The organism is Streptomyces sp. NBC_00859 (genome assembly GCF_045161865.1).
Lineage (GTDB): Bacteria > Actinomycetota > Actinomycetes > Streptomycetales > Streptomycetaceae > Streptomyces.
On record NZ_CP108826.1, the window covers coordinates 4178341 to 4236011 of the forward strand.

44 protein-coding genes, 9 tRNA genes and 1 other RNA gene are annotated in these 57671 nt (G+C 67.6%); 30 read left to right on the plus strand and 24 right to left on the minus strand.

Annotated features, from left to right (window positions below; genetic code table 11):
• Positions 1–87: 87 nt before the first annotated feature.
• Positions 88–1452, minus strand: a complete 1365-nt coding sequence (locus OG584_RS17955) for a hypothetical protein (RefSeq protein WP_405779052.1) — start codon at positions 1450–1452, stop codon at positions 88–90.
• Between the two features lie 407 nt (positions 1453–1859).
• Between OG584_RS17955 and OG584_RS17960 the strand changes: the two genes are divergently transcribed.
• Positions 1860–3467, plus strand: coding sequence for an endonuclease NucS domain-containing protein (locus tag OG584_RS17960; protein WP_405779054.1), 1608 nt, complete (start codon positions 1860–1862; stop codon positions 3465–3467).
• 109 nt (positions 3468–3576) lie between these two features.
• On the opposite strand, the gene OG584_RS17965 is transcribed toward OG584_RS17960, so the two are convergent.
• Complete coding sequence (locus OG584_RS17965; RefSeq protein ID WP_405779056.1) at positions 3577–4332, minus strand: transposase family protein; 756 nt, start codon at positions 4330–4332, stop codon at positions 3577–3579.
• Between the two features lie 62 nt (positions 4333–4394).
• Here OG584_RS17965 and OG584_RS17970 point away from each other — a divergent pair, with 62 nt between their 5' ends.
• Complete coding sequence (locus tag OG584_RS17970; RefSeq protein ID WP_405779058.1) at positions 4395–4661, plus strand: hypothetical protein; 267 nt, start codon at positions 4395–4397, stop codon at positions 4659–4661.
• A gap of 227 nt (positions 4662–4888) precedes the next feature.
• The gene (locus OG584_RS17975; protein ID WP_405779060.1) at positions 4889–7045 is read left to right on the plus strand and encodes a hypothetical protein; all 2157 of its coding nucleotides are present in this window, start codon (positions 4889–4891) and stop codon (positions 7043–7045) included.
• Positions 7046–7154: 109 nt separating this feature from the next.
• Here OG584_RS17975 and OG584_RS17980 read toward each other — a convergent pair.
• A tRNA-Ser gene (locus tag OG584_RS17980) sits at positions 7155–7239 on the minus strand.
• A gap of 74 nt (positions 7240–7313) precedes the next feature.
• Here OG584_RS17980 and ffs point away from each other — a divergent pair.
• The 6 genes from ffs to OG584_RS18010 all read left to right on the plus strand — a co-directional run bounded on the left by ffs (position 7314) and on the right by OG584_RS18010 (position 16165).
• Positions 7314–7408: signal recognition particle sRNA small type (gene ffs / locus OG584_RS17985), an RNA gene on the plus strand.
• Positions 7409–7454: 46 nt separating this feature from the next.
• Positions 7455–9728, plus strand: a complete 2274-nt coding sequence (locus OG584_RS17990) for a DNA polymerase III subunit gamma and tau (protein WP_405779062.1) — start codon at positions 7455–7457, stop codon at positions 9726–9728.
• Positions 9729–9896: 168 nt separating this feature from the next.
• Positions 9897–11147, plus strand: a complete 1251-nt coding sequence (gene purD, locus OG584_RS17995; RefSeq protein WP_405779064.1) for a phosphoribosylamine--glycine ligase — start codon at positions 9897–9899, stop codon at positions 11145–11147.
• 232 nt (positions 11148–11379) lie between these two features.
• The gene (locus tag OG584_RS18000; protein ID WP_405779066.1) at positions 11380–13047 is read left to right on the plus strand and encodes a hypothetical protein; all 1668 of its coding nucleotides are present in this window, start codon (positions 11380–11382) and stop codon (positions 13045–13047) included.
• A gap of 630 nt (positions 13048–13677) precedes the next feature.
• Positions 13678–15138, plus strand: coding sequence for a N,N-dimethylformamidase beta subunit family domain-containing protein (locus tag OG584_RS18005; protein WP_405779068.1), 1461 nt, complete (start codon positions 13678–13680; stop codon positions 15136–15138).
• Between the two features lie 127 nt (positions 15139–15265).
• Positions 15266–16165 carry a phosphoribosylaminoimidazolesuccinocarboxamide synthase gene (locus tag OG584_RS18010; protein ID WP_405779070.1) on the plus strand — a complete coding sequence of 300 codons (900 nt, stop codon included), beginning with the start codon at positions 15266–15268 and terminating at the stop codon, positions 16163–16165.
• A gap of 105 nt (positions 16166–16270) precedes the next feature.
• Here the strand turns inward: OG584_RS18010 and OG584_RS18015 are convergent.
• From OG584_RS18015 to OG584_RS18050, 8 genes are all read right to left on the minus strand, one after another.
• Positions 16271–16343, minus strand: a tRNA-Gly gene (locus OG584_RS18015).
• Positions 16344–16365: 22 nt separating this feature from the next.
• Positions 16366–17115, minus strand: a complete 750-nt coding sequence (locus tag OG584_RS18020; RefSeq protein WP_405779072.1) for a response regulator transcription factor — start codon at positions 17113–17115, stop codon at positions 16366–16368.
• Positions 17112–18485, minus strand: a complete 1374-nt coding sequence (locus tag OG584_RS18025; RefSeq protein ID WP_405779074.1) for a histidine kinase — start codon at positions 18483–18485, stop codon at positions 17112–17114. Before OG584_RS18025 ends, OG584_RS18020 begins: the two co-directional genes overlap by 4 nt.
• A 148-nt stretch (positions 18486–18633) precedes the next feature.
• On the minus strand, positions 18634–19614 hold the full coding sequence (locus tag OG584_RS18030; RefSeq protein ID WP_405779076.1) for an ABC transporter permease: 981 nt from the start codon (positions 19612–19614) through the stop codon (positions 18634–18636).
• Entirely contained in the window at positions 19611–20519 is a 909-nt protein-coding gene (locus tag OG584_RS18035) for an ABC transporter ATP-binding protein (RefSeq protein ID WP_405779077.1), read from the minus strand. Before OG584_RS18035 ends, OG584_RS18030 begins: the two co-directional genes overlap by 4 nt.
• 229 nt (positions 20520–20748) lie before the next feature.
• Positions 20749–20821, minus strand: a tRNA-Gly gene (locus OG584_RS18040).
• An 86-nt stretch (positions 20822–20907) separates the two neighbouring features.
• Positions 20908–20979 (minus strand) — tRNA-Gly (locus tag OG584_RS18045).
• A gap of 200 nt (positions 20980–21179) precedes the next feature.
• Positions 21180–21497: an Lsr2 family protein gene (locus tag OG584_RS18050; protein WP_405779079.1), complete on the minus strand. Its 318-nt coding sequence runs from the start codon at positions 21495–21497 to the stop codon at positions 21180–21182.
• Positions 21498–21827: 330 nt separating this feature from the next.
• Between OG584_RS18050 and purS the strand changes: the two genes are divergently transcribed.
• The 7 genes from purS (at position 21828) to purM (ending at position 29897) form a co-directional block, all read left to right on the plus strand.
• Positions 21828–22079: a phosphoribosylformylglycinamidine synthase subunit PurS gene (purS, locus tag OG584_RS18055; protein ID WP_164263993.1), complete on the plus strand. Its 252-nt coding sequence runs from the start codon at positions 21828–21830 to the stop codon at positions 22077–22079.
• Positions 22076–22756 carry a phosphoribosylformylglycinamidine synthase subunit PurQ gene (gene purQ, locus OG584_RS18060; protein WP_405779081.1) on the plus strand — a complete coding sequence of 227 codons (681 nt, stop codon included), beginning with the start codon at positions 22076–22078 and terminating at the stop codon, positions 22754–22756. The genes purS and purQ overlap by 4 nt, the downstream gene beginning before the upstream one ends.
• Positions 22753–25035: a phosphoribosylformylglycinamidine synthase subunit PurL gene (purL, locus tag OG584_RS18065; protein ID WP_405779083.1), complete on the plus strand. Its 2283-nt coding sequence runs from the start codon at positions 22753–22755 to the stop codon at positions 25033–25035. Before purQ ends, purL begins: the two co-directional genes overlap by 4 nt.
• Before the next feature lie 488 nt (positions 25036–25523).
• Positions 25524–26315 carry a sterol carrier family protein gene (locus OG584_RS18070; protein WP_405779085.1) on the plus strand — a complete coding sequence of 264 codons (792 nt, stop codon included), beginning with the start codon at positions 25524–25526 and terminating at the stop codon, positions 26313–26315.
• A gap of 48 nt (positions 26316–26363) precedes the next feature.
• On the plus strand, positions 26364–27158 hold the full coding sequence (locus tag OG584_RS18075) for an META domain-containing protein (RefSeq protein WP_405779086.1): 795 nt from the start codon (positions 26364–26366) through the stop codon (positions 27156–27158).
• A 79-nt stretch (positions 27159–27237) separates the two neighbouring features.
• Positions 27238–28764 carry an amidophosphoribosyltransferase gene (gene purF / locus OG584_RS18080; RefSeq protein ID WP_405779088.1) on the plus strand — a complete coding sequence of 509 codons (1527 nt, stop codon included), beginning with the start codon at positions 27238–27240 and terminating at the stop codon, positions 28762–28764.
• Positions 28765–28796: 32 nt separating this feature from the next.
• Positions 28797–29897 carry a phosphoribosylformylglycinamidine cyclo-ligase gene (gene purM / locus OG584_RS18085; RefSeq protein ID WP_405779090.1) on the plus strand — a complete coding sequence of 367 codons (1101 nt, stop codon included), beginning with the start codon at positions 28797–28799 and terminating at the stop codon, positions 29895–29897.
• Between the two features lie 219 nt (positions 29898–30116).
• Here purM and OG584_RS18090 read toward each other — a convergent pair whose 3' ends face one another.
• Together OG584_RS18090 and OG584_RS18095 are read right to left on the minus strand one after the other, a co-directional pair.
• Complete coding sequence (locus OG584_RS18090) at positions 30117–30368, minus strand: DUF3073 domain-containing protein (RefSeq protein WP_164263978.1); 252 nt, start codon at positions 30366–30368, stop codon at positions 30117–30119.
• A 279-nt stretch (positions 30369–30647) separates the two neighbouring features.
• Positions 30648–31757 carry a Leu/Phe/Val dehydrogenase gene (locus OG584_RS18095; RefSeq protein WP_405784130.1) on the minus strand — a complete coding sequence of 370 codons (1110 nt, stop codon included), beginning with the start codon at positions 31755–31757 and terminating at the stop codon, positions 30648–30650.
• Between the two features lie 155 nt (positions 31758–31912).
• On the opposite strand from OG584_RS18095, the gene OG584_RS18100 reads away from it, so the two are divergent.
• Positions 31913–32839 carry a hypothetical protein gene (locus tag OG584_RS18100; protein WP_405779091.1) on the plus strand — a complete coding sequence of 309 codons (927 nt, stop codon included), beginning with the start codon at positions 31913–31915 and terminating at the stop codon, positions 32837–32839.
• Between the two features lie 478 nt (positions 32840–33317).
• On the plus strand, positions 33318–33524 hold the full coding sequence (gene bldC, locus OG584_RS18105; protein WP_003949541.1) for a developmental transcriptional regulator BldC: 207 nt from the start codon (positions 33318–33320) through the stop codon (positions 33522–33524).
• 473 nt (positions 33525–33997) lie between these two features.
• On the opposite strand, the gene OG584_RS18110 is transcribed toward bldC, so the two are convergent.
• The 3 genes from OG584_RS18110 to hrpA all read right to left on the minus strand — a co-directional run bounded on the left by OG584_RS18110 (position 33998) and on the right by hrpA (position 38448).
• Positions 33998–34165: a DUF6274 family protein gene (locus OG584_RS18110; protein WP_405779092.1), complete on the minus strand. Its 168-nt coding sequence runs from the start codon at positions 34163–34165 to the stop codon at positions 33998–34000.
• A gap of 161 nt (positions 34166–34326) precedes the next feature.
• A tRNA-Asp gene (locus OG584_RS18115) sits at positions 34327–34401 on the minus strand.
• Positions 34402–34512: 111 nt separating this feature from the next.
• Positions 34513–38448, minus strand: coding sequence for an ATP-dependent RNA helicase HrpA (gene hrpA, locus OG584_RS18120; protein ID WP_405779094.1), 3936 nt, complete (start codon positions 38446–38448; stop codon positions 34513–34515).
• Between the two features lie 99 nt (positions 38449–38547).
• Between hrpA and OG584_RS18125 the strand changes: the two genes are divergently transcribed.
• Positions 38548–39615: an ABC transporter permease gene (locus tag OG584_RS18125; RefSeq protein WP_405779095.1), complete on the plus strand. Its 1068-nt coding sequence runs from the start codon at positions 38548–38550 to the stop codon at positions 39613–39615.
• Positions 39616–39692: 77 nt separating this feature from the next.
• Here the strand turns inward: OG584_RS18125 and OG584_RS18130 are convergent.
• The 4 genes from OG584_RS18130 to OG584_RS18145 all read right to left on the minus strand — a co-directional run bounded on the left by OG584_RS18130 (position 39693) and on the right by OG584_RS18145 (position 41643).
• Positions 39693–39766: transfer RNA gene (locus tag OG584_RS18130), tRNA-Phe, on the minus strand.
• Between the two features lie 20 nt (positions 39767–39786).
• A tRNA-Asp gene (locus OG584_RS18135) sits at positions 39787–39861 on the minus strand.
• A 39-nt stretch (positions 39862–39900) separates the two neighbouring features.
• Positions 39901–39973 (minus strand) — tRNA-Glu (locus OG584_RS18140).
• An 80-nt stretch (positions 39974–40053) separates the two neighbouring features.
• The gene (locus OG584_RS18145; RefSeq protein ID WP_405779097.1) at positions 40054–41643 is read right to left on the minus strand and encodes a metallophosphoesterase; all 1590 of its coding nucleotides are present in this window, start codon (positions 41641–41643) and stop codon (positions 40054–40056) included.
• Positions 41644–41718: 75 nt separating this feature from the next.
• Here OG584_RS18145 and OG584_RS18150 point away from each other — a divergent pair, with 75 nt between their 5' ends.
• The 10 genes from OG584_RS18150 (at position 41719) to OG584_RS18195 (ending at position 52797) form a co-directional block, all read left to right on the plus strand.
• Positions 41719–42069, plus strand: coding sequence for a metallopeptidase family protein (locus OG584_RS18150; RefSeq protein ID WP_405779099.1), 351 nt, complete (start codon positions 41719–41721; stop codon positions 42067–42069).
• Positions 42070–42296: 227 nt separating this feature from the next.
• Positions 42297–42920: a hypothetical protein gene (locus tag OG584_RS18155; RefSeq protein WP_405779100.1), complete on the plus strand. Its 624-nt coding sequence runs from the start codon at positions 42297–42299 to the stop codon at positions 42918–42920.
• Between the two features lie 184 nt (positions 42921–43104).
• The gene (locus OG584_RS18160; RefSeq protein ID WP_405779101.1) at positions 43105–45402 is read left to right on the plus strand and encodes a DEAD/DEAH box helicase; all 2298 of its coding nucleotides are present in this window, start codon (positions 43105–43107) and stop codon (positions 45400–45402) included.
• 254 nt (positions 45403–45656) lie between these two features.
• A complete protein-coding gene (locus OG584_RS18165) occupies positions 45657–46031 on the plus strand; it encodes a VOC family protein (RefSeq protein WP_405779103.1) in 375 nt (124 codons plus the stop codon).
• Between the two features lie 138 nt (positions 46032–46169).
• Positions 46170–46242 (plus strand) — tRNA-Lys (locus OG584_RS18170).
• Between the two features lie 426 nt (positions 46243–46668).
• Positions 46669–46869 (plus strand): hypothetical protein, encoded by a 201-nt coding sequence (locus tag OG584_RS18175; RefSeq protein WP_405779105.1) that lies wholly within the window; start codon positions 46669–46671, stop codon positions 46867–46869.
• A gap of 1559 nt (positions 46870–48428) precedes the next feature.
• Entirely contained in the window at positions 48429–48977 is a 549-nt protein-coding gene (locus OG584_RS18180; protein WP_405779107.1) for a hypothetical protein, read from the plus strand.
• 583 nt (positions 48978–49560) lie between these two features.
• Entirely contained in the window at positions 49561–51540 is a 1980-nt protein-coding gene (locus tag OG584_RS18185; protein WP_405779109.1) for an alpha/beta hydrolase, read from the plus strand.
• A 20-nt stretch (positions 51541–51560) separates the two neighbouring features.
• Positions 51561–52244 carry a hypothetical protein gene (locus OG584_RS18190; RefSeq protein ID WP_405779110.1) on the plus strand — a complete coding sequence of 228 codons (684 nt, stop codon included), beginning with the start codon at positions 51561–51563 and terminating at the stop codon, positions 52242–52244.
• Positions 52245–52659: 415 nt separating this feature from the next.
• Positions 52660–52797 carry a hypothetical protein gene (locus tag OG584_RS18195; RefSeq protein ID WP_405779112.1) on the plus strand — a complete coding sequence of 46 codons (138 nt, stop codon included), beginning with the start codon at positions 52660–52662 and terminating at the stop codon, positions 52795–52797.
• Between the two features lie 15 nt (positions 52798–52812).
• On the opposite strand, the gene OG584_RS18200 is transcribed toward OG584_RS18195, so the two are convergent.
• The 4 genes from OG584_RS18200 to OG584_RS18215 all read right to left on the minus strand — a co-directional run bounded on the left by OG584_RS18200 (position 52813) and on the right by OG584_RS18215 (position 56336).
• Positions 52813–53496, minus strand: a complete 684-nt coding sequence (locus OG584_RS18200) for a class I SAM-dependent methyltransferase (RefSeq protein ID WP_405779113.1) — start codon at positions 53494–53496, stop codon at positions 52813–52815.
• Between the two features lie 12 nt (positions 53497–53508).
• Positions 53509–54651, minus strand: coding sequence for a hypothetical protein (locus tag OG584_RS18205; protein ID WP_405779114.1), 1143 nt, complete (start codon positions 54649–54651; stop codon positions 53509–53511).
• Between the two features lie 111 nt (positions 54652–54762).
• Positions 54763–54930, minus strand: coding sequence for a hypothetical protein (locus tag OG584_RS18210; RefSeq protein WP_405779115.1), 168 nt, complete (start codon positions 54928–54930; stop codon positions 54763–54765).
• A gap of 158 nt (positions 54931–55088) precedes the next feature.
• The gene (locus OG584_RS18215; protein ID WP_405779117.1) at positions 55089–56336 is read right to left on the minus strand and encodes an MFS transporter; all 1248 of its coding nucleotides are present in this window, start codon (positions 56334–56336) and stop codon (positions 55089–55091) included.
• A gap of 80 nt (positions 56337–56416) precedes the next feature.
• Between OG584_RS18215 and OG584_RS18220 the strand changes: the two genes are divergently transcribed.
• Positions 56417–57433: a DUF5937 family protein gene (locus OG584_RS18220; protein ID WP_405779118.1), complete on the plus strand. Its 1017-nt coding sequence runs from the start codon at positions 56417–56419 to the stop codon at positions 57431–57433.
• Positions 57434–57671 lie beyond the last annotated feature (238 nt).

Here is a 57671-nt window from a genome sequence, read left to right on the forward strand (position 1 = left end):
GGTGATGGCGGCACCCGCGAACGGCGTCGGACGGGGGCGAACGAGACCAAAACTGAGACCATCTGAGCGAGGGCCCCGTCGGTACGGTCACTCCCCCTGGAGACGGATTGCCAGCACAGTCCCGTCGGCACGGATGGACACCGCACTCCACTGTTTCGCTGTGCTGCTGCCCGGCCACTGGTCTCGGAGCTTGTGTACCTCGTGTCGGTACTCGTTTACGCGCCCGTGGTGGAGATGCATGTACAGGCTCTTCTCGAGCCCGGAGAACGCCTCCACGCGGGTGCCGTTGAGACGGTAGATGTGGTCGGTGCCGACGAAGTCGATGTCGTGGATGCGGTGCCCCACATCTCGCAGCCTGTCGGTGTTGGCGTGGACGTCGTGCTGGAAGTGGCGTCGACCTTGCTCCTTGGTCAGGTACTGGGCGGTGGGTTTGCCACCTCCAGTGAAGGCCGTCAGCGTGGCTGCCTCCGTCCGTGCCAGGACGATGCTTAACCAGTTGAACGACTCAGGCAGTACCTGGAACCCGGGGATAGTCATCCGTTCCCGTTCCCGTGCCGCGTGCCGCACGACGTCGGCCACACGGTTCTCCTGGCCCAGGGTGAGGTCCAGGTCGGCTTCTGATGTCTCTCCGGACGGGCTGAGGACGGTCGTGCCCGGCGCCTCCAGAATGTGCAGAGCGAGGCTCTCCTTCTTGGGGATCTCTGTCCCGATGAGCAGGTACGGGACGGTGCCGTAGGGCCCGATGTGCACGGAATCCACATGAGCACTGGCCGTGCTGAGCTGCTTGTGAACCTGCTGAACGCTGCTGTGGGTGCCCTTGGAGGAGACGAGGAGGACCTTGGACGGCTGTCCCGGTTGCCAGGCTTCGACGAAGAAGTGGGGCCGTCGCTGGAGTGGCTCCGGGCGGGCGCCCGTTCCGGAGGTGCTGCGGAGGGTCCAGCCGGCTTTCAGAGCGACGTCGGCCGGAATCACGGAGACCGAGTGGTCTGGGTACCGGGACCTGATCAGCCTCTCGGCCAGCAGAGAGGCGAAGCCGGTGCCGATCTCCCCGGACTGGGTGGCCTTGTAGAAGCGCAGGAGGTCGCGCCCCTCGGACGACAGCTGCAGGTAATCGCCTTGGCTGCCCTCCAGGGCCTGGATGTAGCGCAGACTCCCCCAGTGCTCGGCCAGTCCTCGTCCCGCGCCCTGTCGGGCCGCAGCAGCGCCGAGGCCGATGGCGTGAATGATCTGCCAGGGTGTGAGAGTCAGTGATCGCGGCGCGTTCCGGACAGCTCTGTAGTCGGTGCGCCGACGAAGCTTTCCCTGCCCGTTGCCAGTCCGCTTCTCGTCCTCGTCCTCCGCGGCCTCGGAGACGTGGGCGGCCAGCTCGGTGGACGAGCGGACCTGAACGTGTGAGGTGCCGCTCAGCTCGTGGAGGATCTCGGTGACGGCTTTGGATTCGTCCTTGTTCACCGGCTGCCCTTCCGTCGACGTCGTGTGGCGTGAGCCGAAGGACGGTAGGCCGCGGCAGGGGAGCACAATCAAGTGCGCACGAGGGGCGCAGGCCGATATTCGGCCAACAGCCGTCGAGGAAAACGTTCGGACGGCGCCGTGTAGGCGCCGTCCCGGGCTGACACGCGGCAGTTTGGAGTTCCGCTCTTCGACACACCGCGGCGTAACTACGGGACACGCCGCGACCGCCCTCCTTCCGCGCGGCAACTGGCGTCACGGGACTGCCTGGGCTAACGCGACCCAGCGAGCGAGGCAGGCGTGGGCGGTCTGGACTCGCTGAGGAGAGGAGAGAACGGAAGGGGAATGTCAGACCGATCATCTACTGTCACACCCTGATCAGTCATCAACTAGCGTTCCAGGACGGGGACGTGACCGAGAGGTGCGACGTGGGTGTTCCGTACGAGGCGCGGCTGCGCGACATGCTGGCTGACCGCTTGTCTCTCCTAGAGCCGAGCCTTCAGCTGATCGATACGGAATACCCGCTCCCCAATGCTCAGGGAACGCGCGGGCGGATAGACATCCTGGCCCGAGATGGCCACGGATCTTGGGTCGTGATCGAACTGAAGCGATCCGACTCGACCTCGGGTCGAGCCCTTCATGAGGTCACGAAGTATGCCGAGCTGTTGCAGCGAGAGATGGGGCTCCGCAAGGACCGCATTCGCGCGATGATTGTCTCCACCACGTGGCGCGAACTTCGCGTACCGGTCAGCAACATGGCGCGTGACTGGGCACACGATCTGCGTGGGTACCAACTCACATTGGACGACGACGGTGTTCCGGTGTGTGCAGACCGGGTGGAGTTCCTCGAAGCGGCGATCCCCCCACAAGTAACCCCGCATCACTTCATCTACCTATACAACTCCCCGGAGGATAGAGAGCGGGGCTGGCGCGAGGTTCTGGCCAGAGCCGCAGAGGCAGGAGCTGATGATCTTCTGGCAGCGGACTTCCAGCGCATCTCACAGAGAGACAGCGTGGTCGCACCGTACGGCCTGTACTTCGCGATCGGGCGTCTGGATCCGGACCGAGCACCAGCATGGCTCGATGATGGTGAGGCGGATTCGCCCGAGGAAACCGGGGGGTACCCCATGGAGTATGCGGCTCTCTGCCACATCACCAGCACCGTCTTCGCAGCCGGCTATGACACAGCCCGCCCGGGCTTGCTCCGGAAGCTGGCAGAGGACCCGCACTGGGAGATCGAGTGCTATCGGACGGCAGGTGAATTCGCCAAGCGCACTTCGCTGGACGAGAGGGATCTCCTCCGGGACCTGAACGGTGACGACGAGGGTATCGGCCAGGTCCTCTACACGGGATCCGCGCGAACCACGGACCGTGGAAGATGGCCTGCTTTCCGGGAGGAGAGCAGGGCGTGCACGGCGAGGAACCCTGATTGGGCGAGGCTCGTGGGGCGGTGGTTGGACGACGTTTCGGCCGATGGCGTGGAGCGCGATGTCATGCTTCATGTGTACAACCCGTGCGATCTGATCCGATCGTTGGTGCACGGGTGGCCCGACAAGCTCTCAGCGCTCGTTCCGATGACCTTTGGGACGGCATTGGCTACCCAGGACGGCGACCACCGCGCGATCCGTGGCTCCCTCTACTGGGACGGTGTTGCCTGCCCTGACATGACCGACCGGGTGCGTCTGGTCTATCGCGATGCCATGCACTGGCAGGTTCACCACCTCATGGATGAGTCCTGGGTCACCGATCTTGATCTCCTGAGTCTGCTCGGACTTCGCTACGTACTCATCGAGCAGATCGGAGGAAACCCGCTCCTTGCGTCAGAGGCGAGTGAACTTCGACTCCACTTCGTGCAGGACGAGGTCCTCCGTACTCTGCCGATTCCCTGTGAGGGAGCACAGCTCCGCGACGCGGGTTGGAACGGCGCCTACTCGCTCGATACGTTTCTGGAGACGTACGAGGATCAGATCGACACATTGGTTGAGACCTATCAGACCGGGTTTCATTTCGGGGCCTGAGGCTCCTCGGCGATCGGGACAGCCTGACAGTCGGCGTGATCACGGAAATTCGCAGGCAAGGGCGAATCTTTTGGGGGTGCCCACGCCGGGCAGTGAGCCTTTTCCAACCTCACGCTGATGCGTGGTGAAGGACAAGGACGGCTTTCACGACGTTGCTGATTCGGTTGGTGCTGCAGCGGAGCTTTCGCAGGAGGCGCCAGCCCTTGAGGGTCGCCATGGCCCGCTCGCCGACGCATCGGATCTTGGCGTGGGTGGTGTTGTGCCGTCGCCTCCACTGCCTGAGCCGACGGCCCCGAAACGGTACCCGGACGGATCCGCCAGCACCTTGATACGCCTTGTCCGCCCAGCATTTGAGTCCCGCATCAGCGAGGGCCTCGATGATCCCGTGCTGGCGCGCGGCGGTCAGGTCGTGGGTCGAGCCGGGCAGAGCCGGCGAGGCCCAGAGCAGTCGTCCGAACGGGTCGGTGAGGACCTGGACGTTCATGCCGTGGCGTTTGTGTTTCCCGGAGTAGTACGGGGTGTCGGCGGCAATGCGGTTGATCGGCAGCAGGGTGCCGTCGAGGATGACGAACGCCTTCGTCCGGATCGTTCTCATCGCTTCGGCCAGGGACGGGGCGAGGGTGGACAGAGTGTCGACGGCTTCACGTATGTAGCGGTAAACGGTGGCGATCCCGATGCCGAATCCGGCGGCGAGCTGGGCGTAGGTGTCACCGCACCGCAGGTGGGCCAGGGCGAGCAGAGCCTGACGTGCGGCGGAGAGGCGCCGCCATCGCGTTCCAATCTCCTGCCGCCTGGCTGTGAGTTGTCCGGTCAGAAACCGCAGGGTGCGGCTGGACAGGTCGATCGAGGACGGGTAAACAAGCACGCGAAGCTCCTGGCGGACACGGGTGATCTTGGTCGAGAACCCGTCTACCAGGAGCTTCTTCGTTGCGCAGGACTGTCCAACTCGCGGTCAGCAAAACCAGCTTGGAAAACGCTCAGTTAACGCTTTTACAGGACACGCAGGGGGTTCTTCGTCTACCGGACGGCCGCGTAGCGGACATGGCGGACTCTGTTGATCTTGCACTTCTCGGTCCAGCGGGCGAGTTGTCGGTAGGTGGCGACCAGCGTTACGTCGCCGATCTGAAAATCACCGCGGTCAAACGCTCCGGCTACACCGGAATCGCACACGCCAGACCTGTGAGCTGCGTGTGACGAGCAACTGGCACTTCACCACGTGACACCCGTCCGTGAGACCAGAGGCTCCCCTGATCCCGACGAATGCTGGTCGGCACTGATCCAGGCCGGAGCCATGAGCCGGACCTGGGACGTGACGGAGCACGCCGCCCTTGGGAGGCGCGCAGCGATCACCGTTCGACACAGTGTCGACGGTGGAGGGGCTTTCGCCCTGATGCGCGTTCATCCGACGAGGACGTCTCTGCATGCAAAACGACTTGACCGCGGACTTCGACGCCGATGGGTCAGCCATCCCGCCGTTGACACGCCGACCCGATGAGCCGACAGCCCCAGAACCCGCCGCAAAGCTGCGTGCCCCGTGGAAGGCCCTAGCTGCCAACCCGCTGTCCAAATACGCAGTGGACGACGAGGCCAAGAACATCATCACCTTCGGGGCAGCGAACCCTTCCCACCTCAAAGCGATCGCCAGCGTCAACGAGGACGACGTCAACCTGCTGATCAGCAAACCGGTCGTCGGAGGGTTCCTCCACTTGCTTGCACCGCATCGCCGTTACCCCGACCTCATGGTGCTGCCCGACTTCATTAATGGGCGCTGGGGAGACGCGATCCTCACAGCTATGGACCCCAAAGCGGACAGCCTGCCGCCGGCCTACAGCACGCTCCTTGGTGACGACGGCACGGGGACGCAACGTCCTCTGGCGATCCTCACCATTTGCATGCGCGATCGCCGGGCTCTGGGTGAAGCCGTCCGAGAAAGCATGATCAACACTTACAAGGCGGACTCCGACAAGCGCAACGTTTACACCGAGAGCATCCTCCAAGAGGGTGTCAAGGGGCCCTTGACCCTGTTCCTGGTACGGGTGCTGTTCGATGACGACACGCACGAGACTTATCTGGTAGCCGGCGACGGCAACAGCCGGTTGATCAGCTTGTGGCTCGCACGGACCGGCGGGGACATCTACGAGGCGTCCCATGCCTGTGTAGCAGCCACCATCGGTTCGCTCGACCGCAGGCGTCCACGCAGTGCGGCGGACCTGCGGCGCGCTCGGAACGCGGTGACCGCTATGGCCGTGCGTGTCAGTGCTGGCCTCAAGGAAGAACCGCTTACCGAGGCAACCCGTCGCGAGGGCCACACCCTCACCCTCCCAGCCATGATCGTGGTCGGCGCCGTGGACGATCACGGAGACCCCATGGCCGACCTCGTAGTCGGCCGCGATGACCTTCTGAGTAACCTTCACACCCGGGTAACGCCCTGGTCCTCCACCGCGCAGAACTCGCAAGGCATGGGACGGGTCTACCGCAACGCCGGCACGGCCGACTTGGTCAACGACAGCGAGTACAAAGTCCTCAACGGCACCGCCCGGGTCGAGGACCTCCAGAACCTTCTCGGTCTCCCCTCGCACCGGCTGTGGGCATCCGCAGTGCACCAGCAAGTTCTCCTGTCCGGAACCCGAGCGGTGAAGATGAAGGAGCTGCTGCGCCAGGAATTCGGGTTCCGTCGCGCTGACCGGCAACTGATCGGCAAGCACACGGGTGCGCTGATTCTCTCCCCGTACCGCAGTGACGGCATCGACCAGCCGCTGCGCGCCTTCGACAACGGCGGGACCATTACCGACACGGTGTGGATGCGCACCTGGAAACTCACGAAGGGGTGGGACCCGGTCGAGGTCCTCGACAAGGTGCTCGCCAACGCCGTGGCTGGTGACGAGGCCGCCATTGCCGAACTGACTATCCTCGGGGGCACCGTCGCCATCCTGGGTGGGCTGATCACCCGTGACCGCGGCTCCAAGCTCGGGGTGAAGGCCGAACCGCTCAAGGCGCCTTACCGGGCCACCCCTACCCGGCTCCTCAAGCTCCTCGCCGAAACCCTTGGCGGCCGTAAAATGCTGCATTCGATCGCCTGTGCCCACGTCACGGGCAATCGGGCGGTCAAGGCGTTCCACACAGTCCCCGGCGAGGTCGATGGCCGAATGGTGGCCGACGGTGATCCGGTCATCGACAAGGCCCGCGCCCAGGTGTCGATCCGGTACGAATGGGACCTGGTCTGGTACGCCGACCCCGAGCGGGCCGAGAACACCATCATCACGACACGGAAGGAGTTGGCTGCGGCGGGCGAGCAGGAAGGTGAACTCACTCTCCCCCTGCACGTTCAGGAGCAGGGGAACCTCGACTCTGCGTTGACTTCCGCGACCAGGGCGGCCCACGTGCTTGCGGAGCTCTCCCAGTCGGACCAGCTGGGACCGTCGGTGTTCGGTTCCTGGGATGCGGTCGTCAAGTGGAAAGAGCGTCTGAGCGGGGTCGGGGAGTTGCTCAGCTACGGTCCCAAGCCGCCGCTGAAACCGCTCACCGACGCCGTGACCGCACTGCTGAACCGTGGCCACGCGGACGCTGAGGACGACTGAGGTCGGAAGGCGGCGTTGCCTCCAACCGCAACCAAAACTGCAACCACGGAACGACGAAGGCCCCGACCGGAATCCGGTCGGGGCCTTCGTCTGCCCTGATGGGCGGGTGCGGAGGATACGAGATTCGAACTCGTGAGGGGTTGCCCCCAACACGCTTTCCAAGCGTGCGCCCTAGGCCACTAGGCGAATCCTCCGCGGCAAACAATACAAGACGTTGGGGAGTGCTAGCGAACTCGATTCCACCCCGGTGGATCAGCTAGGGTGTGGGTCAGCCCCTCACGTGGCGCTATCTGACTGAACTCCCCCAGGGCCGGAAGGCAGCAAGGGTAGGTTGGCTCTGGCGGGTGCGTGGGGGGCCCTTTGCGTTCTGGGGCGTGGGTTGTCGGTGGTCCCCGATAACCTCGTACATGTGTCGTCCCTTGCGCTGTACCGCCGCTACCGTCCCGAATCGTTCGCCGAGGTCATCGGGCAGGAGCACGTCACTGCCCCGTTGCAGCAGGCCCTGCGGAACAACCGGGTCAACCACGCGTATCTGTTCAGCGGGCCGCGCGGCTGTGGCAAGACCACCAGTGCGCGGATCCTGGCCCGCTGCCTGAACTGTGAACAGGGGCCCACGCCCACGCCGTGCGGTGAGTGCCAGTCCTGCCAGGACCTCGCTCGCAACGGGCCGGGATCGATCGATGTCATCGAGATCGACGCTGCTTCGCACGGTGGTGTGGACGATGCCCGTGATCTGCGCGAGAAGGCGTTCTTCGGGCCCGCGAGCAGTCGTTACAAGATCTACATCATCGACGAGGCCCACATGGTCACTTCGGCGGGTTTCAACGCCCTGCTGAAGGTGGTCGAAGAGCCTCCGGAGCACCTCAAGTTCATCTTCGCGACCACCGAGCCCGAGAAGGTCATCGGGACCATCCGGTCGCGTACGCACCACTACCCCTTCCGGCTGGTGCCGCCCAGCACGCTCCGCGACTACCTCGGCGAGGTGTGCGGGCAGGAGGATGCCCAGGTCGCGGAGGGTGTGCTGCCCCTCGTCGTGCGGGCGGGCGCGGGATCCGTGCGGGACTCCATGTCCGTCATGGACCAGTTGCTGGCAGGCGCCGGGGATGAGGGTGTGACGTATGCCATGGCCACGTCCCTCCTCGGTTATACGGACGGGACCCTTCTCGACTCCGTCATCGACGCCTTCGCCTCGTCGGACGGAGCAGCTGCCTTCGAACTGGTCGATCAGGTCATCGAGCGCGGCAACGACCCGCGCCGGTTCGTCGCCGACCTGCTGGAGCGGCTGCGCGATCTGGTGATCCTGGCCGCCGTGCCGGACGCGGGGGAGAAGGGGCTGATCGACGCCCCGGCGGATGTGGTCGCCAGGATGCAGGCTCAGGCCTCCGTCTTCGGTGCCGCCGAGCTGAGCCGCGCAGCCGACCTGGTCAATACCGGGCTCACCGAGATGCGCGGTGCCACTTCCCCACGGCTTCAGCTCGAACTGATCTGTGCGCGGGTGCTGCTCCCGGCCGCCTTCGACGACGAGCGTTCCCTGCAGGCCCGGCTGGACCGGCTGGAGCGCGGTGGCGCCTTTGTGCCCGGTGGCCAGGGTCCCGCCATGGGCTACGTGCCGGGGGCCGACGCGCATCCCGTGATGGCTGCCCCGGCCGGGGCAGCCGACGCTGCCGGGGCCGGCATGACTGTCGCGCCCGGCGCGGGGCCCGCTGCCGCCCGTGCCGCTGTCCGGGGGGACGGAGCGGGTACCGGTGCGGCGGGGCCCGGCGCACCGGGTGGGGCGTCCGGTGGCGGTGCACCGGCTCCTGCGCCGGCTCCGGACTCGGCCCATCGGTCTGCGCCTGCCGAGCCCGTGCAGCCTCCCGGTCCGGCCCCCGCGCCCGCCGCGCGCCAGCCGGGCGCCTGGCCCGGCGCCGCTGCTCCCGCTGCCGAGGCATCCCCCGCACCCGCGGCTCAGTCCAGGGCTCAGCCCCAGCGGGCTGCCGGAAGCTGGCCGTCGGCCGCCGCGCCGGGGCAGGGGAGCCCGGCGCAGACGCCCGCGCCTGCTGAGTCCACCGCTCCGTCGTCCGCGCCGGCCGCTGCACCCGCGCCCGGTATGGCACAGGGCGCCGCGCAGGTACGGAACATGTGGCCCGACATCCTTGAGGCCGTCAAGAACCGGCGCCGCTTCACCTGGATCCTGCTCAGTCAGAACGCCCAGGTCGCCGGTTTCGACGGCACCACCCTCCAGCTCGGCTTCCCCAATTCGGGGGCCCGCGACAACTTCGCGTCCAGCGGCAGCGAGGACGTGCTGAAGCAGGTCCTCGCCGACCAGTTCCACGTCCAGTGGAGAGTCGACGCGATCGTCGATCCGTCCGGAGGCACCCAGCCTCCCGGCGGCAGCAACCACCCCGGCCCCGGTGGGTCGTCCCCCGCTCCGCAGCGTCCGGCGCCGCAGGCCGGGGGCGGCCCGTCCGCGTCCGGCCCGGTGCAGCAGCCGCCGGCGCCCGAGCCGCAGCAGCGCCAGCGGCCGCAGGCATTCAGGGAGCCCGAGCCGCCGCCGGCGGCCGACGGGCCACCGCACGTCTCGCTGGAGGACGACACCCCTGAGGACGACGATCCCGATCTGGTCGACTCGGCGCTCTCCGGCCACGATCTGATCGTGCGCGAGCTGGGGGCGACCGTGGTCGAGGAGTACACGAACGAGTAGTACGAGTAGCCGGGAAATCGCAGAGCAGGACCGGAAGAGCAGATCCGGCGTGCGGGGCGTGCGGGGCACGTGGTGGAGGAATCTACGAACGCGCGAGGTCTGCGCTTTCAGTGGCCCGCACAAGGCCCGGCCCCGGCTCAGCCCCGTGCGCGGGCTAGGCTTCGCACCGTGAAGGTCCTTGTCATCGGCGGCGGCGCCCGCGAACACGCCCTGTGCCGCTCTCTTTCCCTCGATCCCGAGGTCACCTCTCTGCACTGTGCCCCCGGGAACGCGGGCATCGCGGAAGTGGCCGAGCTGCACGCGGTGGACGCGATGGACGGCGCGGATGTCGCCCGGCTCGCTGCCAGCCTCGATGCCGGGCTCGTCGTGGTCGGCCCCGAGGCACCCCTGGTCGCCGGGGTGGCCGACGCGGTACGTGACGCGGGGATCCCATGCTTCGGCCCGAGCCGGGAAGCGGCGCAGCTGGAGGGTTCCAAGGCCTTCGCCAAGGAGGTGATGGCGGGGGCGAACGTCCCGACGGCCCGTGCCTATGTGTGCACCACCCCGGCGGAGGCCGACGCGGCGCTCAGTGCTTTCGGTGCCCCGTACGTCGTGAAGGACGACGGGCTCGCGGCGGGCAAGGGCGTCCTCGTGACCGAGGACGCCGGGGCCGCCCGTGCCCATGCGCTGGCATGCGGCCGTGTGGTCATCGAGGAGTTCCTGGACGGTCCGGAGGTGTCGCTCTTCGCGATCTCGGACGGGGTGACCGTGGTCCCGCTCCAGCCCGCGCAGGACTTCAAGCGCGCGCTCGACGGCGACGAGGGCCCCAACACCGGCGGTATGGGCGCGTACTCCCCGCTCCCCTGGGCGGACCCCAAACTGGTCGACGAGGTCATGCAGACGGTGCTTCAGCCGACCGTCGACGAGCTGCGCCGCCGGGGCACGCCCTTCGCGGGGCTGCTGTACGCGGGCCTGGCGATCACCTCACGCGGGGTGCGGGTCATCGAGTTCAACGCCAGGTTCGGCGACCCCGAGACCCAGGTGGTGCTGGCCAGGCTGAAGACTCCGCTGGCCGGGGTCCTGATGAACGCGGCCGTCGGAACCCTCGATACCGTCCCCCCGCTGAAGTGGCGCGACGAGGCCGCTGTGACCGTAGTCATCGCCTCGCACAACTACCCGGACACCCCGCGCACCGGCGACCCCATCGGCGGGCTCGACGAGGTGGCGGCACAGGACGCGCCCCACGCGTACGTTCTGCACGCCGGAACCAGGCAGGACGGTGACGCGGTGGTCAGCGCCGGAGGCCGGGTGCTCTCGGTGACGGCGACCGGCGTCGACATCGGTGAAGCCCGCGAGCGTGCGTACACCGCGCTGGCCAGGGTGCGTCTCGAAGGCGCGCAGCATCGTACGGACATCGCGGCGAAAGCCGCAGCCAACTGACGGATTTTCGTCAGCACCTTTACCCAAAGCCATTCCATCGAGTGACGGCTGACCCATCCGGATGACGCCCGCCGGGGCCCCAACTAGTCTGCGGCGCAGGCGTTCCGGCACTTGGCCCACCGGCATTGCGATGTCAGTGACGGATGCCACAGTGGGGGAGTGAGCAAAGCCGTCGCAGGGGTAGAGGGGGTGACGTCCGACCGTGTCCGACAACCGTACGAGTGATGCACGGGTGAGTACGCGTGCGAAGCGGGGTGCGCAGGGCGCACGCGCCCACGCGCTGGCAGTTCTGGGGGTCCGCGGCAGAGCGCTCGGCGTAGCTCTGCTGCCGGCGGCGGTCGCGATCGTGCTGCTGGCGGGCGGGGCCATGGGCCGCCTCAGTGGCGGGAGCTGGGATGTGGCCCGCTGGGCGGTCACGGGTTTCGCACTGGTGGTGCTGGTGATGGCCGCCGCCGTCGGAGCCGTGATCGTCCGAGCAGGGCCCGCCGTCAGCCCCACCGTGGCGCTGACGGAGTCGTCCGCGCCGGACCTGCACCGGATGGTGCGGGACCTCGCGGACCGGCTCGACGTGCCTGTGCCGTCGGCCATAGCGCTCACACCCGACTGCGACAGCTGGCTGGAGGACCGCTCGCACCCCGCGCAGTCCATACCCGGGGGACGGCTGAGTACCGTGCGCGGGATGCGGTCGATGCGCTCCCGCCGGGTGGCGGACGCGCCGGTGCTGGTTATCGGCTCGCCCTTCCTGTGGTGGATGCGAGTGGCCGAGCTGCGGGCGCTGCTCGCACCCGTCATCGCCGGTACGGGCCCCTCCGCGCACCCCGACATCGCGGCCTCGCGCCGGTTCGTACGGGGCCTGGACGCGGCGGTCGCCGTCGCCTCCCGGGCCGGGCTCGGGCCGGTACGGCGGATCGCGTACGGCTTCATCGGCTGGACCGCCCGGCTGCTGCTGCGCAGCTGCCGCGGCCACGCCGCGGAGATGGAGCGCGGTGTCGCGGCGGCGGCTTCGGACCGCGCACACGGTGTGGACTACGGGCTGCGGATCGTCGCCCAGGAGCAGGTGGGGCTGGCGTACGCGGGCTGGGACCGGCTGCTCACACGGGTCGCGCTGCCCGCCTGGCGGATGGGCCGCTGGCCCTCCCGGCTCGACGGAGGAGTGGTGTCCGCGCTCACCGAGCTGTCGCGCAGGGACCGCCTCGCCGAGGGTTTCACCTCCCGGCTGGGCGAACGCCCCGCCTGCGACCTCCTCGAGGAGCCGGGCGCGGTCGACGAAGCGACATCCCTCCTCGCGGCGCGGCTCTTCCACGGTGGCAGCGCCGACTCCGGCCGCGACTGGTCACCGGTGGACTGGCAGCAGTATCCGGAGGAGGTCGTCGACCGGAAATGGCGTACGGAGGCGGCCAGGCTGCACCGCGTCCTCGACCGGCTCGGCGCGGGCCGCGCGGCCGACGCGGGTCCGGACGAGCGGGGCGGGCCGACCCTGACCCGTGTTCTGGACCATCTGGCGGCCGGTGAGGCCGAGACACTGGCGGCCGCCGTCACCGCGGAGGTGGCCCGCGAGGAAGCCGCAGCACCGTCACCTGCGCCGGGTGGCGCCCTGGAGGGCGAGGAACTCTGGGACACCGAGGCGATCCCGCTCTTCCCGCTCCAGCCGCCCCGTACGGGCCGCGATCTGCTCGCCGATCACATCACCGCGATGGTCTGCTGTGCGGCGGTGGACACCGCGGGGGCGGCACCCGGCCTGGACTGGCTGGACGGACCCGCGCTGCTCGTGGACGGGGAGCGCAGGGCGGATCTGGGCGGTCATGTGATGAGCCTGGTGGAGGACGGGGACGCTGAGCCGTTGCGTGGGTGGCTGACGGCCGTGGGCGTCCGCGCGGAGAAGCCGGTGCGGCTCGTTTGAGTGACTTCTGAGTGACTTCCGACGAGTGACTTCCGGGTGACTTCGCGGACCGGGTGACGTGGTCGGTCCGAGTGGTCAGAGTGACCCGAGCGACCCGATTGGTCTGAGTGGCCCGAGCGAGGCAGCGCCCTGAGCCGCAGCTGCCGGGGGCATAGCGATGCGGCGGCGTTGCGGTGCGGCGGCGTTGCGGTGTGAGCCGGCAGGCCGGTCTGTATCGGGTCGGCCCTGACGTGCGGCGGCCTGAGGCGGGCCGGTTCGGGCCGGGGCGCGCGGTTCGGATCAAGTCTGGTCTGTGTCGGGCCTGCTGGGTCGTACGCCCGGTGTCACCGGCGCGCTTCGTGCGGCCGCGCCCTCGGTGGGACCGGCTGGCCGGTCCGGTGGGTGTGGCAGACGTGAACCGTGTGGCTGATGTCAACGCCGGGGCCGACCGGCACAGTCGGGGCACCCGTGGGTACGCGTGTGTCGGATGTTCCCCTGATCTTCCCTGGAGCATTCCATGAATTCGTTACTGTGCCCGCCAATTCGCGACGAACAGTGACGGAGTGCGTGCCATATGTGATGTGCTGGGGCCGGTCGCTGACAGTCGGTGCATCACTGTTGTGCCTGGGTGGCCGAGGGAAGGGGAGCCGCATGGGGGCGGAGCAGATCCGGCGCTGGGAATCGGGGGCCCTCGCGCACGCCGTCTCGGATCCGTTCGGGCAGGGCCCGCTGCCCTGGCTCCGCGGAAGCGAGCACTACTTCGACGACACCGGCCATGTCGTTCCCTGGTACGCCGATCCGGACGCCGCACACCACCGTTCCGGCGGCCCGCGTACCGCCGACGACGTGAAGCAGCAGATCAAGGGATTCGCTTCCACCAGCGCTGCCGCGCCCGGCGAGGCCATCGACTTCCATGTCACGGTCGATCCGCCCCAGCAGTTCTCCGTCGACATCTACCGCATCGGCCACTACGGCGGCGACGGCGCGGCGAAGATCACCACAAGTCCACGGATCTCGGGGATCGTTCAGCCCCCGCCGCTCACCGCCGACCGTACGGTCTCCTGCCACCACTGGTGGCTCTCCTGGCGGCTGCAGATCCCTTCGTACTGGTCGATCGGGGCCTACGTCGCGGTGCTCACCACTGTCGACGGCTACCGCTCCCACATCCCCTTCACCGTCCGGGACAGTCACCCCGCGGATCTGCTCCTGCTGATGCCCGACGTGACCTGGCAGGCCTACAACCTCTACCCGGAGGACGGGCACACCGGCGCCAGCCTGTACCACGCGTGGGACGGCGGAGGCCGTCTCCTCGGGGAGGAGGACGCCGCCACCACGGTCTCCTTCGACCGTCCCTACGCAGGCGCCGGCCTGCCCCTGCACGTCGGCCACGCCTACGACTTCATCCGCTGGGCCGAGCGCTACGGATACGACCTCGCCTACGCCGACGCCCGCGATCTGCACGCCGGGCGCGTGGACCCCACCCGCTACCGCGGCCTGGTCTTCCCCGGTCACGACGAGTACTGGTCGGTGCCCATGCGGCGTACGGCCGAGACCGCCCGCGAGCACGGCACATCCCTTGTCTTCCTGTCGGCCAACACCATGTACTGGCAGGTCGAACTCGCGCCGTCCCCGTCGGGTGTCCCGGACCGGCTGCTCACCTGCCGCAAACGCCGCGGCCCGGGGAAGCCCACCCTGTGGCGCGAGATCGACCGGCCGGAGCAGCAGCTTCTCGGCATCCAGTACGCCGGGCGGGTCCCCGAGCCGAGTCCGCTGGTGGTGCGGAACGCCGGGCACTGGCTCTGGGACGCGACCGGCGCCGGCGAGGGTGACGAACTCCCCGGTCTGGTCGCGGGCGAGGCCGACCGTTACTTCCCGCGCACCGCGCTCCCGGAGCACGAGGGCCGGATTCTGCTCGCCCACTCGCCGTACGAGGACAGCGAGGGGGCGGTGCGGCACCAGGAGACGTCTCTCTACCGTGCCCCCTCCGGCGCCCTCGTCTTCGCGTCGGGGACCTTCGCCTGGTCGCCCGCGCTGGACCGCCCGGGGCATGTCGACAGCCGGATCCAGCGCGCGACAGCCAACCTGCTCGACCGCATCTGCAAGCGCGACTGACCTGGCGGGGCCGGCCCGCCGCAGCCGCACAGTGGACCGTGGGCCGACCCTGAACGGGCCCGCACGCAGGGCATACGGGAGAATCGGCTCCGACCCCACCGCTTGGACAGAACCACGGGGAGGAACCGTGTCCGGATTCGTAGAAAAGCCCGAGCCGCATCAGGTGCCGGGCCTGGCACACCTGCACACCGGCAAGGTGCGCGATCTGTACCAGAACGAGGCGGGCGACCTCGTGATGGTCGCCAGCGACCGTATGTCCGCATACGACTGGGTGCTGCCCACCGAGATCCCCGACAAGGGCCGGGTACTCACCCAGCTTTCGCTGTGGTGGTTCGAGCGGCTCGCCGATCTTGTACCCCACCACGTCATCTCGACCGACCTGCCGGCCGGGGCGCCGGCCGACTGGGCCGGCCGCACCCTGGTCTGCAAGTCCCTGCGGATGGTCCCGGTGGAGTGCGTGGCCCGTGGCTACCTCACCGGGTCCGGCCTGCTGGAGTACGAGGCGCACCGTACCGTCTGCGGTCTTGCGTTGCCGGAGGGGCTGACCGACGGGTCCGAACTCCCCGCGCCGATCTTCACGCCTGCGACCAAGGCGGCCGTCGGTGACCACGACGAGAACGTGAGCTACGAGGAAGTCGTTCACCAGACCGGGGCGGAGACGGCTTCCGATCTGCGCCGCACGACCCTGGACGTGTACGGACGGGCCCGTGACATCGCGCGCGAGCGGGGCATCATCCTTGCCGACACGAAGTTCGAGTTCGGCTACGACGGTGATCAACTCGTCATCGCCGACGAGGTGCTGACCCCGGACTCCTCCCGCTTCTGGCCCGCGGCCGAGTGGGAGCCCGGCCACGCGCAGCCCTCGTACGACAAGCAGTTCGTGCGCGACTGGCTGACCTCGGACGCCTCCGGCTGGGACCGCAAGGGCGAACAGCCGCCGCCCGCACTCCCGCAGGAGATCGTGGACGCGACCCGGGCGAAGTACGTCGAGGCCTACGAGCTGCTGACCGGGACTCCCTGGTCGTAGCCGGCGGGCACGGAAGAACGAAGAAGTCCCCCGCCGGAATCCGGTGGGGGACTTCTTCGCGCTCCTGCAGCTGCGCTGTACTTGCTACTGCTGTTCCTACTGTTGAGCGGACGACCAGGTTCGAACTGGCGACCTCAACCTTGGCAAGGTTGCGCTCTACCAACTGAGCTACGTCCGCATGCGCTGTAGCGCGGGCACCACTATACCCAACCTCGATCCCGTGCGAGACGCACCGCGGTGTGACGGTTCTCGGCGCCCAGCTTCGACGCTGCCGACGACAGATAGTTGCGTACCGTCCCCTGAGACAGCGACGCGCGTTCGGCGATCTCCGCGATCGGTGCGCCGTCCGCCGCCAGCTCAAGTACTTCCACCTCCCGGACCGTGAGCGGTGAGTCCCCGGCGGAGATCGCGTCGGCGGCCAACTCCGGGTCCACATAGCGGCCTCCGTCCCGGACGGTCCGGATGATCTCTGCCAGCCGCTGGGCGGAAACGGTCTTCGGTACGAACCCCTTCACCCCGGCGGAGAGGGCCCGCTTGAGATGGCCCGGACGCCCGTGGCTGGTGACGATCATGCAGCGGCACTCAGGGAGCGCGGTGCGCAGAGATGTGGCCACGCTCACACCGTCGGCTCCGGGCATCTGAAGGTCGAGCACTGCCACGTCGGGCCGGTGTGCCCGCGCCATGGCCAGTGCCTCGGGCCCGGAGGCGGCCTCGGCCACGACCATCAGATCGTCCTCGAGCCCGAGCAGCGCGGCGAGCGCTCCACGGATGAGGTGCTCGTCGTCGGCGAGCAGCACGCGTATCGGAGGAGTGCCAGGTACGGGAACGGCTGGACAGGAGGAGGCAGGTACGGAAGGGGCTGGGGCGCCAGGTGCGGAAACGGTCGGGGCGTCAGGCGCGGGGGCCGGTGTGAGCGCCGGCGCGGGTGCGGAGGAGGGGTCGCCGGTCATGCGGCTGCCTCCTCGGTACGGGCGGTGCCCTCGGCACTGGGGGTACCTGTGTCGTGAGGGGTGCCCGCGGTGCGGGTGCCGGTGGGACGAGGGGCTGGGCCTGGAAGTGCGCCCGGGGCCGGTGCTGGGTCTGTCGCCGGCCGGTCGGGGGCGTCCGCGAGAGGCACCTCCGCGGTCAGTCTGAATCTCCCACCGGCGGCCGGGGCCGCCGTCAGCGTCCCGCTCACGGCGGTCAGCCGCTCCCGCAGCCCGGCAAGCCCGGTGCCCGGTGTGGCCTCGCCGCCCTGCCCGGGGGCCGCGTCCGATCCGTCGTTCTCAACGGTCAGGGTCGCGTCCGACACCGATCGGGACACGGTGATGGCGCAGCGCCGGGCATCCCCATGGCGCAGCACATTGGTGGCCGCCTCCCGGACGACCCAGCCGAGCGCCGACTGCACTTCCGCCGGGAGCCCGTCGGAGGACCCGGTGACGGTGCACTCGATACCGGCGGCTTCCAACACCCCTTGGGCTCCGCCCAGTTCCACCCCGAGGTCGGCCCCTCGATACCCCCGCACCACTTCACGTACCTCCCGCTGCGATTCATGAGCCATGCGCTGCACCTCGGCCATGTGTTGCACCGCCTCCGGCTGCCCCCGCCGGGCCAGCTGTACCGCCAGCTCGCTCTTCAGCGCGATCACGGCGAGATTGCGACCCATGACATCGTGCAGATCCCGGCCGAACCTCAGACGCTCCTGCGCGACCGCGAGCTGCGCTTCGACGTCCTTGGCCTCGTGGAGTTTCCACATGACGCGCAGATGCCAGGCCGAACACCGAGTGGTGAGGGCGTACCACCCGGGCCCGACCACCATGGAGACCAGGCAGGCAGCGAACAGCTTCCGGCCGCAACCGAGCAGTACGACTGTCCCGCACACGGCGACCAGGGCGCCGCAGTGCAGCAAGGCCGATACCCGCTTCCGTACGATCAGGCTGTGCGCCATGGTGAACGGCATGGCCGGCGTGCACACCAGCGCGGCCAGCCCCGGGGTCGCCCGTATTCCCGCCTCCGAGGCGAGCACCAGCGAAGCCGCCAGGTCCGCCACCATCAGAACGGCCCCGGCAGTGATCAGGCGCTGCGATACCGCGGTCTGCCCCAGATACTCGCTCAGACCCCCGGAGACCAGTGAGGTGCAGCACACCCCCTGTGCCACGGCGAGCAGGCAGACTCCGGCGATCAGCGCCACTGGCGCCCCGGAGTGACGGACAACGCGCGTCACGCTGAACATCATCTGCACGGCGACGGCCACCCAGAGCAGCGCGTATATCGCCCCGCGAGAGTAGAGGTCGGCCTGCGCGAACCCGCCACGCTTCCGCCATCCCCGTAGCCACTGCATGATGCCCCCTGTCTGTCTCCGCCTTCGGCCCCAGTACCGGGTCCGGCTGCCGCCAGTCACGGTCGGCCTGTGAGCGGTGTGCTGCTCCTTCGGGCTGCCCAGGCTCCTGCTGCCGGACCCGGACCGGACCCCTGTCTGTGGTCTGCCGTCAGCGCCGCGGCTCCCAGCGGAACCACCGGCGTACAGCAAACACCGAGAGCACCGTCCAGGCCACCAGCGTCAGTACATGCCCCAGGGCGTCGTACGCGGACATCGATCCCGTCCAGCCGGCGCGCACCAGATCCACCACCGGGGTCAGCGGCAGGAGTTCACACACCGACGCCAGCCGGTCGGGGAATATCTCCAGGGGGACGAACACGCCTGAACCTGCCATCGTCACCAGCATCAGCGGGATGACCGTCAGCTGAGAGGCCTCGGCCGACTTGGTGATCCCGGCCGTCGCCGCCCCCATCGCGGTCAGCATCACGACTCCCAGAGCGACTCCCGCGAACAGAAGTTCCGGTGCGGGCGGCAGGCTCATGTCGAAGACCACCGCGCAGCCGGCGGTGAGGATCGCGCACTGCACCAGCGCGACGATCACCGAGGGGAGCGAGGCCCCCGCGAGTATTTCTGTGTCCCGCGCCTCTCCCGTACGCAGCCGCTTGAGCACCAGCTGCTCGCGGCGGACCACCAGCACCCCCACCACACCGTGGTGGAGGGCGAAGAGCAGGCTGAACCCGATGGCTCCGGGCAGCAGCATTGCGCCTGCCGTCAGCCCCGCCTTGTCGAGGGTCTCCTGGCTGGTCGTCGACGAGATCACGACGCTCATCGATATGGGCAGTACGAGCATGGTGAGGAGCGCGGCCTTACTGCGCCCCAGCAGTGTCAGCTCGGCACGGGCCAGCGCGAGCATCCGGCCCGTCCCTGGCGCCCCCGCCCGCCCGCCGCCCGCGGCCCTTCCGGTGAACCTGGTGCGGCCCTCCGCCCCAGGGCCGACCTCCGCGGTGCGATCGCCCGTCCCGCTGCCTGCTGCCGCACCGCGCTCCGTCGCACGGCCCTTCGGCGCACCACCCGTTGCCGGACTGGCCCCCGTCGCGCCGCCGCCTTTCGTCGTGCTGGCCTGCATTGTGTGTTCCCCCGTGGTGCTCATCGTGTGACCTCCTGATTCCGTGCGATACCGAGAAATGCCTCTTCCAGCGAGGCCGAACGGACATCGAGCCCCCGCAGCTCGATGTCCTTTTCCCTGGCCCACAGAAGGAGTTCGGTGGCGGACCGCTGCAGTTCGGTGGTCCGCAGCTGGACGCCCCCGCCCGAACGGACGTAGGTACCCAGCGGCGGCAGATCTCCGACAGCCACACCCCCGGGCAGCGAGAAGGAGATGTGCGAGGGCTGTCCGGCCACCACCTCGTCCACCCGGCCCTCGGCGGCTATCCGTCCTTCGTGCAGGATCGCCAGCCGGTCGGCCAGGGCCTCGGCCTCCTCCAGGTAGTGCGTGGTCAGCAGGACGGTGGTACCGCTGTCGCGCAGCGCCCGCACCAACTCCCAGGTCTCCCTGCGTCCTTCGGGGTCGAGGCCGGTCGTCGGCTCGTCGAGGAAGAGCACCTCGGGCCGCCCGAGAAGGGCCATCGCCAGGTCCAGCCGACGCTTCTCGCCGCCGGACAGCTGCTTCACCCGTATGGCGGACCGGCTGTTGAGACCCACCATCTCCAGGGCCTCACCGACCGGCCGCGCCCTGCTGGTGCAGCCCGCCCACATCCGGACGGTTTCCGCGACCGTCAGCTCCGGGGAGAAACCGCCCTCCTGGAGCATCACGCCGGTCCGCGGGCGGATCGCGGCGCGCTCCCGGTACGGATCGTGCCCGAGCACGCGGACCCGGCCTCCGCTCGGCGGGGCCAGCCCCTCCAGGAGCTCCACTGTGGAGGTCTTCCCCGCGCCGTTCGTCCCCAGCAGGGCGAAGAGCTCCCCGGTGGCCACGGAGAAGGAGACGCCTGCCACTGCCTCGTACCCGCCGGCGTAGCTGCGTCGCAGATCTGCGACCTCGATCACATCTGTCATGCGTCCAGGCTGCCCCCGTCACAGGCCCACGGCCGATGACATATGTCATCGGATGTGGAAGCGGAAGACGAGCGCGCAAGCGCGAACGCGCAAGCACGAGCGCGCAGAGCGGATGCGGAAGCGCGAGCACGAACGCAGACGCGCTGACGCGGAAGCACGAAGAAGCCCTCGGCCGGAATCCGGCCGAGGGCTTCTTCGTGCTCCTACTGCTGAGCTGTTCCTACTGCTGAGCGGACGACCAGGTTCGAACTGGCGACCTCAACCTTGGCAAGGTTGCGCTCTACCAACTGAGCTACGTCCGCAGATTGCCGCCGACCGGCTTTCACCGGTCGGTGCGAGCACTACTCTACCCGACTGTCCTGGTGGACTTGTCCGGAGAGTGATGCAGAGCGGGTGACAGGAATTGCACACTGCGCCTTCCCCCTGGAAGGGGGATGTTCTACTACTGAACTACACCCGCACGCTGCTGTGAAGCGGGGCCTTCCGGCCTCGCCCTTCGGCGTGCTCCAGACTCTAGCTGACCAGCAGGGGTGGAATGCAAGTCGGGCACACCCGGGGGGAGTCGGCCCCCCTCCCCGAAGCCGTCCGACGGGGCTGACGGCAGCCCGGTGAAGGCCGGACTGCCACATCGGAGGGCCGACCGGTCGGCCGTGTCGGAGATCAGGCGGCCGCGTTGAACGCCTCGTAGACCTTTTTCGGGATGCGGCCCCTGGCCGGCACCTCCATCTTGTTGGACCGGGCCCAGGCGCGGACGGCCGCCGGGTCGGGGGCCACCGAGGTGTGCCGGTAGGCCTTGCCGGACTTCGACTGCTTTCGGGCCGCCTCCAGGAACGGGGACAGCGACTTGCGCAGTTTCTTTGCATTGGCGGTATTGAGGTCGATCTCGTACGACTTCCCGTCGAGACCGAAGGTGACCGTTTCCGCCGCTTCTCCGCCGTCGATGTCGTCGGAGAGCGTGACCACTACTCGCTGAGCCACGGACTTCGGTCCTTTCCTTCGACATCACCGCGCCTGCGTGGTGTCACGCAGGCGTGCCGCCTTGCTGACGTGCTGTGATGTCGGCCTTGCGGCTGATTTTGAGTTACGCCAATTCCTTTGTACAGCGGAAGGCGTCGCATTGTGAAGCCCACCCAATTACATGCGCGTGTCCGAGTGCAATCCGGTAGGCGGGTTTTTTCGAGGTTTTTTCTTCGGCGTTGTCGGGGCCGATATCTGAACGTGATGGGACCGGCCTGATATCTACCCGCGTAGATTCTGCGGGCAGGTAGTCTGACGGGACCGCCTTCGCACCACACACCGGGAGTGCCAGTGGCACGCGTCGTAGTCGACGTCATGCTCAAGCCGGAGATCCTCGACCCGCAGGGACAGGCGGTGCAGCGTGCACTGCCCCGTCTCGGCTTCGATGGAATCGCCGACGTTCGTCAGGGAAAGCGTTTCGAGCTGGAGGTCGACGGGCCGGTTGATGACGCCGCCCTCGCCCGTATCAACGAGCTCGCCGAAACGTTCCTCGCCAACACCGTCATCGAGAACTTCACCGTGAAGGTGGAGGAAGAGAAGTGACAGCTCGTATCGGGGTCGTCACTTTTCCGGGCACGCTCGACGACCGGGACGCCCTGCGCGCCGTACGGATCGCGGGCGCCGAACCCGTTTCGCTCTGGCATCGGGACAAGGGCATCCAGCAGGTCGACGCGGTCGTCCTCGCGGGTGGTTTCTCGTACGGCGATTATTTGCGGGCCGGTGCCATCTCCCGCTTCTCGCCGGTGATGGGGACGATCATCGAGCAGGCGAAGGCCGGTCTGCCGGTCCTCGGTATCTGCAACGGTTTCCAGGTCCTGACCGAGTCGCATTTGCTGCCGGGCGCGATGGTCCGGAACAACCATCTCCACTTCATCTGCCGCGACCAGAAACTGCGTGTCGAGAACGCGGAGACCGACTGGACCGCCGACTACACCGCCGGCCAGGAGATCTCGGTACCTCTCAAGAACATCGACGGCCGGTACGTGGCCGACGCGCGGGTGCTCGACGAGCTGGAGGCCGAGGGGCGCGTCGCCTTCCGGTACCTCGACGGCAATCCGAACGGTTCGCTCCGCGACATCGCCGGCGTCACCAACGCAGCGGGCAACGTCGTGGGCCTGATGCCGCACCCCGAGCACGCCGTGGAGCCGCTGATCGGTACGGGGCGCACCGACGGCATCGGATTCTTCTCCTCGATTCTGAAGAAGCTGGTCAACGCATGACGACTGAACGAAACGAGAGCGCCGTCAAGGGCCGTCTCGACACCGTCAAGCACGCCGCGCAGACCCCGGAAGCCGAGCAGCCCTGGAAGGACCTCGGCCTCAAGGAGGACGAGTACGCGCGCATCCGTGAGATCCTCGGCCGCCGTCCGACCGGCGCCGAGCTCGCGATGTACTCCGTGATGTGGTCCGAGCACTGCTCGTACAAGAGCAGCAAGGTCCACCTCAAGCAGTTCGGCGAGAAGGTCCCGGCCAACGACGCGATGCTCGTCGGCATCGGTGAGAACGCCGGAGTCGTGGACGTCGGCCAGGGCTACGCGGTCACCTTCAAGGTCGAGTCGCACAACCACCCCTCGTACATCGAGCCCTACCAGGGCGCGGCGACCGGTGTCGGCGGCATCGTCCGCGACATCCTCGCCATGGGCGCCCGGCCCGTCGCGGTCGTCGACCCGCTGCGATTCGGCGCCGCTGATCACCCCGACACCAAGCGGGTGCTGCCCGGCGTGGTCTCGGGCATCGGCGGTTACGGCAACTGCCTGGGGCTGCCGAACATCGGTGGCGAGGTCGTCTTCGACGCCTGCTACCAGGGCAATCCGCTGGTCAACGCGGGCTGTATCGGTGTGATGAAGCACGAGGACATCCACCTCGCGCAGGCTTCCGGCACCGGCAACAAGGTCATCCTGTACGGCGCCCGCACCGGCGGCGACGGCATCGGCGGCGTCTCGGTCCTGGCGTCCGAGACCTTTGAGTCGACCGGCCCCGCCAAGCGTCCGGCCGTCCAGGTCGGCGACCCGTTCCAGGAGAAGCTCCTCATCGAGTGCACCCTGGAGATCTTCAAGGAGAAGCTGGTCGCGGGCATCCAGGACCTCGGCGGCGCCGGGCTCTCCTGTGCCACGTCCGAGCTGGCCAGTGCCGGTTCGGGTGGCATGCGCGTCGAGCTGGACAACGTTCCGCTGCGTGACTCCTCTCTCTCGCCCGAGGAAATCCTCATGAGCGAGTCGCAGGAGCGCATGTGCGCGATCGTCGAGCCGCAGCACGTCGCGCGGTTCATGGAGATCTGCGAGAAGTGGGACGTCATCGCCACCGACATCGGTGAGGTGACCGAGGGCTCACAGCTGGAGATCTTCTGGCACGGCGAGCAGATCGTGGATGTGCCGCCGCGTTCGGTCGCCCACGAGGGGCCCACGTACAACCGGCCCTACGCCCGGCCCGACTGGCAGGACGCGCTTCAGGCCGACCACGCCAACAAGCTTCCCCGTCCGGGGACTTCGGCCGAGCTCAGGGAGCAGGTGCTGCGGCTCGTCGCGTCGCCCAACCAGGCGTCGAAGGCATGGATCACCGACCAGTACGACCGTTTCGTGCAGGGCAACACGGTGCTCGCGATGCCCGAGGACGCGGGCATGGTCCGGATCGACGAGGAGTCGAACCTGGGCGTGACCATGGCCACCGACGGCAACGGCCGGTTCGCGAAGCTGGACCCGTACACGGGTGCGCAGCTGGCGCTGGCCGAGGCGTACCGCAATGTCGCCACCACCGGTGCGAAGCCGCTCGCGATCTCCGACTGCCTGAACTTCGGTTCGCCCGAGGACCCGGCCGTCATGTGGCAGTTCGCGGAGGCGACGCGCGGGCTCGCGGACGGCTGCCTGGAACTGGGCACGCCGGTCACCGGCGGCAATGTGTCGCTGTACAACCAGACGGGCGACGCGGCCATCCACCCGACGCCGGTCGTCGCGGTGCTCGGCGTGATCGACGACGTCAACCGCCGGACGCCGATGGCCTTCGCGGAGGAGGGCCAGCTGCTGTACCTCCTCGGGGACACCCGCGAGGAGCTCGGCGGCTCGGCGTGGTCCCAGGTGGTCCACGACCACCTCGGCGGGCTGCCGCCCCAGGTCGACCTGGGGCGCGAGAAGCTGCTCGGGGAGATCCTGATCTCGGCTTCGCGCGACGGCATGATCGACGCCGCGCACGACCTGTCCGACGGTGGTCTGATCCAGGCGGTCACCGAGTCCTGCCTGCGCGGCGGGAAGGGCGCGCGACTGGTCGTACCCGACGGCCTGTCCGCGTTCACCTTCCTGTTCTCGGAGTCGGCGGGGCGCGCGGTCGTCTCGATTCCGCGCAGTGAGGAGCTCCGCTTCAACGACATGTGCGGGGCGCGGGGTCTGCCCGTCACGCGTATCGGAGTGGTGGACGGCGCGGAGATCGAGGTCCAGGGCGAGTTCAGCATCACGCTGAGCGAGCTGAGGGCCGCTCACGAGGCCACGGTTCCCGGGCTGTTCGCCTGAGCCGTGACGGTGCGGCAGCGGGCTGCGGGCATGACCGCGGCCCGCGGGCCCGTCCGAGTGGCGGTGCACCTGCGTGACAGGCCGGTTCCCGGGACCAGGACCCGTTGAGGTCCTTCGTGGTCCTGGGAACCGGCCTGTTTCCGGTTGGTTCGCGGAACTACGGCCAGTACGAGGCGCCCCCGGACGGGTCGTCCGGTTTGCCGGGCACGGCGCCGGCCGGACGGCCGTGACGGCGTGGGCAGCCGCTGTGGGCCCCGGTCCGCCGGATCGGTTGCCGTAGACCGCCGTGCGGCCTGCTCCAGGGGCGTTGCTCCGCTGCTCGCCGACGTGGCCGCAGGCGAGCAGTGGCGGGGCTCCAGGACGACCCGTCGGCGCTCAGGAGGCACCCGCCCTTCCGGACGCCTGAGTTCCGGAGCCTGCTGTCCGGACGCCCGTGGTCCCGGCGGAGCCGCTGCCGCACTGTCGGACCCGTCACCTACGCTCACCCCATGCCGCCGTCCCAGAAGCGCGCCCGCCGCTACGACTACGTCAGGACCCGCACCGCCGTGCTGGCCCAGTTCGACTCCGTGCGGAGCGCGGTGGCCTCCCTCCCGCCCGACCGGCTCGCGCTGCCCACCCGCCTCGGTGACTGGACCGTACGGGAGCTGGCCGCGCATCTGGCCATGGCTGTCGAGAGCGTCAGCCGGTGTCTGGACCTGGAGGCCCCGGGCGCCCAGGAACTGACCCTGCTGGAATGGCCGTTCGCCACTGGCCGGGTGGCGGACCGGATCTCTGAGGATGTCAGGGCGATCGCGGCCGCCTCCACCCCGGAAGAGCTGTTCGCCCGCACCGCCGACCGGATCACCGAGCGGCTGCCGGGGGCCGACGGTGAGCGGCTGATCACCACCCGGGTCGGCGCCATGCGGCTCTGCGACTATCTCGTCTCGCGCTGCGTCGAGCTGGTCGTCCACACCGACGACCTGAACGACGCGGCGGGCCTGGAGATCCCGTACGACCGCCAGGCGCTGGCCGCCTGCACCCGGCTGCTCGCGGACGCCCTCGCCGCCAAGGCCCCCGGGGCCTCGACCGAGGTGCGGGTGCCGCCGTACGCCGTCGTGCAGTGCGTCGAGGGGCCCCGGCACACACGCGGAACGCCGCCCAACGTCGTCGAGACCGACCCGCTCAACTGGATCAGGCTCGCCACCGGGCGCACCAGGTGGCGGACGGCGGTCGCAGCGGCGCAGGTCGCGGCCAGCGGTGAGCGGGCCGACCTGTCGGCGCTGCTTCCCGTCATGCGCTGAACGGGGGCACGGGGGAACCGGACACCCCACTCGTCCCGTCCAACCGCCATGCACACGCAACGTACCGCCGTCGCCGCCCTGGCCCTCTTCGCGCTGGCCGCCTGCGGGACGGAAAATGGATCAGCGGGTTCGAGTACACCGGCCGAGCCGGATGTGCCCCTCACCGGGGCCGGATGGACCGTCAACAGCGTGTCGTCGGGTGACACCCTGCGGAAGGCCCCGGCCGGCGCCGACATCGCATTCGAGAAGGGCCGGGTCAACGGCTCGACCGGCTGCAATCACTTCAGCGCCCCGGCCACGGTCAAGGGCGACACGCTCACCGTCGGTGCCGCCACCAGCACGCTGATCGGCTGTCCGAGCAAACTCCAGAGCTACGAGACCGCCCTCCGCAAGACCCTGACCGGCAAGCTCACCGTCCACCTCAGCGGCCGCAACCTCACTCTGCGTACAGCCAAGGGTGACTCGGTGAAGCTGACCCAGAAGCCCGCGGAGCGGGCCGCCCCGCTCGCCGGCACCACCTGGAAGGTGGACTCGCTGGTCGACGGTGCGAGCATGTCCACTCTCCCGCCGGGCACGGCGGGCAAGGCCCGGCTGACCTTCGGCAAGGGCGGTTCCGTCAGCGGCAGCCTCGGCTGCAACCGCGTCAGCGGTATGGCAAAGGTCACGGGCAGCACCGTCACCTTCGGGCCCCTCACCACCACCCGCATGATGTGCAAGGCGCCCGTCATGACCCTGGAGAGGCAGCTGCTCAAGGTGCTGCACGGGCCTGTGCACTACGGAATCCAGCACCGCGTGCTCACGCTCAAGGCCCACGACGGGACCGGAATCCGCGCCACCGCATAGCGTCGCGTATCGGTCGGAACGGGCACCGGAGCGCATCCCCAATTCGGACCAGTGGTCGATCTCGCCTACACTCGGTGGCGTGCCTCGTGGTGATGGACGACTCAACCACGACCTGCTCCCCGGAGAGAAAGGCCCCCAGGACGCTTGTGGCGTCTTCGGTGTCTGGGCTCCGGGCGAAGAGGTCGCCAAGCTCACCTATTTCGGACTGTATGCCCTGCAGCACCGTGGACAGGAGTCCGCGGGCATCGCAGTGAGCAATGGGTCCCAGATCCTGGTCTTCAAGGACATGGGTCTGGTCTCACAGGTCTTCGACGAAACCTCTCTCAGCTCTCTCCAGGGCCATATCGCGGTGGGCCATGCCCGCTACTCCACCACCGGTGCCTCGGTGTGGGAGAACGCGCAGCCCACGTTCCGTGCCACCGCGCACGGTTCGATCGCGCTCGGTCACAACGGCAATCTGGTCAACACCGCCCAGCTGGCCGCGCTCGTCGCCGAACTGCCGAAGGAGAACGGCCGCTCCACGCAGCTGGCCGCGACCAACGACACCGATCTGATCACCGCGCTCCTCGCCGGCCAGACCGATGACGACGGCAAGCCCCTCACGATCGAGGAAGCCGCCTCGAAGGTGCTGCCCGAAGCCAAGGGCGCCTTCTCGCTGGTCTTCATGGACGAGCACACCCTCTACGCGGCCCGCGACCCGCAGGGCATCCGCCCGCTGGTCCTCGGCCGTCTGGAGCGCGGCTGGGTGGTGGCATCCGAGTCCGCCGCCCTCGACATCTGCGGTGCCTCCTTCGTCCGCGAGGTCGAGCCGGGTGAGCTGATCGCCGTCGACGAGAACGGACTGCGCAGCGTCCGATTCGCAGAAGCGAAGCCCAAGGGCTGTGTCTTCGAGTACGTCTATCTGGCGCGTCCCGACACGGACATCGCCGGCCGGAACGTGTACCTCTCCCGAGTGGAGATGGGCCGGAGACTGGCGGCAGAGGCGCCAGCGGACGCCGATCTGGTGATAGCGACGCCCGAGTCGGGAACGCCCGCCGCGATCGGTTACGCCGAGGCCAGCGGGATTCCGTACGGCTCGGGCCTGGTCAAGAACGCCTATGTCGGCCGGACCTTCATCCAGCCCTCCCAGACGATCCGCCAGCTCGGTATCCGTCTCAAGCTCAATCCGCTGAAGGAAGTCATCCGCGGCAAGCGCCTGGTGGTCGTCGACGACTCGATCGTCCGCGGCAACACCCAGCGCGCCCTGGTCAAGATGCTCCGTGAGGCGGGCGCGGCCGAGATCCACATCCGGATCTCCTCCCCGCCGGTGAAGTGGCCCTGTTTCTTCGGCATCGACTTCGCGACCCGCGCCGAGCTCATCGCCAACGGCATGTCCGTCGACGAGATCGCGACATCGATGGGCGCCGACTCCCTCTCGTACATCTCCATCGACGGCATGATCGAGGCGACGACCATCGACAAGCCGAACCTCTGCCGCGCCTGCTTCGACGGCGTGTACCCGATGGATCTGCCCGATCCCGAGCTGCTCGGCAAACAGCTGCTGGAGACCGAGCTCGCGGCCGGACCGGCGAGCACCGCCGCAGCCGAAGCGCTCCGTCGCCCGTAAGCCCCGCAGTACGACACGAAAGTCCCAGAACCATGTCTGCTGAATCTTCCGCGCGCGCTCCGCACACGGCCGCCGGTGCCAGCTACGCCGCCGCCGGTGTCGACATCGAAGCCGGTGACCGTGCCGTCGAGCTCATGAAGGAGTGGGTGAAGAAGACCCAGCGCGCAGAGGTCGCGGGCCTCGGTGGCCTCGGCGGCTTCGCCGGGCTCTTCGACGCCTCGGCCCTCAAGCGGTACGAGCGGCCGCTGCTGGCCTCCGCCACCGACGGCGTCGGTACGAAGGTCGACCTCGCCCGCAAGATGGGCGTGTACGACACCATCGGCCACGACCTCGTCGGCATGGTCGTCGACGACCTGGTCGTCTGCGGCGCCGAACCGCTCTTCATGACCGACTACATCTGCGTCGGCAAGGTCTTTCCCGAGCGCGTCGCCGCAATCGTGAAGGGCATCGCCGAGGGCTGCGTACTGGCCGGCTGCGCGCTGGTCGGCGGCGAGACCGCCGAGCACCCGGGCCTGCTCGGCGAGGACGACTTCGACGTCGCGGGTGCCGGTACGGGGGTGGTCGAGGCCGACCGCCTGCTGGGCCCGGACCGGATCCGTGAGGGTGACGCCGTCATCGCCATGGCTTCGTCCGGACTTCACTCGAACGGGTACTCGCTGGTACGCCACGTCGTCTTCGACCGGGCCGGGTGGGCGCTGGACCGGGAGATCGCGGAGTTCGGCAGGACGCTCGGTGAGGAGCTGCTGGAGCCGACCAGGATCTACTCGCTGGACTGTCTGGCGCTGACCCGTACGACCGAGGTGCACGGCTTCAGCCACATCACCGGCGGCGGCCTCGCCAACAACCTGGCCCGGGTGATCCCGGACCACCTGCACGCCACGGTCGACCGGGCGACCTGGACGCCGGGTGCGGTGTTCGACGTCGTCGGCGGGGCCGGGCAGGTCGAGCGGCTCGAACTGGAGAAGACCCTCAACATGGGCGTCGGCATGATGGCGGTCGTCCCCGGTGAGTCCGTGGACGCGGCGCTGGCGACCTTCGAGGACCGGGGCCTGGACGCCTGGGTCGCCGGGGAGATCACCGCCCGCGGTGATCACGCCACGGGCGCCGAGCTGACCGGGGACTACGCCAAGTAGGCGGTGGCAGGGGCGGAGCTGACCGGGGCGGGCCGCATGAGGTCAGTACAACTCAGTGCAGGTCACAGTGGGCGGGAACGGACTGCGGAGACCGTCCGGACCGCGCCGGCAGACCGCTGGACAGCACTGAACCCGGTCCGTGGCGCAGGCCCTGGACCGGGTTCAGTGTGACAGCGCAGCAGGAGACGGCGCTGGGAAATGCTGTTGAGGTGTTGTACGTCAAGCGCCGCGGCGCTGAGACGAAGGACCGGACTCGTCGTCCTCGTCCTGATCCTCGTTATAACGATCCGCGTACTGTGCGTACGGGTCATCTTCCTCTTCGTCGTCCTCGAACGGCTCCGCGTTCGGTGGCTGACTCGTAGGAGATGCGCCCAGCTCATTGGCCAGACGTGACAGGTCCGTTCCGCCGCTGCTGTACTTCAGCTGGCGGGCGACCTTCGTCTGCTTGGCCTTTGCCCGGCCGCGCCCCATGGCTCGACCCCCTCGGTGACGGGGCTCGACGGCCCCAGAGTCTTGACACCCGTTCATGATTCGGAACGGACTCTCCGTGAAGAGTCCGGTCCGTAGGGCTTCAACGGTACCTGCTTCCGCGGCCATACGGTACGCCGCCCGCAGGAAGCGCCGCTTCACAGAACCGGCGAGGAGCCCCGTCCTCGCTGGTCAACTGCGATTTTAACCTCTTCTGGGCGGCCGACCCGCCGACGGGGGTGAGTCACGTCTCCCCGACAGCGGGTCATCACGCACGCACGGTCAGTGTGCGCCGCCCTGCCGGGCCGCAGCCATGCGCTGCTCGGCGATCCGGTCCGCCGCCGCAGCCGGCGGAATGCCATCGGCATTTGCTCGTGCGAATATTGCCAGCGTGGTGTCGAAGATCCCTGCCGCCTTGGCCTTGCAGCGATCGAAGTCGAACCCGTGCAGTTCGTCGGCGACCTGGATCACCCCGCCCGCGTTCACCACGTAGTCGGGGGCGTAGAGGATGCCCCGGTCCGCGAGGTCCTTCTCCACGCCGGGGTGCGCGAGCTGGTTGTTGGCGGCGCCGCACACCACCTTCGCGGTGAGCACGGGCACCGACGCGTCGTTCAGGGCGCCACCCAGCGCGCAGGGGGCGTAGATGTCGAGCCCCTCGGTGCGGATGAGGGCCTCCGTGTCGCTCACCGCGGTGACCCTGCCCGGGTGGCTGCCCATGACGCGGCGCACGGAGTCCTCCCGCACGTCGGTGATCACCACTTCCGCGCCCTCGGCCAGCAGATGCCCGACCAGGTGGTGGCCGACCTTGCCGACGCCCGCGACGCCGACCTTGCGGCCGCGCAGTGCCGGATCGCCCCACAGGTGCTGGGCGCTGGCCCGCATGCCCTGGTAGACGCCGAAGGCGGTCAGGACCGAGGAGTCGCCCGCGCCGCCGTTCTCGGGGGAGCGGCCGGTGGTCCAGGCGCACTCGCGCGCGACCACGTCCATGTCCGCGACGTACGTGCCGACGTCGCAGGCCGTCACGTACCGGCCGCCGAGCGAGGAGACGAACCTGCCGTAGGCCAGCAGGAGTTCATCCGTCTTGATCAGCTCGGGGTCACCGATGATCACGGCCTTGCCGCCGCCGTGGTCCAGACCGGCCATGGCGTTCTTGTACGACATTCCGCGTGCGAGGTTCAGCGCGTCGGCGACGGCGGCTTCCTCGTTCGCGTACGGGTAGAAGCGCGTACCGCCGAGGGCCGGGCCCAGGGCGGTGGAGTGGATCGCGATCACGGCCTTGAGGCCGGTGGCGCGGTCCTGGCAGAGGACGACTTGCTCGTGCCCGCCCTGATCCGAGTGGAAGAGGGTGCGCAGTACATCGACGGGGACGGCAGGAGCAGGAGCGCCGGTCATATCGGTCACGGTGGTGACTCCCAAGTACGAGGCGGCGGCCCTCTTACGGGTGGAGAGGGCCGGATGGCAGCAGATTAGGCCCTGCGTGCCCGCGGAGTGGGCGCAGTGCCGAGGATCACCCCCTGGCGGAGCATTGACGTGGGACGATTCACCTTATGGCGGTGGTGTCCTCAGTGATCGTCCCCTATACGTCCTACCTGCGGGTGTACGAGCCCTTGGCGGCCTTCCCGGAGGCCGAGCGAGACCACTGGGCCCGCTATGCGCGGCGCAGCGATCTGCCGACGGCGCAGGACGAACTCCGGCGTTCGCTGGCGGATCTGCTGCCGACGCCCCCCGTCGCCGTACCGGTGCACGAGAGCGCCGACGCGTTCGTGGCCGAGCTGGACGGTGTGGTCTGCGTCTGCCCCTGGCGGACCAGGCTGCGCGGCTGGCAGGCGCTGGAGGCGCTGGCGGAGCAGTATCCGGAGCCGGTGCTCGATGTGGTGCTCCCGCCCGTCGTGCGCCGCCAGGCCGCCGCCGACTACGAGCGGTGGCTGGAGCGGAACCCGGACGCCCGGCCGTGGATCCGGACGACCGTCTGGCACGTCCCGGTGCGCTGGTTCACGCTCTTCGACGACGAGGAGCGCGAGTACGAGAAGGCCGGCCCCGGCGCGGGGGGCGGCTCGGGCGGCGGGGAAGGCCCGGAGGCGGACAGCGGCGCCCCGGACGGGGCGGACGCCGCAAGGCCTGCGGGGGCGCCGCCGGTCCTTCGCTACCGGACGCCGATGGTGCAGGCGAGGCGCCGGCTGGCCCGGTCGCTGAAGACGCTCAGGGAGCACTTCGAGGAGGGCCCGCTCACCGAGGGGCTTGTCGATGTCGGGAAGTGGCTGGAGGAGTTCCACCCCCGGTCGCTGGTCGAGCTCGACTACGGCGGTCTGGTGCACGCCCTGTCCGCCGAGCAGCTGGAGGAGGACAGGTCGGCCGCCGATGTGGCGACGGCGGTCGCCGCGCTGCGGGCGGGCGACGAGGAGGCCGCGGACGCCGCTTACGAGCGGCTCGGGGAGCGCTGGCGTGCCGTCAGGGAGCGGCAGACCGCGAACTGACGGGGTCGCCCGTCCGGGGGACCGGGCGGGTCGGGGACCTAGGTCCTGATCCGGGCCTTTGAGTCAAGCGTGACGGACCGCACTTACCGGGGCCTTGCGCCCATCCCCCACCCTCGTGTCAAAATAGGACAAGGAGTCCGGGGAGGGCTCCGTCCGTCCAAGTATGTGTTGATTACTCGGCATTGCACTCTATGGGGGGTCTGTTGACTCCTGATGGCCCATGTGACTGATCGTCACTGGGGCGTGACTGTCCGCTATGGCATGGTCCATCGGGCTTCCGCCGCTGATGAGCACCTGAGAGGGCAATTCCATCGGTTTGGCCGACGTGGCTGGACGGATGGTGTAGTTGTAGTGCCGAAGACAAGCCGTTCGTCCTATAACCGACTCGGCCCACGTCTGCCATTTCGGGCAACGTGGGTCAAGGTGCAGAATTTAAGGAAAGAACCGAGATGGTTCGGTTCTCCCGAGGAGGCCGCTCATGACCGCTCGCACCCCTGATGCCGAGCCGCTGCTGACCCCGGCTGAGGTTGCCACGATGTTCCGCGTGGACCCGAAGACGGTCACCCGCTGGGCGAAGGCGGGCAAGCTCACGTCCATCCGAACGCTGGGTGGGCATCGCCGGTACCGCGAGGCAGAGGTCCGTGCTCTGCTCGCGGGTATTCCGCAGCAGCGCAGCGAGGCCTGAACATCCTGATAAATCGGGCGTTCTCGGGTCCCCCAACCCGGTTCATCCCGCTATAGCTCCACTTGACGGCCGTCCGCCCCAACGGGCTTCCGTCTTTGATCGCGCTGGACTCCGCCGGGTCCAGCGCGATCTTTTTTGTGTCATGACCCGTCCAGGGCTGTGCGGGGTCCCGGCGGACCCCCGGCGGGCCCGTCGCGAGACCGCCGTCCATGGCCGTCTGCCGGGCTCCCAGGGGCTGTTGCGGGGCGTCCCGATTCCACCGTGTCGTCCCGTTGTCGGGCCGGGGCGGAGGCTCAGCGTGTACCGCCGGTTACGTCTCGCACGACAGTGCAATTGCACATATTAAATTGGCCTGTTGTAGGGAGGGGTTAAGTTCAGTACTTTTCAAAATTGATTCCGTGACACCCGTCACATGGCGCGGCCCTTGCCAAAACCCGAGCCTGCCACGGAAGGGCGCCATGGCGGCGGGGGTGTCACCGGCGTGTCGGTGACCTGTCCCCCTCGGCGGCCGACGGCTCCATGGCGAGCCGCAGCAGCCGGTGACAGACGGCGCAGTGCCGGGTGAGGTGGCGGTAGCCCACAGCGGCCGCCAGATGGGCACGCAGCAGTGCCCGCGTCTCATGTCGTGCCGCAGTCACCATGCGCCGACCTCCAGCCGCCTTCTGCTGAGCCCCTGCTGACTGAAGTACCCGCGGGCGGGATGCGGCGTCAAGACGCGTGCAGGGCTGCGGTGGGACGGAACAGGCAGAAGGGCCCGCATCCGGTGAGGATGCGGGCCCTTCTGGTTACTGCTCTTCTACTGCGGTCCTGACGGGATTTGAACCCGCGGCCTCCACCTTGACAGGGTGGCGAGCACTCCAAACTGCTCCACAGGACCAGGCGTCGCAGCCCCAGTCACACGAGTGACTCGCGTGGTGTCGCTTGCGCTTGGCTGCGAGACAGACTGTACAGGAGGGCGGGCCCCCTGGTCGAACCGGCTGCGGGCCGCTCAGCGGACCCCTGCGACCACCGCGTCGATCGCCTTCACGATGCGCTTGTCCGAGACCGTCTGCGCCGTGCCGAGTGCGTGGGCGAAGTAGCTGACCCGCAGTTCCTCGATCATCCAGCGGATGTCGTGCACCTCCTTCGGTACCGGCCGGCCCTGCGGCAGCTGCTCGAGCAGCCAGGCGTACTCGTCCTGCATCTCGTGGACCTTCTCCATACGCGTGGTGTCGCGCTGGACGGCCGTCGGCATCTGCTGGAGACGGCGATCGGCCGCGACCATGTACCGCATCAGGTCCGGCAGCCTGCGCAGCCCGGTCGCGGTGATGAACCCCGGCTTGATGAGCGTCGCCAACTGGGTCCGCACATCCGCCAGGTTGGCGACGAGGACCAGGCTGTTCGTGGACTTCAGCCGGCGCTCGGCCGCCTGCCAGGCGGCCAGGATCTGCTGAACCTGGTCGACCGTCCTGATGGTCGTCTCGACGAGGTCGGCACGCACCTTCTCGTACAGCTTGCGGTACGACTCCTCGTCCCAGGCGGGCCCGCCGTGGTCGGCGATCAGCTGGTCCGCGGCCGCCGTCGCGCAGTCCTCGAAGAGGGCCTGGACCGAGCCGTGCGGATTGCGGGACAGGGCCAGCTTCGCCTGGTTGCTCAGCCGGTCCGACGCGAACTTGGCCGGGTTCACCGGGATGTTCAGCAGGATGAGCCTGCGGGTGCCGCGCCACATCGCCTGCTGCTGCTCGGCCTCGGTGTCGAAGAGCCGTACGGAGACGCTCCCGCCCGCGTCGACCAGGGCGGGGAAGGCACGGACCGGCTGGCCGGCCCTCCTGGTCTCGAAGACGCGGGAGAGCGTGCCGATGGTCCAGTCGGTGAGGCCGGTCCGCTCGACGGACTCGCCGGCGGGCCCCGCCGTCGCCGCTGCCGCCTTGGAGATCGCCTGACGGGCCTTGGGGCGCAGCCGGAGCTTGAGCGCTTCGAGGTCCTTGTCCTCGGCCACGTTGCGGCGGCGCTCGTCCACGACCCGGAAGGTGATCTTGAGGTGGTCCGGTACCCGGGAGAGGTCGAAGTCGTCCGCGGTGACGGGGACTCCGACCATGCGCTGGAGTTCGCGGGCGAGCGTCAGCGGCAGTGGCTCCTGAAGGGGCACCGCGCGGTCCAGGAAGGCTCCCGCGTAGTTCGGCGCGGGCACGTAGTGGCGGCGGACCGGCTTGGGCAGCGAGCGGATCAGCTCGGTGACGACCTCCTCGCGCAGCCCGGGGATCTGCCAGTCGAAGCCGTCGGACGTGACCTGGTTGAGCACCTGGAGCGGGATGTGGACGGTGACCCCGTCCGCATCGGCGCCCGGCTCGAACTGGTACGTCACCCGGAACTTCAGCTTCCCCTGCCGCCAGGAATCCGGGTAGTCGTCCTTGGTGACGGCCCCGGCCTTCTCGGTGATCAGCATCGAGCGCTCGAAGTCGAGTGCCTCGGGCTCCTCGCGCTGCTTCTGCTTCCACCAGGAGTCGAAGTGGGCCCCGGAGACGACGTGTTCCGGGATCCGTTCGTCGTAGAAGTCGAAGAGCGTCTCGTCGTCCACCAGGATGTCGCGCCGCCTGGCCCGGTGCTCCAGTTCCTCGACCTCGGCGAGGAGTTTGCGGTTGTCCGCGAAGAACTTGTGGTGCGTGCGCCAGTCGCCCTCGACCAGTGCGTTGCGAATGAAAAGTTCCCGGCTGGTCTCCGCGTCGATCCGGCCGTAGTTGACCTTGCGCTGGGCGACGATCGGGACGCCGTACAGGGTGACCCGCTCGTACGCCATCACCGCGGCCTGGTCCTTCTCCCAGTGCGGCTCGCTGTAGGTGCGCTTCAGCAGGTGCTGGGCGAGCGGCTCGATCCACTCCGGTTCGACCTTCGCGTTGACCCTGGCCCACAGGCGTGAGGTCTCGACCAGCTCGGCGGACATGATGAAGCGCGGCTGCTTCTTGAAGAGCGCGGAGCCGGGGAAGATCGCGAACTTGGCGTTGCGGGCGCCCAGGTACTCGTTCTTCTCGGTGTCCTTGAGGCCGATGTGCGAGAGCAGCCCGGCGAGCAGGGAGGTGTGTACGGCCTGCTCGGGCGCGTCCTCCTCGTTCAGCCGGATTCCCATGGTCCTGGCGACCGAGCGCAGCTGCGCGTAGATGTCCTGCCACTCGCGGATGCGCAGGAAGTTCAGGTACTCCTGCTTGCACATCCGGCGGAAGCTGGAGGAGCCGCGCTCCTTCTGCTGGTCGCGCAGGTAGCGCCAGAGGTTGAGGAAGGCCAGGAAGTCGGACGTCTCGTCCTTGAAGCGGGCGTGCTGCTGGTCGGCCTGCGTCTGCTTCTCCGCCGGGCGCTCGCGCGGGTCCTGGATGGAGAGCGCGGCGGCGATGACCATCACCTCGCTCACACAGCCGTTGCGGTCGGCCTCCAGGACCATCCGGGCCAGCCGCGGGTCGACGGGCAGCTGGCTGAGCTTGCGCCCTTCCTGGGTGAGCCGCCGCTTGGGGTCCTTCTCCTTGGGGTCCAGCGCACCGAGTTCCTGGAGCAGCTGCACGCCGTCGCGGATGTTGCGGTGGTCCGGCGGGTCGATGAAGGGGAACTTCTCGATGTCGCCGAGGCCGGCCGCGGTCATCTGGAGGATGACGGACGCCAGATTCGTACGCAGGATCTCCGGGTCGGTGAACTCCGGGCGGGTGAGGAAGTCGTCCTCCGCGTACAGCCGGATGCAGATGCCGTCCGACGTACGCCCGCAGCGGCCCTTGCGCTGGTTGGCGCTGGCCTGCGAGATCCGCTCGATGGGCAGCCGCTGGACCTTGGTGCGGTGGCTGTAGCGGGAGATGCGGGCGGTGCCCGGGTCGATCACGTACTTGATGCCGGGGACGGTCAGCGAGGTCTCGGCGACGTTGGTGGCGAGCACCACCCGTCTGCCGCTGCCGGAGGGGCGATGGAACACCCGGTTCTGCTCCGCGTGCGACAGCCGCGCGTACAGCGGCAGCACCTCGGTGCGGCGCAGGTTCCGTTTGTTCAGCGCGTCGGCGGTGTCCCGGATGTCGCGCTCACCGGAGAGGAAGACCAGGACATCGCCCGGCCCCTCGGTCTGCAGCTCGTCGACCGCCTCGCAGATCGCGGTGATCTGGTCCCGGTCGCCCTCCTCGCCCTCCTCCTCCAGGAGCGGGCGGTAGCGGACCTCGACCGGGTACGTACGGCCGCTGACCTCCACGACCGGAGCGTCGCCGAAGTGCCGGGCGAACCGCTGCGGGTCGATGGTGGCCGAGGTGATGACGACCTTCAGGTCCGGCCGCTTCGGCAGCAGCTGGGCCAGATAGCCGAGCAGGAAGTCGATGTTGAGCGACCGCTCGTGGGCCTCGTCGATGATGATCGTGTCGTACGCGCGCAGCTCGCGGTCCGTCTGGATCTCCGCGAGCAGGATGCCGTCCGTCATCAGCTTGATGAAGGTGGCTTCCTGGTCGACCTGGTCGGTGAAGCGGACCTTCCAGCCGACGGCCTCGCCCAGCGGGGTGTTCATCTCGTCCGCGATGCGCTCGGCGACGGTGCGCGCGGCGATCCTTCGGGGCTGGGTGTGCCCGATCATGCCCCGGACGCCGCGGCCCAGCTCCAGACAGATCTTCGGGATCTGCGTCGTCTTGCCGGACCCGGTCTCACCGGCGACGATCACGACCTGGTGATCGCGTATCGCCTCCGCGATCTCGTCCTTCTTGCGGCTGACCGGAAGCTGCTCGGGATAGCTGACCGAGGGCACCCGGGCAGCCCGGCGCGCCATCCGGGCGGTGGACTTCTCCGCGTCGGCGGCGATCTGGTCCAGTGCGGCCTGCCGGGCCTCTGGTTTACGGATACGGCGGGCGCCCTCCAGGCGTCGGCCGAGCCGGTGCGCGTCGCGCAGCGACAGCTCGTTGAGCGTGGCCTGGATATCAGCGAAGGAAGTAGACATACCTGATCCAGGATCTCACCCTGCGCAACCCGCTGGCGAACGGATTTGACCGCCAGACCTGGGCGAGTATGTCCGTAATATCTGGTTTAGCTTGGTTCCATGCCCGACGAGACGGAACACCACGGCGCCCACAGCGCCCACGGCAGGCATCCGACCGGGGCCGAGCGGTGGGACGCGTTCCGCAAGTCGCCCTTCGTGCCGGCGACCGTGCTGCTGTTCATCCTGGCCGCCGCCGCGGGGCTCTTCGCCGGTTCGTACACCTACTTCATGGCGAACCCGACCCCGCACCGCGTGCCGACCGCCGTGGTCGGTCCGTACGGATCGCCGACCGGGAAACGGTTCATCGGCGGGATGGAGAAGGCACTCCACGCCTCGCTGAAGCTGCACACGTACTCCACGGACGCGCAGGCCCGGCGGGCCGTGGACCAGCAGAAGGTCTTCGCGATCGTCCACGTGCACAGCCGTGCGGTCGAGCTCGACGTGTCCGGGGCGTCGGGAGCGTCGGTCGCCCAGGTGCTGGTGGAGTCCGCGCCCGCGGTGGCGAAGGCGACCGGGGTTCCCGTGCGGGTGAAGGACATCAACCCTCTCCAGAAGGGCGACCCGCGGGGTCTCGCGCTCTTCTACATCTCGCTGGCCGCGGTGATCGTCGGCTTTGTCGGCGCGATCCAGCTCTCCGTGCACGCCCGCGGCCTGAATCCGGCGGAGCGCATCGGGTACATCGTCGCCAACGCACTGCTCGGCGGCTTCGCCATCGCGGCCGTCGTCGACTGGTGGCTGGGCGCGCTGGATCTGCCGTTCGTGGAGTCCTGGCTGATCCTGGCCTTCACGATGTTCACGTCCGGCATGGTCTTCACGATGTTCAACACCCTCATCGGCCGCTGGGCGATGCTGCCGACCTGGGGTCTCATGGTGCTGCTCGGCAACCCGTCGTCGGGCGGCGCGGTGTCCTGGCCGCTGCTTCCGTCGACGCTGGGTCACATCGGGCAGTGGCTGCCGCCGGGCGCCTCGGTCAACGCGCAGCACACCGCGGTGTACTTCGGCGGCGACCAGCACCTGTTCCCGTTCCTGGTGCTGGCGGCGTGGTCGCTGGTGTCCTGCGCCGTCTTCTGGATCTGGCGCCACCGGCACCCGGGCGGCCGTACGGTACTGGGCGGCCGGCGGGCTTGAGGCCGCCCGGCCGTGTCCGCGGAGCCGGCCCCGGACATGCGAAAAGCCCCGACGGCGGGTCGGGGCTTTCGAAGCTGTGGCTGGGGCCGGGATCGAACCGGCGACCTATCGCTTTTCAGGCGATCGCTCGTACCAACTGAGCTACCCAGCCACGCATCTCGGAAGATGCAGCGGTCCTGACGGGATTTGAACCCGCGGCCTCCACCTTGACAGGGTGGCGAGCACTCCAAACTGCTCCACAGGACCAAGCAATGTGCGAGAAATATTCTCGCACACAGTATTGCGTGCCCCCAACGGGATTCGAACCCGTGCTACCGCCTTGAAAGGGCGGCGTCCTGGGCCACTAGACGATGAGGGCTAAGGGCCCGCCTGGGCGCTTTGCAGCGCGTCGGGGACGTCCGAAGCATATGGGATGTCGGGACGGTTCGCCAAAACGGTTTACCGGGACCGGGGTGACGGCGTGGCTCCGGGCAGGTTGTCCGCGGGGAGGTGCCGGCTGACCTCGGCCGTCGTCAGGCCCAGTCCGCCCAGTGTGATCTCGTCCCAGGCCTGCAGGCGGCGGGTCGACCGGTCCAGGTAGAGCACCGATGCGAGCACCTTCTCCGGATGCTTGTTCTGAACCGCCCGCAGCCCCCCGCCGCCCGTGGAGCCCTCCACCTTCAGCCGGGTGCCGAGCGGGAGCATCCGGTTCTCGCGGTGGTGCACGTGCCCGGCGAGCACCAGCGGGACCGTGCCGTCCGTCTCACGGGCGGCCGGCGGCTCGTGAGCCACCGCGATGTCGACGGGGGTACCGGCTTTCCGCTGGTCCCGGATCGCCGATGCGAGCCGGATTCCCGCGAGGCGCTCCGCCGCGTCTCCGCCGGGCACGGTCGAGCGGTCCGGCGTGAACTGCGGGTCGCCGGTCCCCGCGATCCGCAGACCGCCGACCGTCACGGCGCTGCCGTTGTCGAGCACGTGCACGTTCCTCAGGTGCTTCAGGTACTTCTGGGTGGTGGCCGAATCGTGGTTCCCGCGCACCCAGACGTACGGCGCCCCGAGGTCCGGTACCGGGTCGAGGAAGGTGTTCTCGGCCGCGCTCCCGTGGTCCATCGTGTCGCCCGAGTCGATGATCACGTCGATCCGGTACTGCTTCACGAGCGAGCCGATGATCTGCCACGAAGCCGGGTTGAGGTGGATGTCGGAGACGTGCAGGACACGGATCGTGCCGGGGTCCGGCTGGTAGGCGGGGAGGGTCGACGTGGCGTCGTACAGCTTCGTCACGTTGGTGACGAGGCGCGCCAACTCCTCCTGGTAGACGTTGAACCCGGTGACGATCGAGCGGGCGTTGCCCACCACCTGCGGGGCGGACGAGAGCAGCCCGGAGAACTTCGGCTCAAGCACCGACTTGGGGTTCCAGGTCGCGTACGCGGTGGCGCCCGAAGCCGCGAGAAGTGCGAGCGCGAGACCTCCGGCCAGCAGGGCGCGGCGCGGCCTGCGGTAGACGACGAGGCCGAGCGTGGTGGCGCCGATCACCACGGCGGCGCAGGAGCGTGCGGCCAGGTCCAGCGTGTTGTGCTCGACGTCGTGGGCGATCTCGTCCTGGAGCCCGGAGATCCGCTCGGGGTGCTGCACCAGGGCCTGGGAGCGGACCGGGTCGAGGCGGTCGACGTCGACGTCGAGACGGATGGGTGCCGTGTGCGAATCGAGTTCGAGCGCACCGAGCGGCGAGACGTTGATCTTGGTGCCACCGGTGAGGGACGGCCGCAGCGTCATCGTGGTGTCCATCGGGCCGACCTGCGACCGGACGTCGCCCACCACCAGAAGACCCAGCCAGGCGCCGAGCAGGACGACAGCCACCATGACCGGCCCCCGTACCCAGACGGGCGGGCGGGGTGCGAGGGAGAGCTCCGGTGACACGGATCGGGGGCCGCGATGGCCCTTTGTGCGCGGCCGCCCGGCACGTGGCCCCCGGATGTGGGGGCGGCGCGCGCTGAGTGCCCGGACGGTGCGCAGCGCCCGGAGTTGCCGTAGTCGGTCGGCGGCGGCCATTTGTGCGGTATGCCCAGCAGCGGGAAGTCCCATGCGGACACAGCGCATACGGGGGAACTACGGGACAATGGGCGGGTGCTGGAGATGACGCGTGAGGAGTTCGAGGAACTGGTCGCCGAGGCGCTGGACCGTATCCCGCCGGAGCTGACCCGGCTGATGGACAACGTGGCGGTGTTCGTCGACGACGAGCCCGCGGCCGGCGACCCGGAGCTGCTCGGCCTCTACGAGGGGACGCCGCTGACGGAGCGCGGCGAGTGGTACGCCGGTGTCCTGCCGGACCGGATCACCGTCTACCGGGGTCCGACGCTGCGGATGTGCTCCTCGCGCGAGGCGGCGGTCGCCGAGACGGAGATCACCGTGGTGCACGAGATCGCCCACCACTTCGGGATCGACGACGAGCGGCTGCACGCGCTCGGGTACGGCTGAGCCACGGGGTACGGCTGAGCCACGGGGTACGGCCGGAGCGGCGCCGTGCGGGCGTACCGCGGTCCGGGTGCGGCCGGGGCGCGCGGTGTCCGGGGCCGCCGGTATGCGCCTTCCGCCGTGGCCGGGCGGCACGGGTGTACGGGCATGACGGCGGGCGTGTCCCTTCCGGGCGCCGGGGAGTTGGGCAGGGCGGTCCCGCCAGCCCGCTCCCCCCGGAGGTGCGCCCCGTGCGCCAGTCGCCTGTCCCTGCCCGGTTGATCGCCGCCGTGATGACGGTGGCGGCATCGGCGGGCTGTATGAGCATCACCGACCACCCGGGCAAGCCGGGGCCGTCCACCACGGCGGGGACGCGGCGGGCGGACGCGCGGTCGGACGGCGCCGCCGCCGCCCCCGACGGCGGCGGGCACGGCCGGGTGCACGGTGCGGACGGGAGCGGCAAGGACGGCGGGGGGCAGCCGGCGCACGGGAAGGCCGCCGGAAAGGCCGGGCGGGACGAGGGGAGCGCGGGGAAGAAGGCCGGTGACGACGACGGGTCGTCGGCGCGTCCGGCACGGTCGCAGGCCCCGCACGCGCCTCGCCCCGGCCACTCGCGTCCGGGGCGGCCGCCGGGGTGGGGCGGCAGGCCTTCGGGCCGTCCGGCGCCGCCCGCCACCAGTCCCACGCCGCCCGCACAGCCGACGGACCCGCCGCGGACGAGTGCGGCGCCCGACCCGGGCAGCTCGCCGCCGGGCGCCACATCGACCGCGGCGGCGAGGCCTGCCAGGCGGTCCGAGGTGATGCTGATTCCGCTGGCATCACCGCAGGCCGAGCCGGTGCAGCAGGCCGGGTTTGCCAGAACGGGGGAAGGGTGAGTATGGTAGTAGATCGTTTGATCCCATTGCCCGACGCCACTGTGTTTCTTGATCAGCAAGAGGCCAAGAGCGTCCCGAGGCGCGTACTCTCCCTTACCGTGACTGGTCCGCATTGAGGCGGTCGAAATAGCGATTCACGGAGTTATGGGCGCGTGCCGAGACTCCGGAAGGTTTCGCATTTCGCATGTCCAATTTCAATTCTGACCACGCCGTCATGCCCGAGAACGACGAGATTGTCGCCGACGCCGAGGCTGTCGTGGTCGAGGTCGAAGAGGCCGTCGCCGAGGCCGTAGCCGCCGAGGACACCGCCACTGAGGCCGCAGTTTCCGACGAGTCCGACGCCGCCGTCACCGGCGAGTCCGTCTCCGACGAAGCCGTCTCCGACGCCGAGCCCGCTGAGCCGACCGTGACCTTCGGGTCGCTGGGTCTGCCCGAAGGCATCGTCCGCAAGCTCGCCCAGAACGGCGTCACCGCGCCCTTCCCGATCCAGGCCGCGACCATCCCGGACGCCCTGGCCGGCAAGGACATCCTGGGCCGTGGCCGTACCGGCTCCGGCAAGACCCTCTCCTTCGGCCTCCCGCTGCTGGCGACTCTCGCCGGCGGGCACACCGAGAAGAAGAAGCCGCGCGGCATCATCCTCACCCCGACCCGTGAGCTCGCGATGCAGGTCGCGGACGCCCTTCAGCCGTACGGCGACGTGCTCGGCCTGAAGATGAAGGTCGTCTGCGGCGGTACGTCCATGTCCAACCAGATCTACGCCCTTGAGCGCGGTGTCGACGTCCTCGTCGCCACCCCGGGCCGTCTGCGCGACATCATCAACCGCGGCGCCTGCTCGCTGGCGAGCGTCCAGGTCGCCGTCCTCGACGAGGCCGACCAGATGTCCGACCTGGGCTTCCTGCCCGAGGTCACCGAGCTGCTCGACCAGATCCCCGGCGGCGGCCAGCGCATGCTCTTCTCCGCCACGATGGAGAACGAGATCGGCACGCTGGTCAAGCGCTACCTGACCAACCCGGTCAGCCACGAGGTGGACAGCGCCCAGGGCAACGTCTCGACCATGTCGCACCACGTCCTCGTCGTGAAGCCGAAGGACAAGGCGCCCGTCACGGCCGCCATCGCCGCCCGCAAGGGCCGCACGATCATCTTCGTGCGGACCCAGCTGGGCGCCGACCGTATCGCCGAGCAGCTCGTCGAGTCGGGCGTCAAGGCGGACGCGCTGCACGGCGGCATGACCCAGGGCGCCCGTACCCGCGTGCTCGAGGACTTCAAGAAGGGTTACGTCAACGCGCTCGTCGCGACCGACGTCGCCGCCCGCGGTATCCACGTCGACGGCATCGACCTGGTCCTGAACGTGGACCCGGCCGGGGACCACAAGGACTACCTGCACCGCTCGGGCCGTACCGCCCGCGCCGGCAAGTCCGGTGTTGTCGTCTCGCTGTCGCTGCCGCACCAGCGCCGCCAGATCTTCCGGCTGATGGAGGACGCGGGCGTCGACGCCGCGCGTCACATCGTCCAGGGCGCCGGGGTGTTCGAGCCCGAGGTCGCCGAGATCACCGGTGCCCGTTCGCTGACCGAGGTCCAGGCCGACTCCGCGAACAACGCCGCCAAGCAGGCGGAGCGCGAGGCGAAGGACCTCACCCGTGAGCTGGAGCGCATCCAGCGCCGTGCGACCGAGCTGCGCGAGGAGGCGGACCGCCTGGTGGCGCGTGCCGCCCGCGAGCGTGGCGAAGACCCGGAGGCCGCTGTCGCCGAGGTGCTGCAGGCCGCGGAAGCCGAGATCGCGGCCGCCGTACCGGAGCAGCCGAGGGCGGAGCAGCGCGAGGAGCGCCGCGACGACCGCGGTAACTTCGGCCGGCGTGACGACCGGGGCGGCGACCGCGGTGGTTACCGCGGCGGCGACCGTGGTGGTGACCGCGGTGGTTTCCAGCGCCGTGACGACCGCGGTGGTGACCGTGGTGGTTTCCAGCGTCGTGACGACCGTGGTGGCAACGGTGGCGGCTTCCGCCGCGACGACCGTCCGTCCGGTGGTTCCGCCGGTGGGTTCCGTGGTGGCGAGCGTCGTGACAACGACCGTCCGTCCGGCGGTTTCCGCCGTGACGACCGTGGTGGCAACGGTGGCGGCTTCCGCCGCGACGACCGTCCGTCCGGTGGTTCCGCCGGTGGGTTCCGTGGTGGCGAGCGTCGTGACAACGACCGCCCGGCCGGTGGCACCGGTGGCGGGTTCCGTGGCGGCGAGCGTCGTGACGACCGTGGTGGCAACGGTGGCGGCTTCCGCCGCGACGACCGCCCCACCGGTGGTCACCGCGGCAGTGACCGTCCGTTCAACCGTGACCGCCGGGACGACCGCCCCACCGGCGGATTCCGCTCCGGCAGCAGCGACCGCCCGACCGGCCGCCGCGACGACCACCGCACGACCGGCACCGGCACCGGCACCGGTTCGTTCGGCCGCCGCGACGACAAGCCGCGCTGGAAGCGCAACAGCTGACACACCACCACCTGCCCGGCGTGAGCCGGTGACTCGGTGACCAGGTGAACCAGGAAGCGGGCCCCTCCTTCACAGGAGGGGCCCGCTTCTCTGTCGCTCTGATGTTCTGTCCTGCTGTCCGGCAGTCCTGCTGTTCCCCGTGCCGTGGATGCGACCGATGACTTCTGCGGGGCTCTGCGGTCCTCACCATGTGGACGGCGCATCGGGCGCCGTACACGGACCGGCAGTACCGGAACGAGAGGCAGGCACACCCCATGGCAGTCCCGGGCAACATCACCGGACTCGGAGTCGTTCTCGGCAGCACGGACCCCGAACGGCTCATCGAGTGGTACCGCGCCGCACTGGAACCGCTGGGGGCCCGCTGGGAGGGCCACATGCTCGTCATCGGACAGCAGGCGGTCATCGGGTTCGACCGGCGCGACGACGTGGCGGACAAGGCCGCAGAGCCCGGCAGGCACCTGGTCAACATCACGGTGCGCGATATCCGGGCGGCCGAGAAGCACTTCAACAGCCTGGGTGTGACCTGGGTCAGGCCGGTCGAGGAAGCCGGGGGCGGATGGTTCTTCTCCACCCTGCTGGACCCCGTCGGCAATTACCTGCAAGTGCTCCAGGGCCCCGAGGCTCCCTGAGCGGGACCGGCGCCCCCGCCGCCCCACCTGTCCGCCGGCGGCCGGCACCGGCCGCGGGCGGAGTCCGACGTGCCCAGTAGGGGATACCCGATCGGCTGCCGGGCACGCTCCCGCTATGCTCGGGGGGTGCTTCGGCACGGACCGTTAGCTCAATTGGCAGAGCAGTGGACTTTTAATCCATTGGTTGTGGGTTCGAGTCCCACACGGTCTACCGGGAGCAGGAGGGGGAAACTCCATCTGACCTGCTAAGAAGTGCCCCGACCGGCCACATCCGCTCGGGGCACTTCTGTTTTTCCGGGATCGTGCGTGAGCGGATGTGCCCGCATCCGCTTGGACGGCGCGGACGCACGACCGGAGCCGGGGGACGAGCTTCTCGGCGTTCTCGGCGTTCTCGGGGTCTCGCGGTCGGGCTCGGGGAGCGGACTCGTGTAGGTGTCCGCGGTGAGCACGATCGTGGAGTGCCCCAACGTCTCCTTCACGGCGTGGATGTCGTCGTCGCCGCCGCCTCCGTGCGTGAGCGTGGCCGCGACGTGACGCAGATCGCGCCGGGTGACGGGCCGCAGATCCGTGGTTGCCGGAATGCGGCGGAACGTCTCGGAGACGGTATCGGAGTGAAGCGCCGTCCCGTCCGCCTGGGGTGAAGACCTTGCCGGTCTCCTTCCAGTTGCTGGAGCTGATCGCCGAAGCCCTGCGCCTGTCCGCCGAACCGGACGAGCACCTCGACCCGCACATCGTCACCGGCTTCGCCATGCTCGGTAGGTCGTCCGACCCGGGCGGAATGAGGACGCCAGGTACGGGCCCGCAGCCAGAGCTCGGTGAAGTCGTGTTCATCGTGTAGAAGAACTCCGACTGGAGGCCCAGCTGGCCGGTGAGCGCCCCCGGCGGCGGTCATCGGCTAGTTGCGTCGCTTGTAGTGCTTGGACACTGGCCGAGTAAACGTCGAAAGGTCGGCATGCAGTTGAAGCCCGCCTGTCAGCGTCGGCGGTGGGAACAGGCCCTGAGGGTCGTTTGGTCGCCAAGGGTTGCCCTTGGCGACCAAAGCTTCCTGTCTCCGCCATCGCTCCATGTCGGCCCCGTCCACTCAGCGCGCAAGGCCAAGACAGCGAACTGACAGAGCACAGGAAGTAACCTAGCCATCCCGCAACAGCAACACCAGGCGCACACCGGCAATGCGGACCGGCGCAAGATCCATGGCCAGCCCCGCAGTCAACAGCCCGGCGCCCAGCCGGAATAAAGGGATGGCGCCGCGGAGAGACCACGGCACAGACCAAGAACAGGACAGCGTGGCACCGGCCCGGGGGAGTCTTGCGTTGCTCTGCCGATCAGCCACGGTGCAGCGAAGAGCGTGGCTGCTCAGACGGGGCAGGACTGCGCAGGGTGGTTGAGCCAGGCAGTTTGCCCTTCCGCCGTGAGCGGGAGCCCGAACTGCTCATAACCTGGGCTGCCCTGTCCGTCCCACCAGTGCCGACTGCCTCTACCTCTTCCGACAGAGAACGGGGTCTCGCTTGGCACACCGTGGCCTTCTACTCACCGTCTCCGAAGATCACCCGTGGCCCACGGTTTGTCTGTCAGCCCCCACTAGCAAACTGGGCGGTCTTCGCGGTTCTCCGCCACGGAACGAACACAGCCACGAATTCAGCAGACCACCAGCGGAGTGGGCTGCATCGAACATGCCCGCTCCAAGGTCCTCATCTGTGCTCGTGGTGAACGACATCACCGCATGCCGCACCCCGTCCGCGCGGAAACGGTGGTCATGACGAGCCCAGTCCAGACACTGAGCTCGGATCTTCATGAACCCCACCGGCCAACAGCACGCTTGGGGTGCATGAGCGGGCTGACAGCCGGACTCCCCTCACCTGCGGGGTGCAGGTTGCGCTCTCAACAACATCGGCAGGTCCATCACAGCGCCCCCTGAGTACGCGTACTCAGTCCTGTACGTACCTGAACGGGCAGCGCGGCAATCACAACCGGGGGCACTCTTGAGTCCGTCTCCCTCCGCCGGATGGTGCGTGATGGCCTCTTGTACCGGACCGCCGATTGACAGAATCAAGCCATCTGGCCGGGCAGCCACAACTGATCGGAATGAATCAAGCCCCGTCACTGTATGCGGACTCGAAGTTCGCTGGCGAAACCAATCATGCATTGGGTAGCGTCAGTTGACTCGATCCTCGTCTCTTGGAGCTCATTGTGGACCGCCGCATCCCACCCAACCGATGAGGAGGGATCTAAAGCCTGGTCAGACATCTTTAACGGGGGGTGAGCCCACACTGGTGCAGGGCAGCATCACGCACCCATCACTGCGGAACGTCGACGGCTGCCATCAGACCACGCCCAAGTCGGGTCGATAAATAAACATGCCCGACTGCAGAGAAACTACTTGCGGAAAGAGCCGTCGAGATGAAATCTCTCACTGTTCAAAAGACTTCCCTGGTGCTCCTCGCTGTCCTCGCAGCTAGTAGTTGCTCAATCACCGATGGGGCGAAAAAGCGAGGCGATGACGGGCTGTCCTATGGCCGTGCTATGGACGCCATGTATCCAAGCATCCTGAAAGCCATGAAAGCCACTATGCCAAAAATTTCACCCGAAGAAAGCAGTGATAGCGCAGAGTGCGGGGGTATCGGTGATAATCAGAATGCCAGTAAACTAATTGGTCGCGCCAGCGTCTCATTGCCCGGGGCTCCTACCGATGCGCGATCTTCTTCCACGCTGGTTGATGAAATGACTGTCCGCCTGAGCAAGCTTGGATGGAAGGTTGAAAAGTGGCCTTCTAACACTCTTCCGGGTAAATCGAACAGCGTTGTGAAGCATATGAGAAAACCTGGATATTCGGGCGGTGTCAGCGTTTCTGCATACCCGTTCCGATTGGCTTCGGGAAAAATTTCCCAGTCACTCACCGCTCAAGTTGTAACTGGATGCCTCCGCAATCCTAAATGGATCAGCGGGTGAAGGCGCGAATCCAGGGATGTGCTCAAGACGTTCTGGCTCTATTGGGTCGTCCCGCCTTCGCTCTCCCTTTTCTTGATGGATTCTTTTTCGATCTCTACTGCCATGCTGCCCAACCGCCTCTTGCGTACAGTCAGCTCGCCACGGACCGCGTCCGCGTTTGGGCCCGTCCAACGCCCATTTCCATTGGCTCCTTTGTCTGTGGCGATCTCAATCGGGGCGTCAAGCAGGGTCCTGACATCCTCTGCAAGTTTGCGCAATTTGGACGCTTCAGCTGCTCCCATGATAAATCCTTTCAATTCTGAATACCGGCCAGCCGGGCACTGCTCATCGGGCAACTAGGAAGGTACCGTACTCGACCATGGGGCTACGACTCGCGGATCCTGACAGGCTCGAGCGACTGGCAAGATCGCTTGACAGTAAGGTAAGAGACATTCCCCATTTGATGAGCCGTGCATCAAATTTGGGAGTTTCCGGAGAGCTCGCCGGCCTCGCTCCGATCGCAAGTTGGATCGCAGATACCGCGCACGACCTCCGTCGACGAGCAAAAATCCTTCGGACTCCGTCAAAATCACCATTCGACTCCTTGGATGCCTTCGGGCTACCCAGCTCGTTGGCCAAGAATCCTGCTATCGGAAGAAACCTTGACTCGTCACTGAAAAAAATATTAGCAAGTCATAAATATGATACAGCCAAGCAGCGTGCGCAGGCGATTAAGGACTACTTCGAGACCTTGAGCCCAGCGCAACAAGCCGCAGTAGCAGAGGCCGATCCCAGTGAAGTCGGAAACCTTGACGGCGTCCCCGTAAACATCCGATTCGCAGCGAATCGGATATCGATCCAGGAAGAATACCAGAAGGAGTCGGAGTATCTGAACGGGCTGGCACCGAATGATCGCGCTTACAAGCGTACTCAGGATCGGGTAAACACCCTTCGAGGTTTCCTGGATCCTCGTATTAAGAAATTCAAGGATCCGAAAAAAATGGGAAGGATTACAGAGGTCGAGATGCCTCGACAATTTCTTTTATTTGATGCACATTTTGGATCCACGGGCGATGCGAAGGCTTCGCCGTTCCCGGACGGCAGGGTAGCGGAGGTCGTAGGCGATCTCGAAAGTGCCAAGCACGTTGCTTTCCGAGTACCCGGTATCGGAAATCGTCTGGACGACTTCAACAGTTTCAGTAAGGGCGGTTACGATCTAGCTCAGGATGATCAAGAGGTCGAGAGCCCAGACTCTGCCGTCGTCAGCTGGCTCGGTTATGACACTCCAGAGATGGGCGACAGTGTCGATCCCGCTAAGGCAATCGTCGGCGGACAGCAGCTGAACGCTTTCAGGCAAGGGATATCCGTCAATATTCAGCCGAAGGCCACGACGAGCATCATCGCTCATAGCTACGGGACGCTTGTTACGAGCAAAGCATTGCAGGATGGTCTGACAAACATCAATAACGTCACCTTCATGGGAAGTCCCGGTCTGGGGACCAATATTCATTCGGTCGCAGACTTTCATATGCCGGGTACGAATTTCTATGCCATGCGTGCTCCTGGGGATTTTGTTTCCTACTCGGAAGGGCTTGGAGACGATCCAGCGGATTTTTCCGATATCACTCGACTTTCCACGCACGGTTCCCACGCGCACTCCGAGTACTATAATCGAGACACTGCGTCCTTGGACAATTTGCAGAGGGTTCTTACCGGGGATACAGAAACACTTACCTTCACGCACACTACCCTCGACGAGGAAATGATCGGCGCAACCGAAGAGCGAAAGCTGGTTGCCTTTCTGGAGCAACGCGTTCCACCGAGCGTCGCAGCTAAAATGGGGGCAGACCTCAACCCGATCATCCAGGGAATTGGCGGAAAAAACTCTGTCGAAATAGGTGGAAGCATCGCGAAGGGTCTCGGTGCGATGCATGGCGTGCTCAATAAGTACAACATGTTGGACCGCGTAGATCCTGATGATCTTATGCGTGAACTTCAAGGTCTGAGCGGCGATATCGCGTTCAAGGCCGCTTTTAAGGAAGCTAAGAGGCATGGGGCTTCTGATGCGTCCGCCACAGCGGCGGGTGCCAGCGCTCATCTTGCCGCCGCTGCCACGTTCTCTGGGGTCACATTTACTGCAGGCAAGGTTCTGGAACTCGACCGTCTTCAGAACAATGTCCGGCAGTTGGGTGGGGACCTAGCTACAGGCGGACGGGATATGTTCGGCACGGGGTCCGCGATGGTAGGGGGACTGTCGAATGATGGTCGTCAGATAGTGGGCGATGGATCTGAGTTGGCTGGCAGGCTCGCTGCTGACGCTGGAAGAGTTTCGTACAATATCGGCGACACAATAGCCAACCCATCACACGGCTTCAGTAACGCGACCAACGTGATCAGGTCGGTAGATGCTGCGAAAGACAGCACAATCGATAAGGGGAGAAAGATTGAGGATTCCCTTAGAAGTGCTAAGAATACAATCAGAGACAACGGCGGCCATATGCTGAATACTGCCATCGATATCGGGGGGAAGTCCCTCGGTAAGGGCAAGAACATCGCAATATCTGCCATTAAAGCTATAACCTGAAGAGACCTCAAGGAGTGAACGTGACGGAAGGGCGGGGCAGGCAAAAACTGACTGCTGAAGTCGAGGCTGTACTCACCGCGGTAATGGCCAACGCGTCCGTGCTGAATCTTTCGCCCCCAGGGCCGGCCGAAGGCGTACTCATCACGTCATTCGATGCCGCCGATGCCAGGTCCTGGCAGGAACTCCTCAAGGACCTTACTCATCAGTTGAGGGATCTCGGGTGGTTGGTCGACGAGGAACACCAGGTAGACACGAATCCCGCCGTCCATGCCACGTTTCTCGGGGCCGGGGGAGGTGTGTTCGGCGTACAAGCCACAGCCATCTCTTTCAATGGGCCTGGTGAACAGTTCACAGGGGCAGAGGAGGAAGAGGCCGTAGGGATGACCGTAGCGGATGCCAATCGGGCCGTGTCAGCAGATATGCGTGCCGCCATCAAGGCTGCCACTTCAAAGCGGGTATACCCTGACGACGAGTTTGAGGACCTATCGGTACGGATCGCGGGCTGGAACCCTGAAGAGACCCGGTCCAATGACGTGTTACTGAAGAAGAGCACGGCATATCTAGCCCAGCATGGCTGGAAGATCTTCCCAGAAACGACGGACAGCGACGACCGATCGGCTCTTGTCTTCAAGCCAGGGACGGCGGACGGAAGACTGAATGCCTCAAACCAGGGACTGACGTTTGTCGGCAGACTCGACGTATAGCCGATTCTCTCGTCGGTGACGTTTTCCTCGGTCACGAGCACGGGGGCTGCGCTGGGCCAAGCCAGACCACACGTGTGTCCTCCCGCCCGCACCACAGCCACCGTGGGGCTGGTTGTCAGGTGGTTGCCGTCGTCAGCCTGAGCAGGCAGGGGACATGTGGCGTCCGTAGGCAGCGTGATGCCGGGAAGCACAGCATGGATGGTCATTTGGCCCACCGCTGACCCGAGTTGACGACGGCCGGACGCGCGCTCAATTCCTGTCGCGCCGAGAGTCCATCCACCTTCGGCGGCTTGGCGTCCCACGGTTCCCCACCTTGGAGCGGACGGAGTTGGACGAGGCGGTCCGTCCACTCCCAGTGGTTGCCGGAATGCGGCGGAACGTCTCGGAGACGGTATCGGGATGGAGCGCGCGGCTAGTGCGGATCTCCGAAGCCCGCCAGGAGGCGCTGGTCGCCTCGCTCGCCGAGTACTGCCGCAGCCACGAACTGGAGCTGCCCGGCGGCTTCTTCGATCGCGAGGCGCGTGCCGGCCCCGGCTCGGCTTCACCGGCATGACCGGGTTGTACGTGTTCAGGCCGGAAGCGCGGTGCTGGGCCGGGCGCTGACCCAGGACCGGTTCGGGGTCAGGAAGCTGCCGATCTCCAAGTCTGCCAACGCCAGTTCGTGCTTGAGGGAGTCGTCGTCGACGGGCCTCGTGATCACCGATTGCGACCACTTCGAGCCGTCGATCTCGTAGTCGAGGGTGAAGGTCAGTATCTCGGACGACGCCTGGCTCAGGTCACGCATGCTGATCGTGCATCCGTCCGCCACCTCCCGCTTGAACGGCGGCTCGTCGACGTAGCTCCGCTCCGGCGGGTCCCGCTGGATGAGCACCTGCCCCTGGTCTTTTACGTGGGCCCGGCAGATCGTGAGAAATGCCCGGACCTGCTCGATATCCGGGTTCTCGATCAAATGCGACATCAGGAGAACCACGTCGAATCGGCGACCGAGTGCCAGGTCCTCGATCCTGGTTTCGACGGTCTTCGCACCCTTGATGTACGCCAGCATGGCAGGCGATTCGTCGACCGCAACTACTTCGTGGCCCAGTTGCAGCAGGGGATGGGTTATTCTCCCCGCGCCCGCTCCCAGGTCGAGGATGCTCGCACCCGCCGGAATAGAATCGTGGATCAGGCGTGGGCTGGAGCCGGCCGGTAGGCGGGCGTAGAACTCCACCGGAGATCCGTCGGGGGAGAGGGGGATTTCAGTCTGCGTCATTGTTCCTGCCGCCTAGGTGGGGCACTGGATGTTGTTTTGCGGCGAGAAGAGGCCGCAGCAATCGCCGTCCAGGTCCTCGTCGAAAACGCCTTCCTCGATGGCCGGATGCTCGCCGGTCAGATTTTTGAAGTCCAGACTTCTCAGCGGTGGCCGGCCGGGGATCTCGATCACGCAGTCGGAGGTGATGAAATCGACGTGCACGTCGCAGGAGTGGACCAGACCTCGTACCTGATTACTTTGGCCGAAGCCGATATGCACGCTCGGGAATCGCTCGTTGAGGTGTGAATTCAGGGAAATGAACCGCTCGATGCCGATGTTGGTGCCGAATCCTAGTTCCCCGACCCGATCGGCGTTCGGCAGCCGCAGGCAGCGTTCGATCAACTTCTTGACCGAGGGATTGTCGCACTTGTAGTCCATCATGATGCCGTTTTCTATCTCGAACACGGCGGGGTGTTCCTGCAGCCGTGCGTCGAGAGTGGTGTACGCGGTCGAGTTGAACGCACCGTCCGCTATGAGTGTGCCGCTTATCTGCGCGGGGTAGGTCGCCACCTCGCCTGCGGGCAGGAGCACGAAGGCTCCCTCCCGGTGGAGCCCGCGATTGCTCACCCAGCGGTAGCGCGCGGGGTCCAGTACTACATCCAGCTCGGATCCGGAGGACGTCCTGACCTTGAACCGCTCGGCGGACCGAAGATTGTGCAGGAGTCCGGCGTTTATGTCGTTCAAGGTGGCCGGCGACGTCGTCACGGCCTGTTTGAAGAATTCCGTGCCGGTCATCACCGTCCGGAAAACTTCGGTCCTCTTTCCGGAGAACGGCTCCAGTGCGTCGCGAATCGAGTCCGACGGCGCGACGATGTCATATTCGATGCAGAGCACGACAAGCCGGTCGGTGATCTGGGCGAGGCCGAATTTTGCGCTGCTGAGCGACTGTCTGACCGCGGCGGCGGACAGGCCTTCCAGATCCATGAGCATTGCGGGAATTCCGCGAATGTCCAGCTCAGCTGCGACCCAGGCGGCCGGTTCACGTGCGCTGCGCGCGTACAGCAGGAGTACTCGATCGTGATCCTTGAGATGGATGTACTGATCGAGCATCAGTGAGACGCCGCGCCAGACCTGTTCGTCAGGCTCCTCATGTGCAACGGGAATTCCCTCGACCAAATCACTATTTCCCATAGTGTGAACACAATCCTAGAAAATAGACCCCATCACAATAGGTAGTAAATGGTGCGCGTGAAGGCCTTCGCCTTTCGCGCGCACCGTCGACCAAGGTCAGTCTTCGGTCTCCCACGCGGAGGTGAAGTCGACCGCTTCATTGTCACTGCCCGAAAGAATGTCTACCGGAGTTGCCGTAGCGACTGGCTTCTCCTGGGTCAGCATGGCGTTCAGTGTTGTTGCCACATGTGCATTGCGTGTTGCTTCCAAGGTTTCGACTGCCATCGAAAACACCGCCTCTCAGTTGGCTCAACTGAACGCGGAATTTAACAATTGACCGGATGCCAGTCAGGATTCGTGACATTTTTAGCGCACTGCGCAGGGTGGCATCAGGCCACTCTGAAATGTCGTCAATATCATGAATTGATATCACGAATACGGATTCAGTCAGTAAGGCAGCCGGGATCAGGCTGCGTACGGTGCCGAAGCACGGGCGCGAGCACCAGCAGGACGGCGAGTGTCCCGGCGCCGGCGAGTACGAAAGTGGCGCGTGCGCCGACGAGGTTCACCAACAGGCCACCGGCGAGATAGGCGAAGGCCGCGCCCAGCTGGGCGGCGGTCCCGAGGGTGCCGAACACGCGGCCGAGCATCGGGCGGGGCGCGACGTTCTGGATGACGGTGTCGTAGCCGATGTTCTCCCCGGCGTTCCCCGCGCCGGCGAGCAACTGTGTCATCAGCACGACAGCGAGGGCGGGAGCCAAGCCCGTAAGCACCGTGCCTGCGCCACTCACGGCAATGGCGATGACCAGCAGAGCCGCTGGTGAACGCCCTCGGGCCAGTCGTGCGCACGCGGCCGCCGCCAGCAGCATTCCCAAGCCGAACGCGCTGGCGGCGAGGCCGTACCCGGCTGGGCCGCCGGCGAGCCGGTCGCCGGCAAGGAACACCAGCGCGACGTTGTCCACGCCGGCGAAGGCGACGATGACGAACAGGGTGAGGATCAGGGTCCTGACCTGCCTGTCCGACGCGACATAACGAAGACCCGCGGTCGCTTCGGCCCAGACTCCGGTGACTGCGGAGGGGTCGCGAGTCGGCCCCAGCACCGGGAGCCCAGCGAGCAGCAGTGCTGAGACGGCGAAGGTCGCGGCGTCGACTGCCAACGCGGTGTGAATGCCTCCGGGGCCCGCTGCCAGCAGTCCGCCGAGGCCGGGACCGACAGCGAGTTGGAGGGTCCGGGCGAGCCCGAACAGGGCGTTGGCCGGGGCGCGATCGGGGGCATCGACCAGGACCGGGACGAGACTGCGCCCAGCCGGGTTCCGGATGGTGGCCAGCGCCCCGGCGAGTACGACGAGCGGGGTCAGGACCGGCAGCGGCGGCAGGGTGGCGGCGATCAAGCCGATGACGAGCGCCGAGGCCAGTTCGCAGCACATCATCAACCGGCGGGTCGGGATGCGGTCGGCGAGCACCCCGGCAAGGGGGCCGGCAAGTCTCGGCAGCGCATTCGCGAGCAGCAGCAGGCTCACCCCGGCAGGCCCGTTCTGCCGGGCGGCGAGCACCACGAGCACCGTGGTGGTGATCCCGTCGCCGACGAACGACACCGCCCGCGAGGCACACAGGGCCCGAAAGGCCGGATTTCCCCGCAGCAGGCGGGTTCGTGGCAGAGGCGCCACCGGAACCGGCGAAGGTTCGACCATGACCGTCAGAGTGCCGCACTCGGCGGCGGGAGGACGTAGATTCGGTCCACACCGAATCCAGGCCTGTCATCGTGAGCGGTATGACGCTGGTGCTGAGATTCGGGGCGGGTGACGCGGCGCGGTGCCGGTTCGCGGTGTCACCGCTGCAGGAAACGATGTCCGCACTGCTGGTGCTGAACGCGCCGAGCCGTCACGCCTGGTACCTGCCATGGCTGCGCGACATCCAGGACGTCGTCGCCGAGCTCCACCTGGGACTGCTCGGCGTCGCGGTGCCGGTGCGCGGGCACGGGCCGGATTTCCTGTGGCCGAGCCCGACCAGCCCGCTCACCACCATCGAGGACGATCTCGCGCAGGTCCAGGCCACCGAACCCGACGTCGTCGCCACGGAACTCGCCGAGCACGCCCGCCGCCTCGACCCCCGTACGGTGCCCGTGCACCTGTACCGCGCTCTCACCGGGGACCCCGTGGATGCCCGGGACAAGCTGGTCGCGCACCAACGCGAGGCCTGGCGGATCCTGATCGCACCGCTGTGGGACCGCATCCGCGGCCTGCTCGACGCGGACATCACCACGCGCGCCCGGCAGCTTGCCGACGGCGGTCTGGAGGGGCTGTTCGCCAACCTGCACCGGCGGGCCAAGTGGGAGAGCGACGCCTTGCGCCTGATCGGTCTCCGCCGCGGGGGCATCGACCTGCGCGGCCGCGGCCTGATCCTCGTCCCGACCGCCTTCGGCTGGCCGAAGCTCGGCATCGGACCCACCAGCGCCACCTCGGACACACCCCCGGCCCTCTCCTACCCGATGCTCGGCGCCGCGCGGCTGTGGGACCCAGGCGCGCGGTCACCGGCGATCGCGCGGCTGCTGGGCGCCGGGCGGGCCGTCGTGCTGGCGGAGACGCTCGTCCCCAGCACGACCAGCGGCCTCGCCCGTCGGGTGGGCCTGGCCCCGGCGACCGTTTCTCAGCACCTCGCCGTTCTCCGGGATGCGGGCCTTGTCACTGCTGAACGTCGCGGCCGCGAAGTGCTTTACCGGCAGACCGCGCTCGCTGCGGCACTCACCTCGGGTATGCGCCTGGATTCGCCTGCAGTCGGACCCAGTTGACACGAACGTACTCTCACCGGGGACCGCCGAAGGCGAGCCGGTGCTGTGCTGTGGACGCTGATCATCTTGACCGCACCGACTGGAGCCTGATGGTGGGCGGTTGGCTGCGTCAGGTGAGGGCGGGGCGGGCGGTCTGACCCTCCCGGCTCTCAGCGGCGCCCAATGGCATCAAGGGAACGACGGCTTTCGGGCCGAGCGGGTCCCTTCGGCACCAGGCGCGTGAACTGCGCGTCGACCC

Bases quoted from the DNA above. Each gene is read 5' to 3' on its own strand.
- OG584_RS17975 (WP_405779060.1), top strand. From the start codon at position 4,889: ATGCAAAACGACTTGACCGCGGACTTCGACGCCGATGGGTCAGCCATC.
- OG584_RS18005 (WP_405779068.1), top strand. From the start codon at position 13,678: ATGGGGGCGGAGCAGATCCGGCGCTGGGAATCGGGGGCCCTCGCGCAC.
- OG584_RS18020 (WP_405779072.1), bottom strand. From the start codon at position 17,115: ATGACCGGCGACCCCTCCTCCGCACCCGCGCCGGCGCTCACACCGGCC.
- OG584_RS18025 (WP_405779074.1), bottom strand. From the start codon at position 18,485: ATGCAGTGGCTACGGGGATGGCGGAAGCGTGGCGGGTTCGCGCAGGCC.
- OG584_RS18030 (WP_405779076.1), bottom strand. From the start codon at position 19,614: ATGAGCACCACGGGGGAACACACAATGCAGGCCAGCACGACGAAAGGC.
- OG584_RS18035 (WP_405779077.1), bottom strand. From the start codon at position 20,519: ATGACAGATGTGATCGAGGTCGCAGATCTGCGACGCAGCTACGCCGGC.
- purL (WP_405779083.1), top strand. From the start codon at position 22,753: ATGACGACTGAACGAAACGAGAGCGCCGTCAAGGGCCGTCTCGACACC.
- OG584_RS18070 (WP_405779085.1), top strand. From the start codon at position 25,524: ATGCCGCCGTCCCAGAAGCGCGCCCGCCGCTACGACTACGTCAGGACC.
- OG584_RS18075 (WP_405779086.1), top strand. From the start codon at position 26,364: ATGCACACGCAACGTACCGCCGTCGCCGCCCTGGCCCTCTTCGCGCTG.
- purM (WP_405779090.1), top strand. From the start codon at position 28,797: ATGTCTGCTGAATCTTCCGCGCGCGCTCCGCACACGGCCGCCGGTGCC.
- OG584_RS18090 (WP_164263978.1), bottom strand. From the start codon at position 30,368: ATGGGGCGCGGCCGGGCAAAGGCCAAGCAGACGAAGGTCGCCCGCCAG.
- OG584_RS18095 (WP_405784130.1), bottom strand. From the start codon at position 31,757: ATGACCGGCGCTCCTGCTCCTGCCGTCCCCGTCGATGTACTGCGCACC.
- OG584_RS18100 (WP_405779091.1), top strand. From the start codon at position 31,913: ATGGCGGTGGTGTCCTCAGTGATCGTCCCCTATACGTCCTACCTGCGG.
- bldC (WP_003949541.1), top strand. From the start codon at position 33,318: ATGACCGCTCGCACCCCTGATGCCGAGCCGCTGCTGACCCCGGCTGAG.
- OG584_RS18110 (WP_405779092.1), bottom strand. From the start codon at position 34,165: ATGGTGACTGCGGCACGACATGAGACGCGGGCACTGCTGCGTGCCCAT.
- hrpA (WP_405779094.1), bottom strand. From the start codon at position 38,448: ATGTCTACTTCCTTCGCTGATATCCAGGCCACGCTCAACGAGCTGTCG.
- OG584_RS18125 (WP_405779095.1), top strand. From the start codon at position 38,548: ATGCCCGACGAGACGGAACACCACGGCGCCCACAGCGCCCACGGCAGG.
- OG584_RS18145 (WP_405779097.1), bottom strand. From the start codon at position 41,643: ATGGCCGCCGCCGACCGACTACGGCAACTCCGGGCGCTGCGCACCGTC.
- OG584_RS18160 (WP_405779101.1), top strand. From the start codon at position 43,105: ATGTCCAATTTCAATTCTGACCACGCCGTCATGCCCGAGAACGACGAG.
- OG584_RS18165 (WP_405779103.1), top strand. From the start codon at position 45,657: ATGGCAGTCCCGGGCAACATCACCGGACTCGGAGTCGTTCTCGGCAGC.
- OG584_RS18180 (WP_405779107.1), top strand. From the start codon at position 48,429: ATGAAATCTCTCACTGTTCAAAAGACTTCCCTGGTGCTCCTCGCTGTC.
- OG584_RS18200 (WP_405779113.1), bottom strand. From the start codon at position 53,496: ATGACGCAGACTGAAATCCCCCTCTCCCCCGACGGATCTCCGGTGGAG.
- OG584_RS18210 (WP_405779115.1), bottom strand. From the start codon at position 54,930: ATGGCAGTCGAAACCTTGGAAGCAACACGCAATGCACATGTGGCAACA.
- OG584_RS18215 (WP_405779117.1), bottom strand. From the start codon at position 56,336: ATGGTCGAACCTTCGCCGGTTCCGGTGGCGCCTCTGCCACGAACCCGC.
- OG584_RS18220 (WP_405779118.1), top strand. From the start codon at position 56,417: ATGACGCTGGTGCTGAGATTCGGGGCGGGTGACGCGGCGCGGTGCCGG.